This window comes from Kangiella japonica (assembly GCF_039523535.1).
In the GTDB taxonomy this organism is placed as follows: domain Bacteria; phylum Pseudomonadota; class Gammaproteobacteria; order Enterobacterales; family Kangiellaceae; genus Kangiella; species Kangiella japonica.
Window position 1 is genome coordinate 331,920 of record NZ_BAAAFM010000008.1, and the last position, 57,671, is coordinate 389,590.

A 57,671-nucleotide genomic window follows, 5' to 3' on the forward strand; every position below is an offset into this window, starting at 1 on the left:
ACCTGGATCCCGATGTTGCAGAGCACCCTCACGGTCTAGTGGTTTATGGTGGAATCGGTCGCGCGGCTAGAAACTGGGAATGTTTCGATAAAATCGTTGAAAGCTTAAAAGAGCTTAACGATGACGAAACACTTTTAGTGCAGTCAGGAAAGCCTGTTGGTGTTTTTAAAACCCATGCCGATGCGCCTCGTGTTCTCATCGCTAACTCCAACTTAGTGCCACACTGGGCTAACTGGGAGCACTTCAACGAGCTCGATCGCAAGGGCCTCATGATGTATGGCCAGATGACTGCCGGTTCTTGGATTTACATTGGTAGTCAAGGCATTGTCCAAGGAACTTATGAAACTTTCGTCGAGGCTGGTCGCCAACATTTCGATGGCAAGACTCAAGGCAAGTGGATTCTAACCGGTGGTCTTGGTGGTATGGGTGGCGCTCAGCCATTAGCGGCAACTATGGCCGGCTACTGTATGATTGCTGTTGAGTGTGACGAAACTCGAATCGATTTCAGAATGCGCACGGGTTACGTTGACAAAAAAGCCACAAGCATCGATGAAGCTTTAGAGATGTTGCAAGAAGCTCTCGATAACGGCGAAGCTATCTCAATCGGCTTGTTAGGTAATGCTGCTGACATTTTCCCAGAATTACAAAAACGTGGTGTGAAACCCGACCTAGTAACCGACCAAACCTCTGCACACGATCCTGTGAATGGTTATTTACCACAAGGCTGGACACTAGAGGAATGGCGTGAAAAGGCACAAACTGCACCTGAGGAAGTCACTAAAGCCGCGAAACAATCAATGGCCGTTCAGGTTAAAGCGATGGTAGATTTCGCGCATGCAGGAATCCCAACTGTAGACTACGGTAATAACATCCGCCAGATGGCGCTTGAGGAAGGCGTAGAGAACGCCTTCGACTTCCCTGGCTTTGTGCCAGCTTATATCCGCCCTCTTTTCTGTCGTGGCGTAGGGCCGTTCCGCTGGGTTGCGCTTTCGGGCGACCCTGAAGACATTTATAAAACTGACCAAAAAGTTAAAGAAATCATTGCCGATGATCCACATCTTCACAACTGGTTAGACATGGCTAAAGAGCGCATCCAATTCCAAGGCTTACCATCGCGTATCTGCTGGGTAGGCCTGGGCTTACGCCATAAGCTCGGCTTAGCATTTAATGAAATGGTTAAAAACGGCGAATTAAAAGCGCCTGTGGTAATTGGTCGTGATCACTTAGATTCTGGCTCCGTTGCTAGCCCAAATCGTGAAACTGAAGGCATGCAAGATGGCTCGGATGCCGTATCTGACTGGCCTCTTCTAAACGCCATGCTTAACGTAGCCGGCGGCGCTACTTGGGTATCACTGCACCATGGCGGTGGCGTAGGTATGGGCTTTTCACAGCACTCTGGCGTTGTTATTTGTTGTGATGGTAGTGATGAAGCAGCTGAGCGCATTAATCGCGTATTATTCAATGACCCAGCCACAGGCGTTATGCGCCACGCGGACGCGGGTTATGAAAGCGCCATTGAATGCGCCAAAGAAAACAATCTCAAGTTGCCAATGGTTAAATAAGAACTGACAAGACAGTCTTATACAATAAAACGTATTATTTAAGGTTATATTTATGACAATGTACACATTAACTCCCGGCGAGCTAACACTAGCGGATTGCCGTGATATCTACACAAAGCCTTGTCAGATTGAGCTAAACGCTGACTTTTATCCAGTTATCGAACGCTCAGCGCAAACGGTTGCCGATGTGGTCGAAAACAACCAAACCGTTTACGGTATTAATACTGGGTTTGGACTTTTAGCATCAACACGTATTCCGCGTGAAAAACTCGAATTACTGCAAGAAAGCTTGGTGCTTTCTCATGCAGCAGGTATTGGCGATTTATTACCGGATAATGTGGTTCGACTTTTGATGGTGTTAAAGCTTTCAAGTCTGTCTCAAGGCCATTCAGGCGTGCGCCGTGAGACTGTAGACGCACTGATTAAGCTCGTTAATCACGAAGTCTACCCGTGTATCCCTGAAAAAGGCTCTGTTGGCGCCTCGGGCGATTTAGCGCCACTGGCACACATGAGCTGTACGCTTATTGGCGTTGGTGAAGTTCGCCACAATGGTAAAATCATGAGCGCAGTAGAAGGCTTAAAAATTGCAGGACTTGAGCCATTAACTCTAGCCGCCAAAGAAGGATTAGCATTATTAAACGGTACCCAATGCTCAACGGCCTTGGCTTTAGCAGGACTATTTGGCGCCGAAAATAACTTTTCAGCGGCAATCGTAGCCGGCGCTTTAACGACCGACGCCGTACTTGGCTCGACGGCGCCTTTCGATGCACGTATTCATCAAGTGAGAGGACACGACGGGCAGAAAAAAGTCGCTTTGGCGTTGCTTAACTTAATTAAAGACAGCGAACTTAACGCCTCACACCTAGACTGTGACAAGGTTCAGGATCCTTATTCGCTTCGTTGCCAACCACAAGTTATGGGAGCTGCTTTAGATCATATGCGTTTTGCAGCATCTGTATTATTAACAGAGGCGAATGCGGTATCTGACAACCCTCTAGTATTCCCTGAGGATGGCGACATTATTTCAGGTGGTAACTTCCACGCCGAGCCAGTGGCTATGTCTGCTGACTTATTGGCAATCGTAATTTCTGAAGTTGGTGCCATTGTAGAACGTCGTATCGCACTCATGTTAGACAAGCACCTTAGTGGCCTTCCAGCATTCTTGGTTGAAGACAGCGGCGTAAACTCAGGCTTTATGATTGCGCAAGTTACCGCAGCCGCCCTAGCCTCTGAAAATAAAACCTTGGCACATCCGGCATCCGTCGATAGCTTACCAACATCAGCCAACCAAGAAGACCATGTGTCGATGGCAACCTTCGCCGCGCGTCGACTGCGCGACATGAACTTCAACACCGCAGGCGTTATTGCTGTTGAATTATTAAGTGCAGCACAAGGTCTAGACTTCAGAGCTCCGCTTAAAACCTCCGAAACACTACAAAAAGCTTACGACGCTATTCGCGAAAAAGTTCCATACTATGACAAAGACAGACACTTCGGGCCTGACATCGAAGTCATTCGTGAACTAATCGACAGCGGCGTCTTTAATCAATTTGCAAAAGAGTTAGAGTTACCTAGCTTGTAATCAAAACTTAAAGCCACAAAAAAAGCACCCTAAGGGTGCTTTTTTATAACGTTAATATTTTAGTGCTATTACAGAATTACATCCCTAAAGATAGCTCAGCTATACGACGGCGCGCTTTGCGTAATTGTGACGTGAACTCTTCATTCTTTAGTAAGTGTTGGTAATTGTCCGACTGGTATAAATGATTCACCAATTTCTTTTGGCGTTGGTATTCTTCAGGAAGGTAATCGACACCGACTTTACACCAAGCCATACCTTTTAAGCGTAATTGCTCAGGGTGGCCTTCGCCTTGTACAAATTTGCATATCGAAACGATTCTATCAGCCATGTGATCATCAATATCAAGAACCTCTGCTTTCGCTACTGATGATGCAGCTAATAACAATACTCCAACTAGGAACGGTTTAAACATTTTCATCACTCTTTTGCTATATGGTTTATACCAATAACTGTTAAGCCGTCCCTTTTAAAACTTTTCCTTATTCTTTTTGCTTTTTAACAGTTATATCAAACTCAACTTCAACTTCGTGTTTAACCCAGTCTGGATTTTTCCAAGCACCAAGTCCTAAGTCAAAATCGAGTCTGTTGATTGTAAAATTGCCTGACAGTTTCAACAAGTCGACTAGTTCACGGATTTGCAATTTGAAGCTGTAAGGCTTTGTTATCCCTTTAATTTCCAACTCACCTTGGATCTGATAAACATCTTCTGATATAGCTTTAATAGACTCTGACTTAAAGTAACTTCTAGGAGTGTTATCAATATCGAACCAGTTTCCTTTTTTGAGCTTTGTGTCACGTTTTGAGCTGCCACTCTCGGCAGAACCAAGCTCGATCATGACGTTGATATAGCTTGCGTCTAAATCTTCCGCATTAAAGTCTGCAGAAACTTCAAATTCTTTAAAGTGGCCAGTGAATTCAGTCTTTCTATTTTGAACCCCGCTAAACTCAATCTTGCTGTCTTGCAACACTACCTGGTCGTAAAGCTTTGAATGTGTTACAGCTGTGAACATTGAAGTCGAAAATAAGAAAAGTGTGAAAACCACTAGTTTTAGTTTGTACATGTTTAAACCTTTTAAAAATTTTGAAGAATCTAACCCTTTTAGGTTACTCTGACGTTTATAGTGGTCAAAGCACTAAAACACAAGGAATCTTTCATGCAAATTAAACATAACTCATATAGCCTTTTGGCAATATTAATTACTGCAACGTTAGGAGTGCCTTCTATGAGCGTAGCAAAACCTGCCACCGATAAAGATGCAATCACCATTTATAGCAGTGCTCAACCAGGCTCTATCTCACCCAATAGCTACCGCCCTATTCCAGGCCAGCATCACCGCAACTACAATGTTCCTGGATACGCTGTGGTTAAAAGCACTCAAACTCATAATATTAAGAAGGGCTTGAACCGCCTTGAAGTGAATGATGTTGCGGCGCTGCTTGATCCAACGACGGTATCGTTTCGTTCAATTACCGATCCAAAAGCTCATGTGCTTGAGCAAAACTATCAATTTGATTTAGTCAGTCAACAAAAACTACTAGAACGCTATCTTGGGAAAGTCATTACTGTTGAGCAGGTACAAGGTAACGATATCAATAAAATTGAGGGTGAGTTAATTAGTGCTACTGGTGGTCTAGTACTTAAAGACAATCGTGGAAATATTCATAGCATTAATAATTACAGTAATATCAAATTCCCACAATTACCGGGCGGTTTACGCACAAAACCAACCTTAGTTTGGGACTTGAACGCTAACAAACCCGGTAAGCATGACATCGAGTTAAGTTATCAGACTGAAGGCATGACTTGGTGGTCTGATTATAATGTAGTTTATAGCGAGGAAGACAACTGTAAACTCGATCTTTCAGCGTGGGTCAGTATTATCAATCAGTCCGGTGCCAGTTTTGAAGATGCTAAACTTAAATTAGTGGCTGGTGATGTCAATCGAGCTCAGAGTCAAAACCCGCTCAGACCTGAGGTGATGTATGCCAAATCTGAGTCTTTAGCCGACTCATCTGGCTTTCAAGAAAAAGCATTCTTCGAATACCACCTGTATACTCTAGGGCGCCCTGCTACGCTCCCGGATAATTCAACCAAACAACTTGAGCTGTTTCCATCAGTAACTGATATTAATTGTAGTAAAGAGCTTGTATTCGATGCATCAAGCCAATTTGGTTATGGCGGACTAAACACGAACCAAAGCTATGGTCGAAACTCACAAAGCGACGTAAACGTCTATTTACGCTTCAATAACAATGATAAAAATAATATGGGCATGCCGCTTCCTGCCGGGCGTATTCGCGTCAATCAAAAGGACTCTGACGGTAGTTTAGAGTTTATTGGTGAAGATATTATTGATCATACGCCTAAAGACGAAGACGTCCTGATCAAAATGGGCAATGCTTTTGATATTAAAGGCGAGCGAACTCAGACCGACTATCGCGTCAATACCAAAGCTCGCACTATGAGCGAAAGTTTTGAAATCACGCTGCGCAACCATAAACCTGAAGATGCCAAGGTCGTGATTAGAGAAACTCTATATCGCTGGTCTCAGTGGGAGATTGGCCGCAAATCGCATGACTTTACTAAACAAGATTCTCGTCATATTCATTTTGACGTCGAAGTTCCTGCGAATGGAGAGGTAACAGTGAGCTACACTGTTAATTATTCATGGTAATTTCATAGACTGGATTAATTATCAGGCATAAAAAAAGCCGTGAGTTGATACCCACGGCTTTTTAAGCTTAAGCTGTAAATTACCAGCCAGTCACTTCTTTCATAGCTGCACCAATGTCAGCTAAAGAGCGAACGGTTTTAACACCGGCATCTTCAAGAGCAGCAAACTTCTCAGCAGCTGTTCCCTTACCACCAGCGATGATAGCGCCCGCGTGGCCCATACGCTTGCCTGGAGGTGCTGTAACACCGGCAATGTATGATACTACTGGTTTAGTAACGTGCTTTTTGATGTAAGCAGCAGCTTCTTCTTCAGCTGAACCACCAATCTCACCAATCATAACGATTGCTTCAGTCGCAGGATCTTTTTCGAACAATTCTAAAATGTCGATGAAGCTAGAGCCTGGAATTGGGTCGCCACCGATACCAACACACGTTGACTGACCAAAGCCGTAATCAGTTGTTTGCTTAACCGCTTCGTACGTTAACGTACCTGAGCGCGAAACAATACCAACTTTACCTGGCTTATGGATGTGACCTGGCATAATACCAATCTTGCTTTCACCTGGAGTGATAACTCCTGGGCAGTTAGGGCCTATTAAACGTACGCCTAAACGGTCACATACGATTTTAGCTTCTAACATATCAAGAGTTGGAATACCTTCAGTAATACAGATAACTAGCTCGATACCAGCGTTTGCTGCTTCAAGGATAGAATCTTTACAGAAAGGAGCTGGAACATAGATAACCGACGCTTCTGCACCAGTTTTTTCTACAGCTTCAGCTACTGTGTTGAATACTGGTAAACCTAGGTGCGTTTGACCGCCTTTACCAGGAGTTACACCGCCAACCATGTTTGTGCCGTATTCGATCGCTTGCTCAGTGTGGAAAGTACCTTGTGAGCCAGTGATACCCTGACAAATAACTTTAGTGTCTTTAGTTAATAAAATACTCATTATTTGCCCTCCGCTGCAGCAACAACTTTTTTGGCTGCGTCAGTTAAGCTTTCTGCCGCGATAATATTCAAACCAGACTCGGCAAGAACTTTTGTACCTAACTCAGCGTTGTTACCTTCTAGGCGAACAACAACAGGGTCTTCGATACCAACTTCTTTAACCGCACCGATAATACCTTCAGCAATAAGGTCACAACGGACGATACCACCGAAAATGTTAACCAATACTGCTTTCACGTTGTCGTCTGAAAGGATAATTTTAAATGCTTCAGAAACACGCTCTTTAGTCGCACCACCACCTACGTCTAGGAAGTTCGCTGGCTCACCACCGTGTAACTTAATGATGTCCATTGTTCCCATCGCAAGACCAGCACCGTTAACCATACAACCGATGTTGCCATCTAACGCTACATAGTTAAGCTCGAACTTAGCAGCATGCGCTTCACGCTCGTCTTCTTGCGAAGGATCGTGCATTTCTGACAATTGGTTATGACGGTATAAAGCGTTACCATCAATGTTGATTTTTGCGTCTAAGCAATGTAGGTCGCCATCTTCTTTGATCACTAGTGGGTTAATCTCAAGAAGAGCTAGGTCTTTTTCTACGAACATTTTAGCTAGCTGGATGAAGATATGAGTAAATTGCTTTACTTGCTTACCTTCTAGACCTAATTTAAACGCTAACTCACGACCTTGGTATGGCTGAGGGCCTACTAATGGATCGATAGTTGCTTTAAGAATCTTCTCTGGAGTTTCCTCAGCAACAGTTTCGATTTCAACACCACCTTCAGTCGACGCCATGAAAACAACGCGACGTGTAGCACGGTCGATTACTGCGCCTAAATAAAGCTCCTGAGCGATATCTGTGCAAGACTCAACTAAGATTTTGCTAACAGGCTGACCATTAGCATCAGTTTGATAAGTTACTAAGTTTTTGCCTAACCATTGCTTAGCAAACTCTTTAACTTCTTCTTTAGTTTTAACAAGCTTTACACCACCTGCTTTACCACGGCCACCAGCGTGAACTTGAGCTTTTACAACCCACATGTCACCACCGATTTGACCAGCAGCTTCAAAAGCTGACTGAGGGTTATCGACTGCATAACCTTCAGATACTGGTAAACCGTATTCACGGAATAATTGTTTACCTTGATACTCGTGTAGGTTCATTTGATGTTCCTAATTTCACTTTAATAAAAAAACAAAATGCCGAACATTAAGTTCGGCATAAACTTGATAATACTTAATTAGACATCCAATAAGATGCGCGCTGGATCTTCAATAAACTCTTTGATTGTTTTCAAGAAGCCTACTGATTCACGGCCATCAATGATTCGGTGGTCGTACGATAACGCAACGTTCATCATAGGACGAATAACGATTTCGCCGTCAATGACAACTGGACGGTCTTCCATGCGATTCATACCTAGAATACCACTTTGTGGTGGGTTGATAATTGGCGTTGCCATTAACGAACCAAAAACTCCACCGTTAGAGATAGTAAAGGTACCGCCTGTCATCTCTTCGACAGTCAATTTGTTATCGCGAGCTTTTTGACCGAACTCGCGAATTTTAGCTTCAATGTCAGCAAGGCTCATTGTATCTGCATCACGCAATACTGGAACAACCAGGCCGCGTGGTGAAGAAACCGCCACACCGATATCGTAATAACCGTGATAAACAATATCATCACCGTCGATAGAAGCATTTACTGCTGGGAAGCGCTTTAACGCTTCTACAGTAGCCTTAACAAAGAACGACATGAAACCTAGGCGTGTGCCATGAATTTTCTCGAACTGCTCTTTGTAACGCGCACGCAACTCAACAACTTCTTTCATGTTGATGTCGTTGAAGGTCGTAAGTAGCGCTGCATTGTGCTGTGCTTCTACCAAGCGAGTAGCAATCATTTTACGCAAGCGAGTCATAGGAACACGCTTTTCTTCACGTAAACCAGCAGATACTGGAGCATCTGTTGACGACTTTGCAGCTGGAGCTGATTTCTTACCGCCGTCTTTAATAAACTTCTCAACGTCTTCCTTAGTTAAACGACCGCTTTTGCCTGTCGCAGGAATATCGCTAGGGTTTAAATTGTGCTCTGCCACTAAACGACGAACAGCTGGTGATAAAACGTCGCTATCTTTCGAAGATTCAGTTGAATTATCACCTGCCTTCTCGTCAGATTTAGGCGCTTCTTTTTTCTCATCAGAAGAGTCATCACTTGATGCTGAAGCGCCGCCGCCGGCACCAGCTTCAAACTTGGCGATCGCTTCTTCTTGTAGAACCGTATCACCCTCATCTTTTAAGATTTCAGAAATAGCACCATCTTCAGGCGCAACAACTTCCAAAACTACTTTATCAGTCTCAATATCGACCAAGTTCTGATCACGAGATACCGCTTCACCCGGCTTAACGTGCCAAGTAGCAATCGTTGCATCCGCTACTGATTCAGGCAATACAGGAACTTTAATTTCGATAGCCATGTTATAACCTTATACCTTTATTAAATTTTAAAACTGTTATGGAAGCGTTTTAGTCTAAACCTAACGCATCATTAATTAATTTCGCTTGCTGTTCGTTATGGATACTCGCATAACCAACGGCAGGAGCTGCTGAAGCTGCACGACCCGCAAAGATCACTGGCTCATTTGAAGGCACCGCTTCGTCTAAATTATGTCGACTGCAATACCAAGCGCCCTGATTCTTCGGCTCTTCTTGACACCATACAAATGTTTTAGCATTTTTGTATGATTTAAGAATTTTTTGTACTTCTTCATGCGGGAACGGATAAAGCTGTTCAATACGAACAATCGCAACATGGTCCAGCTTTTCATCACGACGCTTTTTCAATAAGTCATAATAAACTTTACCGGAGCACATAACCACCCGCTCTACTTTCTTTTTATCCAACTGATCAATTTCATCAATCGCATTTAAGAACTGACCATTGGTTAGGTCTTCGACAGTTGAAACTGCATCACGATGACGAAGTAAGCTCTTAGGTGTCATAACAATCAATGGCTTACGAAGCTCACGAACCATTTGACGACGAATCATGTGGAAAGCCTGCGCCGGTGTCGATGGCACCACTACCTGCATGTTCTGCTCAGCTGACAACTGTAAGAAACGCTCTAATCGTGCTGAACTATGTTCAGGACCCTGACCTTCATAACCATGTGGCAAGAACAATGTTAAGCCGGACAAACGCCCCCACTTCTGTTCGCCTGAGCTGATAAACTGGTCGATAACAACCTGAGCACCATTGGCAAAGTCACCAAACTGGCCTTCCCAAATTACCATAGAGTTTGGCTCGTTAGTCGAATAACCGTACTCGAATGCCATTACCGCTTCTTCAGACAACACAGAGTCAATTACCGTAAACAACGGCTGATCTTCTTTGATGTTCTGTAGCGGGATATAGACTTCTGCGTCGTCTTGGTCGTGCAATACAGCATGACGGTGGAAGAATGTTCCACGACCACTGTCTTGACCACAAAGACGAACTTCAAAACCTTCATCAAGTAAAGTGGCATAAGCCAAAGTCTCTGCGAAACCCCAGTCCATTTTAACTTCGCCCTTAGCCATCTCTTTACGAGTAGCCATTAGCTTTTTCACTTGGCGCTGTAACGGTAATTTTTCTGGGTAGTCGCTTATACGCTCGGCCAATCTATCGAAAGTTTCTTTTGATATAGCCGTATCAGCAGGTGACTTCCAAGACTGCCCAACAAAAGGACTCCAATCAACGCTAAATTCATTTTTATAGGTCGGAATTCGGTTTAAAACCACCGAATCACCTTTGTCTAACAAATCGCGATAATCATCAATAAATTTCTTGGCTTTTTCTTTCGAAATGCTGCCTTCTGAAATTAACTGATCTTCATAAACCTTACGCGTGGTTGGGTGTTTTTTAATTTTTTGGTACATAACTGGCTGAGTCGCATTTGGCTCATCAGCTTCGTTATGACCATGACGGCGGTAACACACTAAGTCAATTACCACGTCTTTCTTAAACTTGTTACGGAACTCAAGAGCTAAACGAGTCACGTATAAAACGGCTTCAGGATCGTCACCATTAACATGGAAAACTGGTGCTTCGACCATCTTCGCAACGTCCGTACAATAGGCTGTTGAACGTGTATCGAATATCTTTGAGGTTGTAAAGCCTACTTGGTTGTTGATGACCAAGTGAACAGAACCACCAACGTAGAAGCCACGAGCCTGTGACATGTTAAAGAGTTCCATCACGACGCCCTGCCCTGTAAACGCTGAGTCACCGTGGATTAACACAGGAACAACTTGCTCACAGTTTGTATCATTACGACGCTCTTGTCGCGCTCGAACAGAACCTAAAACAACAGGACTGACAATCTCAAGGTGCGACGGGTTGAAGGCTAAGGCCAAGTGAACTGGACCACCTTCAGTTTCAACATCACTTGAATAACCCATGTGATATTTAACATCACCAGAATTGCCTTCTTCAACAACTGCGTTCTTACCCGCAAATTCATCGAACAGGACTTCTGGTCGTTTACCCATCACGTTGACAAGCATGTTTAAACGACCACGGTGCGCCATACCGATGACGATTTCTTTAGTACCTTGCGTTCCCGCCTGGTTAATAAAGTCACGCATCATCGGGATTAAACTGTCACCACCTTCTAGCGAGAAACGTTTCGCGCCTGGGAATTTAGAGCCCAAGTATTTCTCAAGACCTTCCGCCGCAGTCAAACCTTCAAGAATTTTCTCTTTAGTTTCATCACGGAACTTGTGTGAAGAGGATGCCGATTCAAGCTTCTCTTGAATCCAGCGACGCTCTTCAAGGTCGTTAATATGTAGGAATTCAGCGCCAATTGAACCGCAATAAGTCGATTCTAAACGTTCAACAATTTCCTTTAAGGACTGTTGCTCTGGTCCGGCTAAATTACCTACATGGAATTTTTTATTCGGGTCAACATCACCTAAGTCGTATGCTTCAAGACTTAAATCTGTTGGATAAGGGTGTTTCCACAAACCAAGTGGATCAATTTTTGCGTGGTGATGACCACGAGCTCGATAAGATTCAATTAGATGGAGAACTTTGACCTGCTTAGGATCTGCAGCTGCATCGCCACCTTGACTGAAAGCCAACTTCTGACGATTTAATCCGATTTGACGAAAATGTTCACGAATAGCACCATGTGGAACTTCAGCCTTTTCGTTTACCTTTTCATACTCATCGAATTTTGCACGCCATTCGGCATCGACTGATTGAGGATCTTCAAGATATTGTTCGTAAAGTTCTTCTAAATAGGCGGCGCTACCTCCGGAAAGGTAGGCACTAGCAAACATTGCCTCTAAGCCGTTTTTCATTTTAATTTAACACCACTTCTCGGTATTTGTATCGCTATGATAACCAAAAATCGCAACTCTTAACACAGTTAAGCCCCGATTTTACGAAGCCTAACTGTTAGAGCTGCGATTTACTCGTTGTTCAATTTGCTACTAATACAGCAACCTTATCAACGTTTTGGTTAATCACTATTAGATATTGCTAATTATACACCACTTTTCAGCAACATAGAACGGATATGACCAATTGCTTTTGTTGGGTTTAGACCTTTCGGACAAACATCCACGCAATTCATGATACCGCGACAGCGGAATACGCTGTAAGCATCATCTAAATCAGCCAAACGCTCTTCTGTATGCGTGTCACGGCTATCCACTAAGAAGCGGTAAGCCTGCAGCAATCCTGATGGGCCTACAAACTTATCAGGGTTCCACCAGAACGATGGACAAGCAGTTGAACAGCAAGCACATAAGATACACTCGTATAAGCCATCAAGCTTCTCACGGTCTTCTGGAGACTGTAAGCGCTCTTTAGCTGGAGTTTCAGTGTCTGCAATCAAGTATGGCTTGATTTTCTCATACTGCTTATAGAACTGAGCCATATCAACCACTAGGTCTCGAATCACTGGTAAGCCTGGTAATGGACGAATAACTACTGGTGACTTCAAGCTTGAAACCGCAGTAATACACGCTAAACCGTTTTTACCATTGATGTTAAGGCCGTCAGATCCACAAACACCTTCACGACACGAGCGTCTAAACGACAAAGTAGGATCTTGTTCTTTCAAATCTACTAATACGTCTAGCAACATTTTGTCAGAACCTTCAGCAATATCGATATCGAACTCTTGCATGTAAGGTTTTTTGTCCGTTTCAGGGTTATAACGGTAAATTTTAAATTTCATAATTATACTCTTTATGCTTTGCCGTTACGGATTAATAAGTACGAGCTTTCGGCGGGAAAGCATCAACTTTTTCAGGGTGCATATTAACGTCACGAGTACCCATTTCTTCAGTTTCCGGATAGAAAACTGAGTGTACTAACCAGTTCTCATCATCACGGTCTGGGAAATCTTCACGACTGTGTGCACCACGACTTTCTGTACGGAAGTCCGCAGCCATTGCTGTAGCGTAAGCAACTTCCATCAAGTTCTCAAGCTCAAGACACTCAACGCGCTCTGTGTTGAAGCCTTTCGACTTATCTTTTAACACAGCGTTTTTCATGCGCTCACGAAGCTTCTTAACTTTCTCAAGACCTTCTTTCATCAAGTCGCCAGTACGGAATACGCCGAAGTGGTTCTGCATCGTCTGCTGAAGTTCTTTACGCAACTCAGCAACATTCTCACCTTCACTCGACTCTTCCCAACGCTTATAACGCGCCATAGAACGCTCAGCGTCTGAATCATTGAACTCAGAGAACGGAAGCTCACCTTCGCGTAACGACTCTTCTAGGTGTAAGCCTGCTGCACGGCCGAATACAACCAAATCAAGCAACGAGTTACCACCAAGACGGTTTGCACCATGTACCGATACACAAGCAACTTCACCGACTGCGTAGAAACCTTTAACAATACGTTCCTCGCCATTCGGATCACGGTCAATAACTTGACCAAATTTGTTCGTTGGAATACCGCCCATCATATAGTGACAGGTTGGAACCACTGGGATTGGATCTTTAGCAGGATCGACATGAGCAAAGATTTTAGAAAGCTCACTAATACCCGGTAAGCGCTTATTCAGAACTTCCTCACCTAAGTGATCAAGTTTCAAGAATACGTGGTCACCCTCTTCACCAGCACCACGGCCAGCAAGAATTTCCTTCATCATCGAGCGAGCAACAACGTCACGCGATGCTAAGTCTTTGGCGTTTGGCGCATAACGCTCCATAAAGCGCTCGCCATCTTTATTGATAAGATAACCACCTTCACCACGACAACCTTCAGTAACCAAAACACCAGCGCCAGCAATACCCGTTGGGTGGAACTGCCACATTTCAATGTCTTGTACCGGTAAACCAGCACGTAACGCCATACCAACACCGTCACCAGTGTTAATCAATGCGTTAGTAGTCGATGCGTAGATACGACCCGAGCCGCCTGTTGCGAATACTGTTGCACGCGACTTAAACAAGGCAACTTCGCCAGTCTCAATCGACATTGCCGTAACACCGCAAACATCACCTTCTTCGTTACGAACGATGTCCATCGCATACCATTCATTGAAGAATTCAGTCTGCGCAGCTAGGTTCGCTTGATATAAGGTGTGTAGAAGCGCGTGGCCTGTACGGTCTGCCGCTGCAGCAGTACGCGCAGCTTGTTCGCCACCGAACTCTTTAGACTGGCCACCGAAAGGACGTTGATAAATTTTACCGTTATCCAGACGTGAGAACGGCAAGCCCATGTGCTCCAGCTCATAAACAGCTGCTGGACCATTTTCACACATGTACTCAATCGCATCTTGGTCACCGATATAGTCCGAACCTTTTACGGTATCGAACATGTGCCAGCGCCAATCGTCTGGGTGAGAGTTACCGAGCGCTACTGTAATACCGCCTTGGGCAGATACTGTGTGCGAACGGGTTGGGAATACTTTCGAGATTAATGCCACCTTTTGGCCGCTTTTAGCAAGTTGTAGCGAGGCACGCATACCAGCGCCACCGCCCCCTACAATTACGGCATCAAAAGTGTACGTAGGTATAGACATGCTTTATAAGCTCCACAATATCTGGATGCCCCACACAAGGAGTGAAAGACAAATCACAATAACAATCGCTTGGAAAACGATACGAATACTTAGTTTAGGCATATAGTCCGTAGAAACAATCCATAGACCAATCCAAGCGTGCATAACAACTGATAACAGAGTTAAAAACGAGAATACCTTCATGAAGGTGCTCGCGAATAATCCCTGCCATGCTGCAAACGTAACTTCTGGTGTTGTTGCAAAGAAGTAGCCCAAGTAAACTACGTAGGCCAACATGATTACCGCTGATAGGCGTTGCAACACCCAATCGTGTAGACCTGAACGGCCTAAGCTAGTGACGGTAGTTACCATACCCACACTCCTAATAATACTGCTGAGATAGCTGAAAGAATGATGACACTCCACGCGCTTACGCGGCCGCCTTTAAGCGTTTCTCCGATCCCCATATCCATTAACAAGTGACGAACACCTGCGAATACATGGTAAACAACCGAAGTTAAGATAGCCCAAAGGATGAATTGCCAAAGGAATGACTCAGTGAACATCGCATGTAGCTCGGCGTAGCCCGCACTATCAAACGACTTTTGCAGCATCCAGAGAAGGATTGGCATAGCAATGAATAGAACAACACCTGTAATACGATGCAAGATTGATGATATTGCAGGTATAGGTTGTCTTACCGTAGTAAGATCTAAGTTTTTTGGTCTCTTTTTAATCACAACGTATCTTTACAAATTATTGCCTTGGTCGAAGAAGGCATGAGTTTATGCTTTCGCCAGGATTTCTACAATAGCAATGTATGTTCGACCCAGAAATACAAATAGCCTGACGAACTCCCCAGTGATACATATTTCAGGGGGAAATTATATAAGTGCTTACCACCGATTACAATTAATTCCCTTGCCTATTTTCATTTGGTGGTTAAAACTTAAGCTTATCTACAAAAAGACATAAAATTAATTTATGAAATTTATTCAAAATTTTGTAGAATGTGTGGCCTTCTTACTCTTAAACACAGCTTTTAGATTAAAAAGTAAGCAATTTATTGTCCCGAGGAGACTATATGTCGGATAAAACAGCTAAACTTAGCCTACCAAATGGCGAAGAACTCACCCTAGACGTGCTATCACCAAGTCTAGGTAAAGACGTTGTCGCCGTTGGTGCATTAGGGAAAGCGGGTTATTTCACCTACGACCCTGGCTATGTATCTACTGGTGCTTGTGAATCAAAGATCACTTATATTGATGGCGCCAAAGGACAGCTACTTTATCGCGGTTATCCGATCGAACAGTTGGCGGATAACTCAAACTTTGAAGAAGTTGCCTATTTATTATTGAATGGGGAGCTACCAAATAAAGAGCAGTACCAGAAATTTGTAGCAAAAATTAACAACCACACCATGGTCCATGAGCAAATGATGAGCTTCTTTAACGGTTTCCGCCGTGACGCTCATCCAATGGCTATCATGGTCTCTGTCGTTGGAGCCTTGTCAGCGTTTTATCACGACTCATTGGATATTAACAATCCACAACACCGTGATATCAGTGCTCTTCGCTTGATTTCAAAAGTGCCAACAATCGCTGCTATGTGCTATCGCTATTCAGTGGGCCACCCGTTCGTTTATCCAAACAATGACATGAGCTTAGCTGAAAACTTCTTGAACATGATGTTCAGCATGCCTTCTGAGAAGAACTGGAAACCAGATCCAATCTTAGTTAAAGCTATGGATCGTATCTTCATCTTACATGCAGACCACGAGCAAAACGCTTCAACGTCTACAGTACGTTTAGCTGGCTCATCGGGCGCTAACCCATTTGCAGCTATCGCATCAGGTATCGCTTGTCTTTGGGGCCCTGCTCATGGCGGTGCAAACGAAGCCTGTTTGAACATGTTGCGTGAAATCGGTGATGTGAAAAACATTCCAGAATTTGTTGCTCGTGCTAAAGATAAAAACGATCCGTTCCGCTTAATGGGCTTTGGTCACCGTGTTTACAAAAACTTCGACCCACGCGCAAAAGTAATGCGTGAAAGTGCTCACGAAGTATTAGAGCTATTAGGTAAGCAAGACGACCCAACGTTCAAGGTGGCTCTAGAGCTAGAAAAAATGGCGCTAGAAGATCCTTACTTCGTAGAGAAAAAACTTTACCCGAATGTTGATTTCTACTCAGGCGTTATCCTAGATGCTATCGGTATCCCAACTAACATGTTCACAGTAATCTTCGCATTATCGCGTACTGTCGGCTGGGTTTCACAGTGGAATGAAATGATGGGCGAATCTAGCCGTAAAATCGGTCGACCTCGCCAGTTATACACGGGTGAGAAAGAACGTGATTATGTCGATATTAAAGAAAGAAAATAAGGCGAAAACTTTAGCTTAAAAAAGTTAAAATCTTTGCTGACATTATTTTTTTGAAATGTCTATAATCGGAAAGGAGTGGCGTAAAAGCCACTCCTTTTTTGTTTCATGGCACTAATCGTTAACGATACGTCGTCGGCCTTAGAAAATTTGATTCGTTATTTAGCAATACTAAACGCCTCTTTAAAATTTCTGTCCGCCTCGTCTCGTATTAGCTTAGCGCCCTGAATAGTGCTTTATAAACAGAATATAAGCTGGTGGACTATGCAGAAGAACGTTAAACCTTGTTATTACCCTGATTATCTACAGCTAGATAAGCTATTAGATGCACAACACCCAGAAAGCAAAAAGTATGGTGCAGAAGCACATGATGAAACATTGTTTATCATTGTGCACCAAGCTTACGAGCTCTGGTTCAAGCAGGTTTTGCACGAAATTCATGCTATTTTACCCACGCTTTCGCAAGAACACGTCGACGAAGATAAGTTAAGCACTGTAAATCTTCGCATAGAGCGTATTCACCGCATTCAGGATGTTTTGGTTGATCAGATTGATATTCTAGAAACCATGACTCCGCTAGATTTCTTAGACTTCCGCGACTACCTAATTCCAGCTTCGGGTTTCCAAAGTATTCAATTTAAAGAAATTGAAATCTTATTAGGACTAAAGTCTGAGTTCCGAATTAATTTCGATAAAAAATCTTTCTATAACCGCCTTAACGAAAAAGACCGCAACTATTTATTGAACCTTGAAGAGCAACCAAGTCTGTTTGATGCTGTCGAAAGCTGGCTCGAACGCATGCCTTTCTTGGAGTTTGGTGAATTTAAGTTCTGGGAAAAGTACAAAGAGGCGGTAGAAGCAATGCTAGCGCATGATGAGCAAGTCATCAAAGAAGCTGACTATTTAACAGATGCTGAAAAAACATTCCAGCTTAATGATTTAGCAAATACACACGCTAACTTCGACGCCTTATTCGATAAGGACAAATACCAAGAATTAAAGCAACAGGGCCGATTCCGCTTGAGCCAAGAAGCGACTTTAAGTGCCCTTTTCATCAACCTTTATCGTGAGCAACCAATGCTCAATTCGCCTTTCCGTTTGCTACAAGGCTTGATCGATATTGATGAGAAGTTTACCACTTGGCGCTATCGTCACACGACAATGGTTCACCGCATGTTAGGAACCAAAATTGGTACAGGTGGCTCATCGGGACATGATTACTTAAAGCAAACAACTCAAAATAATCGTTTCTTCAGAGATTTGTTCAATCTGACAACCTTCTTAATCCCTCGCTCGTCATTACCAGAGCTACCTCCAGAAGTTGTCAAAGCCGTCAACTTCCACCTTTAAGACACAGAAAACTCACTGGCAGAGCAATTAACAGACTGCTCTACCAGTGAACATCAGCCCTACTGCAAAATCTTCCTCTATAATTTATTGCCAAGAGTCTATTAATAGGCTTATATACAGCTTAACCTTTAAAATTTTAACTTTATTTACGCTTTTTAACTTGTGAGGCTTTTCACACCCATAAAGCACTAATGCTTTACAATTGCTACACTTTATCGGCAGTTAAGCCAAAGTTAGTTGCTTTGCTATCGGTCGTTATTATTTATTGCGCAGGAAACACCCGTAAAAATATGCTAAAGAAACTTAATAAACCGTCAGTTTGGTTTGCCCTCTTGGGATTAGCTTTGCTTACCCTACATTTATGGTTGCAACCATCCCACGTAAAACAACTCGGCGCGGAATTATTGCACCGCTATTCAATTACCATGACGTTTGATGCGGGTAACGAAGATATCGTTAATCGTACCTACTTGCCGCTAACAAACGAAAGGCAAGAAGTTATTAACGAATCTCTCCAGTCAGGAACACTAGAGTTTACCAATAACGAGTCTTTAGTCGGTCGCCAAGGTGTTTGGACAGGTTTTTCGACCACACCAATCCGCTACAGTGCAATCATCTCGTCGCGTGAGCAAAAATACGAAATCGATCCAGAACTCGATATTCCAACCGACTACCCTCCTCACCTTAAGCGCTGGCTCGAGCCAACTGATGTGATTCAGGTTAACGATCCCCGAATTCTTGAGCTTTGGATGAATATCCAACCGAAAGAACGTAAATTGTTATCTACACTAAGAGCTATTCACGATTACACTTATAACGAAATCGAAGGCGCGCCTTTTAAAGGGACCACAGATGCCATTACAACCATGGTTCTAAAGCGGGCTAGCTGTAACGGTAAAAGTCGGCTTTTCGCGGCATTAGCACGTTTAAATGGTATTCCAACGCGATTGGTGGGTGGCGTTATTCTTGAAACTTCTAAAAAGAAAACATCACACCAGTGGGTCGAAGCTTATGTTCAAGGTCACTGGGTGCCTTTTGATCCCTTAAACAATCACTTTGCCAAAATCCCTCATAATTATCTTGAGCTATACATTGATGACCAAGCGCTGTTTAGCCATACGCGCAACATTAACTTTGATTATATTTTTGATATCAAACGTGAGCATATAGCCGCTCCTTTGTTGCGCTTCGACAATGACGAAGGTACGTTCTTCAATGCGGCGTCACTGTTAGCAAAGCTAGGGATTGAGAATAAAACAGCAGGGATCTTCCTATTATTTCCGTTCGTTGCTTTCTTGATATCCTTTGCACGAAACGTCTTAGGCCTTAAAACTTTTGGTATCTTCATGCCGATGCTAGTCTCGGCAGCTTGTATTTATACCGGCTTCTGGCTGGGTTTATTCGGCTTTATTGGCGTCTTGATGACCGCATGGCTTGGACAGGTCTTTTTCGACAAACATAAACTTCTCAAGATTCCTCGTTTAGCAGCCATTATTACCCTAAACACCATTTTGTTTATCGGAATCTTTATGGTGCTCGGCGAACAAACGCCGCTACAAATGGGCATGATGACTTTGTTCCCTGTGGTCATTATTTCTTTTATTGCTGAGCGTTTGAGCAACATGTCTCAGGATAATAACTGGCGCGAGCTGATCATAACAAGCTTAGGCAGTATCGTTATGATTGCAGTGTGTTACTTAGCCTTCTCCTCGATAACCCTGCAAAGTTTCTTTGCCCTATTCCCAGAAAGTTTGTTGCTTGTAATGGCGGCACAAATCTTCATTGGGCAATGGACTGGACTACGTATTTCAGAGCTTTTCCGCTTTAAGAAAATTAACAAGCAAAACAATACCATGGGGATCAACCAGCGTAATCGCGACTACGTCTACAAGCTAAATGACCGTAAATTACTACAGCTGGCTATTGATAAAATTGAAACTAAGAAAGTCTTGTTACAACACGGCGTGCCGGTTCCTCAGACGCTAGATTCGTGCGATAGCTTCAGAAACCTTGATGAGTTCGTTGAGCACTTACGGGACTTTAATAGCTTCGTAGTTAAGCCAAATCGTGGCTCACAAGGTAACGGTATTTTAGTTATTGTCAAAAATGACGACGGTACCTTTATCACAGCCTCTGGCAAACGCTTAAGCCTAGTGGATATTCGCTATCATGTGTCTGAAATTATAACGGGTAACTTCGCACAGGACGGTCAACCAGATACAGCTTACATCGAGCCCCTACTGGTTGAGCATCACGGCATAGCTAAAATTGCCAATTTAGGCCTAAGCGATATTCGCGTCATCTTGTGTAATCAAGAAATCATTAGCTGTATGCTTCGCGTGCCGACGAAGCTGTCTGAAGGTAAAGCAAACCTTCACCAAGGCGCTATTGGCCTCAGTGTTGATATTGAAACTGGGATAACCACTAAGTGCAGCTTTAAAGGCAAAGAGCTACAAAAACACCCCGATACCGGCTTTAATATTGTCGGTGTGCAGGTTCCATTCTGGAATAAAATTAAGCAAATAGCAGAAAACTCCCAAAAAGCGATCCCACTTGGCTATATCGGTGTGGATATTTGTATTGACGAAAAGCTGGGGCCTATGGTGCTCGAAGTTAACGGCAGACCTGGCCTCGAAATTCAGAACGTACAGCACAAAGGTTTTTCTGGAGAAATGGAGACGGCACGTGACAACACCAAGATATAATAAAGGGCTGTCGGCACCTGCGTTGTGTGCGATTGCTCTAGTTTTAACAGTAATTTTGCTAATCATTGAGCACGATCAAAGAGAAGTAATCAATGACGGCACATTAATTCAAATCGATGTCGACGATAGTCCGAGTGAAAGCGTGGACTCCGGCAGTGACGATGATGAATTTGATATTCCGAAATCAGTGCCAGAGGGTCAATCTGAAGGTGAAATTACTAATAAAGTTATCAAAGATACGGTTCTCGCATTATCTGATTACGACTTCTCAAAGAAAGTATTGTGGCGTATTCATCGTCTCGAGCCTCTAAAAGGCTTTAATGAAGCGGACAAAAACGAAATTCTATTTAGGGCTGCTGTACAGCTATTTTCTAATGGTGACTACAAAAAAGCTCATACATTAATTGGTAAACTACCCCGCTCGATGCGTCACCAAGAGCGTCCAGGTTTTTACTATGCCCTAGCGCTGAGCAAGGACAACGAGATTGATCGCGCTATACGCGCCTACCAAGGACAGTTAGAGCGCTTCCCTCACCATCAAGCAAGCGCTATTAATTATGGTCTATTGCTGCATGATGCGAAGCAATATGAAAAAGCCGTAAAAGCTTTTAAATATGCAGTGAACACCACCAGTGGTCGTCGCAAGGCGAAGTCTTACCGGAACTTAGGTAAAGCCTATTTCGAACTTGGCGAGTATGACAAAGCCGCCAAACGCTTTAAAAAAGCCATTGAGTATCAGCCAACTAACAGTACCAGTTGGCTACACCTAGCCGAAGCGCAACAGAAGCTTCCAAAGTTTTCGCAGAAAGAAGTTCTCGAAACCTATCGTAAAGCATCGTCTTTAGCGCCAAACCGTTACACCCCGGCACTAAAGCGCGCCAACTACCTGTTCTCGCAGTTACTATTTGCTGAGGCGGAAGAAGGCTACAAAGAGGCACGTAAGCGCTCGAGTGGTATTGTCGACACAATCTTAATGCAAAGTATAAATTACCTCGCCGCGGGTAATCTAGATAAAGCAACAAAGACCGCAAAGTCAGCCAAGCAAGCAGATGATGATGAGAAACTACTCCTAAGCTTAATCATTGCTTTTAGTGATCAAAACTACGACAAAGCCAATGATATTGCGAAAGCTATTGATAAAGAGAAACGGTTTAGCAATAAAAATCTATACCGTTATTTACGCTTAAAGCTTGCGGTCGTTGAAAAAGATGAAAAGCATATAAAAGCTTTTGACAAGGATCTTTTTGAGGATTCAGTTATCGGTTGGCCAAGCCAGCTTGAGTATGCGCGTGGCCTCTTCCTTTTGGAACAATACGAAGAAGCCCAAAAAATTGCTGCATCGCTAGCTGAAAAGCTGCCGAACAGTGCTGAAGCGCACCTTCTCAATGGTCAGCTACAGCTGCATAGTGTGCAAGAGCTACCAGGGTTTAATAGTCTTAAACATGCATTCAATATCTACCCAGAAAGCCGTCGCGTAGCCTTTATTTACGCCAATGAAAACTTCAAATTCGAGCGCTATAAAGAAAGCATCAAAATCATTAATCAGCTGCTGAAAAATCATCCCAAAGATATTGAGGCGCTTGAGTTAAAGGCCCAGGCACATCATGCCATTGGTGAAAATGACTTGGCCAGAGCTGCTTATACCGAAGCGTTTGAGCTTGATGAAAAAAATATTCATTCAGCTTACGCCTTAGCGAAGTTAGAATCAGATTTAGGCAATAAGCAACAAAGCTTAACGGTTCTGAAAGACCTACTCGACCGCGATAGCTCCTATATCATAGCGCGAGAACTAAAGGCAAAAATTCTGTGCGAACAGCGCCTCTTTGATGAGTGCTTAGACGAAGCGGAGAAAATTCTTGGCCTCGATAAAGACAACGAAAAGGCTAAAGATCTGCTGGAGAAACATCAGGATAAACGCGAAAAAGACACGGATGAGAGGACTGATGGCTCAGACAAATCGACACCAGATAAGACTCCGGAAAAAGCAGATAAGATAGAGGATAAAAAAACATCCACTAAGAAAACCAACAAAAAAGACGACTCTTAGTCGTCTTTTTTGTCTCGAATGTGACTAGCTGTAATTACAAATCACTCTTTTCAATAAATACACGTGCCAAGGATTCGAAGCCTTGTGCATCTTCTTCGTCGAAACGATTACTCATAGGACTATCAATATCCAACACCCCTTTTACTTCGTCGTTAACCAGCAGTGGCACCACCACCTCGCTCAACGAAGCAGCATCACAAGCGATGTGTCCTTCAAAAGCATTAACATCTTCAACCAGCTGTGTTTGCTGAGTTTCTGCGGCAGTTCCGCAAACTCCACGCCCGAAAGGAATGTGCACGCAAGCCACTTTGCCCTGATAAGGGCCTAAAATTAGATACTCAGCCTTCTCTGGATTCGTCACGTAAAAACCCGCCCAGTTCAGATCTGGGATCATCTGGAAGATAAAAGCAGAGGTTTGCGCCATATTAGTCACTGCATTGCGATCTTCGCCAAGCAGTGCGCCTAACTGGAGTGCCAACTGACGATAATATTCAGGTTTATTCTTGCGATATTCCGCAACTTGATTAGGGTCGAGCTCAAACATAACGGTTTAGACGTATAAATGGATATACTGGGCACAATAGCTTACAGCCAAGAGCTTGACAAGAGTATTTTTGTTAGGGCTTATGCCTTTATCATATAACAATATATTGTGGTAATTCTCAACTTTTACCACTAGCCATGCAGTGTTACACGCGGTAACATAAGCGAGGTATAAAACCCTTCAAGTTTCAGGAGAAAGTAAGCGTGTCAATTTCAAGCAAAGGTAAACGTAGCCCAACCGCGTCCCCTTGTATCGGTACCTGTAGCACTGTGTTGGGTGACGAAGTCTGTCGCGGTTGCGGCCGAACTTTCGATGAAGTCCTAAATTGGCATAGTTTTAGTGATAATGAAAAAAAAGCCGTCAATTTTCGACTAAAAATGGAAGGTAAATTAAAGTTCTAATACAATACCTCATCTTTTTGTAAGTAATTTTACGAATTACACATAAACATCATATTTTAATAAGCCGAAACGGAGCTTAACACTATGTTAGTAACTATTGTCGATGCCCTAGCGGGTAAACCAGGCATTGGTGAAGAAGTCACCGTCCAAGGGTGGGTTCGCAATCGCCGTGACTCGAAAGCTGGATTGTCATTCCTCAATGTACACGATGGCAGCTGTTTTAATCCGATCCAAGCCGTAGCCGACAATAATCTAGATAATTACAATTCTGAAGTGGTTAAGCTTACCGCCGGTTGCGCTGTAAAGGTCACAGGGACTTTGGTCGAATCTCAAGGTAAAGGCCAGGACTATGAAATCCAAGCCACTTCGGTAGAAGTTATGGGTTGGGTTGATGATCCGGACACATACCCAATGCAGCCAAAGCGCCACAGCATGGAGTTTTTACGCGACAACGCACACTTACGCCCTCGTACCAACATTACTGGCGCCGTAACCCGTGTTCGTAACTCTATCGCACAGGCTATTCACCGCTATTTCCATGAGCATGGCTTTAACTGGATCCATACGCCAATCATCACAGCCTCTGACGCTGAAGGTGCTGGCGAGATGTTCCGCGTAAGCACGCTAGACATGATGAACCTGCCGAAAGATGACAAAGGTAACATTGATTACAGCAAAGATTTCTTTGGCTCTGAGTCTTTCTTAACGGTTTCTGGTCAGCTAAACGTCGAAGCTTACGCCATGGCCATGTCTAAGGTTTATACCTTTGGTCCAACCTTCCGTGCGGAAAACTCGCACACCAGCCGCCACTTAGCGGAGTTCTGGATGGTTGAGCCAGAAATCGCGTTTGCCGACTTAAATGACAACGCAGACTTAGCTGAAGACATGATGCGCTACGTTTTCGAAGCGGTATTAAACGAGCGTCAAGATGACATGGAATTTTTCCAACAACGCGTCGATAGCGAATGTATCAACCGTCTACGCAATGTCATCGACAACAAATTCGAGCGTATGGACTACACAGACGTTATCGAGATTCTGAAAAAGTCTGACAAAAAGTTTGAATACCCTGTTGAGTGGGGAATCGACTTACAGTCTGAGCATGAGCGTTATATCGCCGAAGAGCACGTTGGTCGTCCGACAGTAGTGATGAACTACCCGAAAGACATCAAAGCCTTCTACATGCGCCTAAACGACGATGAAAAAACTGTCGCCGCGATGGACGTATTAGCGCCTGGCATTGGTGAAATCATCGGCGGAGCACAACGTGAAGAGCGCCTAGACGTACTCGATAAACGTATCGCCGAGATGGGCTTACCGGCTGAACATTACTGGTGGTACCGCGACTTACGTCGTTACGGCACAGTGCCACACGCAGGTTTCGGCCTAGGCTTCGACCGCTGTGTATCATACGTCACAGGCGTATCGAACATCCGCGACGTCATACCGTTCCCACGCGTACCGAACAACGTGAAGTTCTAGATTCTTTTCTCTTTAATGGTTGTAGAAGGAGGCTTCTTCCTTCTACCACCACTTTATGTCCCCCTGAAATAGTTTAATCCTCTTCTAATCTAACCAGATACTTCCAATTCCCCTTTGAAAGTTAGCCTAAAGAGTTAATATTGCCGAGCAAATTAGGCAAGGATAGCCTAATTTAGTCAATACGAAACAGGACGTTTCGTTTGACGGCTCGATAAGCAATATTGGCACTTTAGGGTAGCCCTAAGGGCTTAACTTTCGGGGCGAGTTTTTTTGGTTCGTTTTTTTACTCGTATAAAAAAATGAACATAAGATAATTATCATCAAAAACTATATAGAAATACACCAATCTTAAAGTAAAACTGAAACGCAGTTACTTTTGCAGCCTTTTTTATATGCTGATATAGTCAACTCAGCAATACACTGTGAGGATCATGGCATGAGTAAAGACAGTAAAGATAACGACAATAAAAAACAGAAAGTGACTAAGTCTGGATATAAAAGCGAGATCACTAATTTCCTTGAAGAGATGGATGAAACCATTAACCCTGACTCCCCTGCTCGTCAAGCTGAGCGTAAGAAGTACGAAGAAATTAACGCAAAGCGCGATAATCCAGATTACGAAGAAAAAGAATCTAAACTCTGGAAAGGCTTTTAACCCCAAAAGCTATCTTTAAATTTTAGTAGGAATTAGCAATGCGACCACTGTTTGTAGCAATTACCATACTATTCACTAGCCACGTCTCAATCGCCTCAATCGACATCACAGTAGAGGAAATCAGACTGTATAAAGCTGATGACGTATTCCCCGAAATCATTAATCGCTACGACAGTACCGTGAATAATTTCATAACCGATTTCCGCAATGCAAACAGTTTCGAAGCAGCTAAAAATATCACACAAAAGCACTCACAAGCCTTATGGAAAGTAGCCACTAAAGACTTACAGCAAACCCAATCGACATTTGACGATCGCCCGCTTTATTGGGCACGCCTTAAAATGTCTAAAGCGGTACACTTAGGCAAAAGTGGTCAAGCTTTCAGTCGCGACCAAATAAACCAACTGGTAGCGATAATCGATCAAGCCTCGCGAGGTTATTCCGACATTAACTTTAAAGCAAGCTCCGACATTAAAATCCTCATTACCGGCTTCGATCCGTTTTTGCTTGATCGCAACATTAAGCAAAGCAACCCATCTGGTGTAGCTGCTTTATGGCTTGATAATAAAATTATAGAAAAAGACGGTAAAACCATAGAAATTCAAGCCGCCATGTTTCCCGTAAAATACCAAGACTTCGATGAAGGCATCGTCGAAAAAGTTACAGAGCCATTCCTTAAAAATAACTCTATCGACATGCTAGCCACCATAAGCATGGGACGCGAACACTTCGACCTAGAGCACTTTCCAGGACGCAGACGCTCAGCCTCAGCCCCAGGAAACAACAACATGCACTCCGGTGGCTCTCATACAAACCCAGTCATACCAAAACTAGGAAATAAGCCACTCCAAGGCCCTGAGTTTGTCGAATACACCCTCCCCTACGAAGCCATGATGCAAACCAAGGGTAAGTATAAGATAAATGACCGTCGCCAAGTGACCACACTAGAGAAAACCTTTAAACCCAATAGTTTACAAGAGCTAGAAGGCGCTATCGCAGTCGAAGGCGGCGGTGGCGGTTACCTATCGAATGAAATTTCTTACCGCACTGTTTTACTAGGCAATAAATTAGGCACAAAAGTACCCACGGGGCATATTCATACCCCGCGGATAAAAAGCTTTGATAAAGAAGTGATTCAAGAAATCGTCGGGCAGATACAAAGGATGTTGGTTAATGGAGTTATGCAAGCTAAGCGGTAGGCTTTTAAAATGAATGGTGTGCGATTAATTTTCATCTCACTAGCATTCTTATTAGTGATGGTCTACGGTGCCTCATGGGGAATGGCTTTACCAGATTTTTTTGACTCTATACTAAATAGGTCTCAAGGCTGGAGTTCTGTTTGGTCAGTAGTTTTTATGTTAACCACATTTTCGGCTTTAACTTCCTACTTTTACATGTCTATCAAAGCAGTTGACAGTAAGGCTGCACCAAGAGATATACAACTCCCTTGGCACATAACCTTATTTGCTGGCTGCCTAGTCTGGTCACCCATGATACCTATATACTTAATTATAGGTATTATCCCCCCAATTATGGTCCTCTTTCTCTATGCTGTTTTAATTGACAACAAAACAAATAGAGCAAACTTGCGAACTACCCCCACCTCACAAAGCCCTCAACCTCAGGAATAGGCTTCGCTTTAAGCTCTGTCGTTGGCGTGCCAAGGTAAATAAAGCCAACAATGGTATCTTCGAAGTCTAAACCTAGTGGCTCTTTCATATAATCATTAAACGCCAAGCTTCCCGTGCGCCAATAAGCGCCATAGCCTAAATCGAAAGCACCTAGAATAAGGTTTTGCACGCCAGCGCCCGCTGACAAGATTTCTTCCACGTGTGGCACCTTCGGATGATTCTTAGCTTTCGCCACCGCCACAACCACCATTGGCGCTCTGTGAGGCTTCTTCTTAAGCTTCTCCTGCTTCTCCACGTCCATATCAGGATCATCTTTCAAAGCAGCCTGAAGCATATAGCTACCGAAGCGATCTAATGCTTCCTCTCCCTCAAAAACAATATATTCCCAAGGCTTTAATGCCTTATGGCTCGGCGCCCTAAGAGCCGCCTTAAACATTAACTCCAAATGCTCTTTCGACGGAGCTGGCGCTTCCAAGCGACCACACGAAACACGGTTGATAATAGAATTTATCATTGTAAATGATTCTCAGTTATAGCTTATGATTGGATGATACAATATATATTCAGAAAGGGCTAATTGGGGAGAGAAACGAAGAGTATTTAGATGAATTTGAACTCTAACGTTCCACCGGCTTTACAAGACATACCTGTTCTTCAAGTAAAAAAGCTACGGAATCATCTCTCTTCGAGCACTCTTCTTGACTTAACCCCTCAACTCTATTCGCAGAACACTGCTCATAATAGGCTAAACAACCTAATACCCCACTGTTTACCACCCAAAGCATAAGAATAGAAAGAAAAGTAAGTGACATGAGTAATAAAATTATTTTGCGTATATTTTTCATAGTGGAGATTAACACCTAAGCAAGTAGAGCATTAATGTGCTCTGACACCATTAATTCCATTAATTCCAGCCTTGAAGTGTTTGTTATATGCTTGAGTCATACCAATACAACCAAGCTAACGCTAAAACTACGCTTAACCACAATAAAGGCGAACCATACCAAGGGATTGGGCCTCGTCGGTTAAGCGCAAATATTTTCTTTGAAACGAAACTACAAATGAGCACAAGAAAAACTGATGCAATTAATAAAATCAACCCCAAAGGCTCCATCGCAATACTGAAAGCCCAATTGATAATGATTAGGATAAAAACCCCAACCACCCAATTTTGCTTTAAAAAGACAAGTCCATTTTTCATAGTTTATACATAATGTAAGAATACAGAATTCGAGTGTAACACACTAATTTTTATGGGATACTTTCACAATTATAAAAAAGTAAACGTAACATCGAAGGCGTTTCACTTCTTCGAGGCTACGCTACTCGGTAGTTGGTATAAGGGTTTTAAGACCATTATACCAAGCTAAAAAAGCTACGGTGCCATGAGTTTCATTTTCAAAGTATTGTTGCTGCGAAATAGCATCATTATTGTCAATTACAGATGAAGCAAAAGTAGAACCCCATTTATAATTAGTTAATCCTATATCTCCCAAGTGAGAATTGTTTGCAAAAGCAAAGTAAACTCGAGAATTGAACTTTTTGTCTCTATTGCCGGCGTTCAATGATAGATTTAAGTAGTCATTATCCCATAGAGATGTTGGATCTATGATTAAGTAATCGGTAAATACAGATGGTGACTCTATTAGAGTGTATGCTGCGAACAAACCGCCAAACGACTCACCAACCAACACTCGCCTTTGGGACGTCCTGTATTTAGTGTCAACTGCGGGTATCAACTCCTTTTTTAGAAATTTAGCGAACTGTTTAGCGTTTCCTGTTTGTTTAAATGTTTCCAAAACACGGCCTTTAAACTTCCATTCTCTAAGCGATGACGGAGTTAAGTCACGGGACCTATTTGTATTCGGAATGGCAATTACGATAGCTTCTTGAACCTGACTTTCCAGCGTTCCTGTACTCAAGGACTCAAGTACACCGACAAACCCCTTAAATCTGTGAATATCGCCGTCAAGAAGATAAATGACAGGGTAGGTATTTTCGCCTGTTTCGTAGGTCGGGGGTAAGTAAACCATATAAGGTCTATTCTCATCCATGATCTTCGATTCTAACGATCTGGAAATGCCTAATAAAATTGAGTCATCCGCGAATACTGATAAGGTAAACAACAAGATTGAGCACGCCGATATCAACTTTTTCAAACTAACTCCCTTGATGTGTTTAACTTAAGAATACCCGAACTGGACTGTAACCCGCTAATTTATAAGGAATGATTTTTGTAATTTCAAAAAAGCGGCTAATGTCCTAGTAAAAACAGCGTGAAAGTGCAGTATCTATCGGAGTTCCAATAAGACATGTACTAAATAGCAATTTCCCTACAGCCCTATTCCTGTATTCTTATTTGTTTTATTTGCGTTTATTAGAGATTACTCGAAGCTTAGAGTGGAGTCAAAACTTCGTAGGTGTCCGTCATCCCGCGGTTTAACCGCGGGATCCAGTGTCTTTTTTAAAGGAGATCTCTTGGCCTAGACCATAGGGGAGTACTCAGCACTTCTGTTCCACAGGGATGTGGGGAATTCCAGAGATTGCTGGGAGCAATCTCGGTCAAGCTTTAACCTTGCGCCCAGCGCTTTTTTTTTGGGGGGGGGCAGAATTTTTTTCTTCGGGGAGTACTCAGCACATCCTGTGCTTCGCCCTTCGGGCCAGCGTCGCCTTGCTCCGCTGTTTAAATTTGTTCCCGACAAATTTATCGAACCCTTGCAGGGGTTCTCCATCCCCATACAAAAATAATAGATAAAAAAAAGCCTGACACATGGTCAGGCTTTTTTTTTATATGGTATCCCGTAGGGGAGTCGAACCCCTGTTACCGCCGTGAAAGGGCGGTGTCCTAGGCCTCTAGACGAACGGGACACTGGTTTTGCTGTTTGAGAGTGTTTGTTACATATCCCTCAAATGCGGGCGAAATAATAATGTTATCTGGGGGCTTTGTCAAAAGATAATTGCACTTTTTTTCATAAAAAAGCGTATTTTTTTATTTTTGCTCTAAATTCAAACACATTGCTTAAATTTTCATCTGGGATTTTAGTAAAACCGCTAGGAATTCTCTTTTCTGAAAGTTCCTAACGGTTTATTAGCTTTGGTTGTTTAGGGGGTTCACCACCCTACTTTTCCAACTTTTCTCAACCTTGTCTCTTATATTAAGATTATTTGCCTTCTGATTTACGCTCTGCGATGCGTTTTTTCTTTTCAGCCCAACGCTGCTTCATCTTTTCTTTAATTTCGGCTTTTTTAGCTTGTTGCTCTGCTGTTAATACGGCGTTCACTTGGTTAGCCGCGTTTGCTTTGATCACCACTTTGTCAGCAAAGACGTTTTGGTACTGTGCGTGTAGGCTACGAACGGCTTGTTCACTGTAGTCTGGGCTGTTGACCAGATCTCGAAGTGCCTGTTTATAAGCTTTTAATGGTTCTTTTAAAGCTGCTTTTTGCTCTTTGGCGTTTTTCATAATAGCTTTGACTTCGGCTTTTTGTTCGTCGCTTAGGTCTAGCTTTTTAAGGATGTGCATTTCGCCGTGGGCATGGTGCTTTTTAGCATGAGCTTTATGATGCTTATGGTTTGGGCCGGCTTCTGCTGGCGCTATGGCGAAAGCACCTGCAAATAGAGCTACAATTGATAAATACATCAAAGGTGTTTTTAAACGGTTCATAGTATTTCCTCTCAGTCGGTTTGTTTTTAATTTGAACAGTAAACAGTCTAGACTGAGCTTTGCTAAGTAACGCTAAGCCAGTGTAAAGTTTAGGTAAAAGTAGTTTATTCAAAGCGTTAACGAGGCTATAACTTAACTATTCGAAGGGTCATCCCTACATTAATAGCTAGCAATATAGCTGAAAAACCGCAATTTTGAGTATTTTATAGAGCAACCTTATTCAACTCCTATGAGCAAACAAGTCCTAATAATTGACGATGATAAAGAGCTGTCCGGCCTTTTGCTGGAATATTTGACCAGTGAACAGATTCACTGCGAGCAGGCGTTCGACGGTGAAACTGGCCTAAGCTACTGTAAACAAAAGCCTTATGACTTGATTCTACTGGATATTATGATGCCAGGAATTGATGGTTTGGAGACTTTGAAGCAGTTACGTCGATTTAGCAAAGTGCCGGTCTTGATGTTAACCGCTCGGGGCGAGGACTACGATAAAATCTTAGGGTTGGAGCTGGGCGCTGATGATTACCTGCCCAAGCCTTTTAATCACCGCGAATTGTTAGCGCGAGTAAAGGCGATACTTCGTCGCTTCGAATATGCGCAAGAAGAAAAGAAAAGTAATATTCAAAAGGCTGGCAACCTAGTGATGAACCACAATACCCACGCCGTACATATCGATGGTGATAGTGTGGAGCTTACGGGAACTGAGTACCAATTTTTAAGCTTTTTGCTGGAAAATTTTGGCAACCTTGTCTCTAAGGATGAATTAAGCAAAGAAATCCTTGGCCGCAGAATTGTTCAATATGATCGCAGTATTGACGTTCATATCAGTAACCTTAGAAAAAAACTTAAACCAGAGTCTGACTTAGAGATTAAAACCATCCGCGGTTCTGGATATCGACTCGTGACTAAAGAAACACCGGAATCCTAATACATTGAAAATTCTAAAATCCATCAACCCTTTTAACTCTTTGTTTGGCAGAATCTTTTTAGGCTTCTGGGGAACCGTTGTATTAATTACTGGCGTGGTGCTTCTAATTAACCAGCAGCTCGCAAACTGGGATAAGGTTCGCCCTGTCGATAAGTACCAACAAAAGTCTTTGTATAAAGTGTCTTCAATGCTTAAAGAATCGCCACGTTATAACATCAAAGTCATGGCTCGAAAGCTCGAGAGGAAATTTCAGCACACCCAGATAATTCTTAAAGACGCTGACACTGGGAAGATGGTTTATCCTCCAAAAATTCACCCTAAAATAAACAAAGGGATCATTTCAAACCTAGCTTTAAAGTCAAAGCCACTACAAGTTAGAAACGAACATATCACTCTGACCGGGCCAGAGCTGTTTACCCGTGGCGATAAAACCTATCAGTTGATTTTATTGACCAAGCATCGCCATTCAGAGCATTTTTGGCTCCAGCTTTGGAAAATGCCGATTTGGTTAAAGCTCATACTGCTCGCCTTAATTACGTTAGTACCTTGTTGGCTAATTGCTCGTAACATTAGTAAGCCCGTAACAAAACTAAGACACAGCAGCCAAACGCTTGCTGGTGGAAACCTACAGCACCGCGTATCAGGGTTCGAAAACCGACAAGACGAAATCGGCTACCTCGCCAGCGACTTTAACCACATGGCAGATAAGCTTTCTGCGCTTGTCAGCTTGTATAAACGTCTGCTTGCCGATGTGTCGCATGAATTACGCACTCCCCTGACCCGTTTAGAATTATCATTAGCCATGGCGCTAAAAGAGCCAGAGAATAACCAACGCCAATTGGCGCGTGCCGAGCGTGAGCTTCATAAGCTGGACGATATTATCGGCAACGTTTTGCGCTTAGCCAAGCTAGAAAATCACGAAGTTTCGATTGAGCAAGAAGATGTTGACCTAACCACCCTGCTCGACCAAACGCTTCACTCCGGTCAGCTGGAAGCCAGCGAGAAAAACATCAGCATAGAATGCGATATTGATGATGGGTTAAATATCATTGGCGATGAAATTTTGCTCAGCTTCGCTTTCGATAACGTTTTACGTAACGCCATTAAATACAGTCCCAACGGTGGAACAATTAACGTAAAAGCTTCTGAGCAAACAGGCTCCATCGAAATAGTCGTTCAAGATCAAGGCCCTGGCGTTGATGATAACGAGCTAGAACAGTTGTTCGTACCCTTCTTCCGCGGTAAACAAGCTATGAAAGAATCCAACGGCGCAGGACTTGGCCTCGCCATCGCCAGCAAAGCCATATGTCGCCATGGTGGCACTATTCATGCAGAAAACGTACAGCCGAAAGGTCTAAAAGTTACGATTGAGTTGCCGGTGGGGAGTTAGGAGGAATAAATGTTTGGAATTTAGCAAACGTAGTTTGGCATTAGTTTCCACTACCCAAAATACAATATACAGCTAATGTATAATTCTCTGAAATTCTGCTGACTTCCCACTCAGACGACTGGTGGACTGGAATCAGCATAGCAATTGTATAATTGTCCTCATTAACATTTACTAGAAGAGAAACAACTTTATCTACTTTCCCAGCAGGATCATCAATGGCCTCAAATTCTGCCCTAACGAGCTCAGTTTCTGTTTTATATTTTTCATCATGGGTATTAAAAGCAAATTCATCATATAGCCTTTCATTCCGATAGACTTTTATCTGAACTTGCATATAGCCAATATCTAAGACATGTACTTAATTCCTAATGAAGGTTAACGCCCGCATCATAGTAAACGTATGGTGCCTCTTGGGGCAGGCCCTGCATCATGACGCAGCCTACGCTAGCGATTGACAAAATGTGAAACGAAATGGAACCAAAGAAACTGTCAACAATTCAGTTTTCGTGGCATTGTTATGCTGCTTTTATAACCAAATCTCTCGATTGACTAAAAATTACCAGCGCAAATATAATTTCGGTTACGCCACCAATAAATGCACCAATTACAAAGTTTGCGTTTAATAGAATGCATAGTATGCCAGATAACATAAGAGAAACACCTAAAATCCAATAAGTTTTAATGCCATATAGAGTGTTAAAAATTAAATAGCGTACGCCAATTATCATTAGCATTATTGGGTAGAACCATTCAACTTGAAGTTTTGCTACAAAAAAAGCTAAAAACAAACCAACAAATAAAATAATGGTACTTTCTAAAGCCAGCTTCCCAAGAGGATTATTAGGCTCATGATTTCCTGAACGGTTGAGAGTTTTTGAAAATAAAATGGCCAGAGGATGTATAAACATACCTCCCAAAAAAAGAGCCAGCATACTCGCTTGGTTTGAATACAACAGTGCGATTGAACCTGCAATACTCCAAATCAAACCAGAAACTAAAACACCTGTTGCCCCTCCAAAGTATGAGCAATTCATATCTTTTTGTGCATCTTCAAACTTCATAGTCACTCCTTAATCCAGAACCGAATAACATAAAACACCCGAACAGGGCTGAGTGCCACTAATCAACAAGGAATTAATTTTTTCATTCCAAAAAAGTGATTAATGTCATAGCAAAGGAGGTCTTGAAGTGTAGTATCGCTCATGTATTCGAAAAACAAGTCGATAAACGAGAGCCTTCATGGCCAATTTACTACAGCCTTATCCCAGTATTTTTTTGATTGATTAAATTTATTTAGAGATTACTCGAAGCTTAGGGTGGAGTCAAAAGCTTGTGTGGGGGGTTAGAAATAAGAATAAACTACTTCGGGGCGCAGAGTTTTGCTCCTTCAGGGAGGCCGAAAGTTGCCGTAGGAAAGTTATGCTTCGGGGCATAGCCGTAGGGGAGGCAGAATTTTGCTTCGGGGAGGCCGAAAACTGCCGTAGGGGAGTACTTCGCGCTTCCTGCTCTCCGCCCTTCGGGCCAGCTTCGCCCTGCTCCGCTGTTTAAATTTGTTCCCGACAAATTTTTCGAACCCTTACAGGGCTTCTCCATCCCCATACATAATATACAGATATAAAAAAAGCCCGACCAAATGGTCGAGCTTTATTTATGTGGTATCCCGTAGGGGAGTCGAACCCCTGTTACCGCCGTGAAAGGGCGGTGTCCTAGGCCTCTAGACGAACGGGACACAAAACTTTTAAATCAATGTTCTTTTTGTTAATGCGCGGCGGATACGAAGGAAGTTTATTCTAATAAACGACTGAGTATCCAACAATGCAGTAACGAAAAGTGGTGGAGCTAAGCGGGATCGAACCGCTGACCTCTACACTGCCAGTGTAGCGCTCTCCCAGCTGAGCTATAGCCCCAAACTGGCGCGCATTTTAGCACGGAGGTCGATCCTGTCAACTGCATTTTATGAGATTTTATCGACTTGTTTCTGAAAGCTTTGTATAGTGCTGGCACTTAATCTGAACAAATGGGGTTTTATTTTATATGAAATACTTGGCCTTCCTTTTGGGTGTTGCCGCTTCAACCCAAGCGATAGCAACAGATAACCAAACCTTTACTGCTGAAGACTTGGTCACTTTAAAGCGTGTTAGTGGCGCAACTTTGTCGCCAGACGGCTCGATGGTGGCTTATCACCTGCGAAGCACCGACTTAGAGGCTGATAAGGGTCTTTATGATATTTACACGGTTTCGAGCGACGGTAAAACCACCACTCAGATTACTACACACAAAGCTGCGGATACCTCGCCAACTTGGTCTAACGACGGTAGCTCAATCTATTTTCTTTCTAGCCGTAACGGTTCAAACCAGCTTTATAACTACAATATAAAGAGTAAGAAATTATCACAAATTACAGATTTCCCTGTTAGCGTCGATACTTATAAGATATCTAATGATGGAGAGCATTTAGTATTCAGTGCGACGGTTTTCCCTGAGTGCGATAGCTTTGAATGCAGCAAGGAAAACTTCGAAAAACAGAAAAACGCTAAAGCCACGGGAAAGCTTTACCATAAAACTTTCGCGCGTCACTGGGATACATGGTTAGACGGTACTCAGAGCCAGTTATTCAGTGCTGAGCTATCTAAAACAGGCGCAGACAATGTTCGCCCTGTATCGCATAGCTTGAATGGTAACGTTCCTTCTCGCCCTTTTGGTGGCGCTGAAGAATATACAATTAGCCCTGATGGTGAGAATGTTGTCTTTACATTACGTATCGCTGATGAGAAAGAGTCTCGCTCGACCAACTTCGATTTATACCAAGTGTCAATTAAAGGTGGCGAAGCGGACAATATCACAGCGGATAACCCTGCTTGGGACACGCAGCCAGTGTTTAGTCCTGATGGCACTAAGCTCGCTTGGCTTGCTATGGATCGCCCTGGGTTCGAAGCCGACCGCTTACAGATCCATCTTAAAGACCTAGAGTCCGGCAAAGTAACCAACCTAACCAAAGACTGGGATCGTTCTGTTGCTTCTTATCACTTTGGCCATGATGGTAAAACGATGTATGTCACGGGCAATAATCTTGGTAAGAAATCTTTATGGGCGTTTGATATCGACTCTAAAACACCTACCCTACTAACCGACAAAGGTTACGTTGGTGGTATCAGTGTTGGGAAAGATCAGCTTATTTATCAGTATGACGACCTACAGAACCCAGCTGATTTATACCGTTTAGATTTAGACTCTAAACAGTCTCAGCAAATTACTCACGTCAATAAAGAGCACACAAAAAACTTTAAGCTTGGCGAATACGAGCAGTTTAAATTCGACGGCTGGAACGATGAAACGGTTTACGGCTATGTGGTCAAGCCTGCAGATTTCGACCCCAAGAAAAAGTACCCGCTAGCGTTCTTAATTCATGGCGGCCCACAGGGTAGCTTTGGCGATCACTTCCACTATCGCTGGAACCCACAGACTTATACCGCTCAAGGTTTTGTCGCTGTCATGATCGATTTCCATGGTTCGACTGGCTATGGTCAAGAATTTACCGACTCTATCAGCGGTGACTGGGGTGGCAAGCCTTTAGAAGACTTACAAAAAGGCATGGCATACATCGACAAGACTTACGACTACATCGATACCGACAATAGCTGTGCGCTAGGTGCTTCTTATGGTGGTTACATGATTAACTGGATTGCTGGTCAATGGCCAGATCAATTTAAGTGCCTAGTTAACCATGATGGTGTGTTCGATAACCGCATGATGTATTACGCTACAGAAGAGTTGTGGTTCGTTGAGTGGGAAAACGGCGGCACTTATTTTGATGTGCCTGAAAAATTTGAGAAGTTTAACCCTGTACACTATGTGAAGAACTGGAAAACCCCGATGCTTGTAGTTCAGGGAACTAAAGATTTCCGTGTTCCTGAAACACAGTCGCTCGGAACTTTTACAGCCCTACAACGCCAAGGCATTCCTAGCCAGTTGCTTGTGTTCGAAGACGAGAATCACTGGGTTTTAAAGCCAAACAACAGTATTCAATGGCACAATGTTGTTAATAATTGGCTCCACCAATGGTTAACAGAGCAGTAAGATTCTCACTAACGTATTCTAACTGACTGATTTGAAGGCGCTTTTTAGCGCCTTTTTCTATGCTCAACAAAAGAGTCCATTATGTGTCACTTGAAACATTTCTTAACTTTTTGTCACCACAAAACATTAGTTATAACGCTTTGCACTCCGTATAATGAAAAAATTGGAATTATCCAGAATTAGAAATACTTGGCGGGGTTTATGACAAAGCGAATTGTAATCGGAATATCAATATTCATTGGAACAGTGGTTTTAATTGCGGTAATGCTATCCTTAAAACCTGAACCACCAAAGAAAAAACCAGTGGTTCAAGCAACCGTAGTAGAAACTCAAATCGTTAAAAAAGAACCTATACAATTTATCGTCGATAGCCAAGGCCCTGTAAAGCCAGTGATTGACACCAACCTTGTGGCTGAAGTTAGCGGTAGAATCACCAAGGTTTCTGATAAATTTAAAGTGGGGTCTTTTGTCAAAAAAGGCGACGTTCTTTTTGAAATTGATGCAGCAAACTACATAGCTAGTGTACGAAGCGCTGAAGCAAATCTCGCCCAAGCCAAAGCTTCCTATCAAGACGCAAAAGCACGCACCGATCAAGCTCGCAAAGATTGGGAAAAAATTGGTCGCGGTGAACCCACAGACTTGGTCTTAAAAATCCCGCAGTTAAACCAAGCGAAAGCTGGCGTACAGTCTGCCGAGGCAGCTTTGTTTAGAGCAAGGCAAGACCTAGAACGTACAAAGGTTAAAGCAAATTTCGACGCATTGATTAAGACAAAAAATGTTGGCTTGGGACAATATGTAAATATTGGTAGCCAAGTGGCAACACTTTACGGCACAGAAGCTGCTGAAGTTCGCCTACCCATTCCGGATCAACAATTAGCCTACCTCAACTTACCAGTACAAAATCAGCCGAACACTTATCCCGAAGTTCGCTTGAGTGGTATTTTCGCCGGCGAAGAGAAGGAGTGGTTTGGCAAACTTGTTCGTACCGAAGGCGTAGTTGAGGAATCCAACCGCTTGACTTACCTTGTTGCGCAAATTAACGATCCATACGGCTTAAAACCCAGCGCTGACCATGAAACAGCCTTGCGCTTCGGTACCTTCGTTAAAGCCGAAATTGCCGGTCAAGAACGTGAGAATTTGATCAAGTTACCACGCCAAGCGCTTTATTATAACAAGCAAGTGCTTTCGCTAGTCGATGAAAACAAAATTCAATTAGTTGACATTAAATTGGCACGCACAGAGAGCAATACAATATTCGTTAGTGAAGGCTTAGAAGACGGCCAGGAAATTATCATTACACCAGTTCAAAACCCAGTGAATGGTATGAAAGTTAAAAAGTTCTCAACCCTGCAAGAAGAAAGGAAAAAAGCCACAGAGGACAAAAAGGCTAAAGAGCTTGCTGACGCAAAAGATTTAGAGAGTAGCGAGAAAGGTAATAAAAAAGCCGATGCTGCAGTGAGTCAATAAGGAGACTATGATGCCAAATTCAGAATACACTCAGACTGGTATCATTTCTTGGTTCGCAAGAAACTCAGTCGCTGCAAATCTCTTAATGATTGCTATTTTTGTTGCTGGAGTCATCGGGATAGCCCAACTTCGTCAACAGGTATTTCCGGACATTGTCGTAAACTCAGTCAGTATTCAAGTGCCCTACCCTGGCGCTGCACCACAGGAAGTGGAAGAAGGCATTATTATTCTTATTGAAGAGAATATTAAAGAAGTCGAAGGCATAAAGAAAATTACTTCGAGCGCTTCCGAAGGTAACGCTCGAATCACTGTCGAAGTTGAGCAGAATTACGACGTCGCAGCTCTCCTTGATGAACTAAAAATTAGAATTGATGCGATCCCTAACTTACCCGACTTAGCAGAGAGACCTGTTATCTATGAAAATAGACAACAACGACAAGTTATGTGGATCAGTGTCTTTGGCGATGCTAATGAAAGAATCCTCAAAGATTACGCTAATGAAATTAAGACCGAACTGTTAGCCCGCCCTCATATTTCTGCCGTTCAGGTTAACGGTACACGTCCTTATGAAGTGGGTATCATGGTTAGCGATTATCAGTTGCGCAAATATGGCTTAACGCTCCAGCAGGTATCGCAAGCCGTCCGCAGTCACTCGCTAGACCTACCCAGCGGTACGATTAAAACTCGCGGTGGAGATATTTTAGTAAGAACAAAAAACCAAGCATACACCGGTTTAGATTTTGCTCAAATTCCTCTAATAACTCGCCCCGATGGCACCACATTATTGTTGGGTGATATAGCCGCGATTGATGACGGTTTTGCTGAGTATGAGTTTATTTCACGCTTTGATGGAAAAGACTCTGTCAATATGCGCATTCGCTCCTCACTTGAGTCTGACGATTTACTTATTGCAAATGAAGTGTATGACTATCTCGATACCAAAATAAATGATTTACCTGCGGGTATCTCTATCGACGCATGGGGTGATGGAACTTATTACCTCAAAGGTCGTTTAGAAATGATGCAGAAAAACATGATTGCGGGTGTCATTTTAGTTTTCATTATTCTGGCGTTGTTCTTAAGATTCAAGCTGGCATTCTGGGTAATGATTGGTATTCCACTGTGCTTCCTTGGTGCTTTTGCCTTGATGTACATGTACCCCGCCTTCTCCATGACCATTAACATGATCACCCTCTTTGGTTTTATTCTGGTGCTCGGGATTGTGGTCGATGATGCGATCATCATCGCCGAGAGTGCTTGGTCATCGATTGAAGAAAAAGGACACAGTATTAATAGTGTTGTAGAAGGTGCCAAGAAAGTTGCTCTGCCTGCTACCTTCGGTGTACTCACTACCATTGCAGCCTTCTACCCAACCCTAGCGATTAGTGGCCCTTGGTCGAACGCCATGGCTTCAATCGGCCTAGTGGTTATTTTCTGTTTACTGTTCTCGCTAGTGGAGTCCAAGCTTATTTTGCCGGCACACTTAGCGCACATGAAACTTCGTAAAGTCGAGGACACGAAAAACCCCACCTTGAGAAAAATTAAGATGTTCTTCCGCAGCATTCGTCTTAAGGTCAGCAGTGTTCTTAAGAGCTTTATTCAGAATAAATACAAACCAGGACTAGAGACCCTATTGCGCTATAGAGGTTTAACCATTCTCAGTTTTGTCTGCTTACTATTTATTACTACTGTTGGATTTATCGGCGGCGGTTGGGTAAAAACCTCAATATTCCCTAATACTCCCGGTGATGGTGTTTTTGTTGAAGTCAAAATGGCAGAAGGCTCTACCCCAGAGCAAACCATCAAAAGTATTACTATTGTTGAGCAAAAGTTGAACGAAATTCATGAAGAAATTAAAGCTGAATACGGTATTGGCGTAAAGCAACACGCGGTTTCATGGTCGAATAACAACACTGCGGCCTATATGTGGACCGAATTAGTCCCAAGTGAAAAAATACCAATTAACCAGTTTAAATTTATCGATATGTGGCGGGATCGAGTTGGTCAATTACCATCAGTGCAAGAGTTGAGCTTTGGTGGCGGTGGCGGCGGCCCGGGCGGTGGCGGTGTTGGTTTCCGCTTGATTGGTAGTAATATCGACGAGCTTCAAGTTGTCTCTGAGAAAATCAAAACTGCGCTAGCCCAGTATGATGGCGTTTATGACATTAGCGACGGCTTATCTGGCGGTAAAGAAGAAATCGTCGTGGAATTAAAGCCACACGGTCGAAATCTCGGATTAACTACTCAAGGTTTATCAACACAGGTACGTAACGCGTTCTACGGCTCAGAAGCACAGCGATTTTTACGCGATACAGAAGAAGTCAAAGTCTTTGTTCGCTACCCTCTTGAGGATCGACGCTCTATCGGCAACTTAGAGCAGATGCCGATTAGAACGCCTGACGGTGAATACGTGACTTTCTCTGACGTAGCGACTTATAAGCTACAAGAAGGTTACTCTCGTATTTCTCGAGTAGATGGTGTTAGAGCTAACAGCATTAGTGCAGATGTTAGTCAAGAATCGACCACTTCTCCTGGCGAAATCAACGACGATATGATGATGAACGTTATTCCTGATATTTTACAGGAACACCCTAGCGTAAAATTTGTCCCTGGTGGGCCAAGTGAAAATCAGCAAATTCTTGTGAATGAGCTGTTACTTGGGGCTGCCATAGCACTGTTAATGATTTTTGGATTAATGGCCATTCCACTAAAATCTTACATCAAGCCAGTAGTCGTTATGTCTGCGATACCATTTGGTATTATTGGCGCCATGGTTGGCCATTTATTGATGGATATTAACCTAAGCATGTTCTCATTCTTCGGTATTATTGCTCTCTCTGGGGTTGTTGTTAATGACAGCTTATTAATGGTAGATTTCATTGGTCGTGCCCGAGAAGAAGGCATGAGTCGTATGGATGCCGCCATTAATGCCGGCACACAGCGTTTTCGTGCTATTGTCTTGACTTCCTTAACAACATTCTTTGGCTTATTACCGATTACCATGGAAACAAGTTTACAGGCTCAGCTGGTTATCCCAATGGCTGTATCATTAGCTTTTGGTATCGTTTTTGCAACAGTCATCACCTTAATATGGGTCCCGTGTTTATACGTTCTGATGGGATCGATTAAAGACTGGTTCTTAAACCGTGATAGCAAAAGTTTGACCCAACAGGCTTACGAAAATAACTAATGTGGCAATGATTGAACAATTAGGGGCTTCGGCCCCTTTTTTGTGGGTGAAAGATGAGTTTTCATAAGAGTTTCATTGAATTCTAGTTGTATTAAATTAGGATAGGATTAAACTATTTGTAAGCCCTAAAAAAGAAGTATTTATGTTAAAAAGAACCAAAATTGTTGCGACTTTAGGTCCTGCAACAGACACAGAAGAAGCCATTCGTTCGCTGATCAAAGCTGGAGCAAATGTCTTCCGTTTAAACTTTTCACACGGTGAAGAGAAAGACCATATCCAAAGAGCGGAGAAAATTTTAAAAATCGCTAAAGATATGGACCGCTACATTGGCATTCTGGGTGACCTTCAAGGCCCTAAAATCCGTATTTCAAAATTCAAAAACGACAAAGTTACCATAACTGCTGGCCAAGAGTTTGTTCTCGACGCAGAGCTTGATGTGAACGCCGGAACTGAAGAAACAGTGGGGATTGATTACAAAGCATTACCACAGGACGTCAGCGTGGGTAATCACCTCATGCTCGACGATGGTCGTATTCAGTTAGAAGTCACTAAAACTACCCTTTCGAAAATTATCTGTAAAGTGGTTGTCGGTGGCGTATTAAGCAATAACAAAGGCATCAACTTGCTAGGTGGCGGCCTTTCTGCGCCAGCGTTAACTGAGAAAGACAAAAGAGACATCAAAACTGCAGTCAGCATGAACGTTGATTACCTAGCGGTTTCCTTCCCACGAAGCGCCAGTGATATGGAGTATGCTAGAGAATTACTCAAAGAAGCTGGTGGTAACTGCGACCTAGTGGCTAAAATTGAGCGTGCTGAAACAGTTAATGACCCTCAAATTCTTGATGAAATCATCTTGGCGTCTGATGCAGTGATGGTTGCGCGTGGCGATCTTGGCGTGGAAATTGGTGATGCACAGTTAATTGGTGTACAAAAGCGGATTATCGAGCGTTCCCGAGCACTAAATAGAGTTGTTATTACTGCAACCCAGATGATGGAAAGCATGATTCATAACCCAATCCCTACTCGTGCGGAAGTGTTTGACGTTGCCAACGCTATCCTAGATGGTACAGATGCGGTTATGTTGAGCGCCGAAACCGCGACCGGCGATAACCCGGAGCGTACGGTCGATGCAATGGCGAATGTTTGCAAAGGTGCTGAAAACCAGTCGCTGGCACAAATCTCAAATCACCGAATCGATACCCAGTTTAAGCGTATTGATGAAACCATTGCGATGGCCACCATGTATAGTGCCAACCACCTTGAAGGTGTTAAGGCTATTATTGCGTTAACAGAGTCTGGCTCTACTGCCCTATGGTTATCAAGAATCCGCTCAGGCATTCCAATTTTCGCTTTAAGCCGAAATATTAAGACCTTGCGCAGAGTTTCCTTATACCGTGGTGTCGAAGCGGTTAATTTTGACCCGACAGTTCTAGCTCGCCACGACGTTAATCGTTTGGCTATTGAAGAGTTGGTGCACTATGGGCACGTAAAAGACGGCGATTTAGTTATTATCACTAAAGGTAACTCGATGGGTGCGCTTGGCGGTACAAATGCCATGAAAATTGTTCGTGTTGGTGAAGTTCTTTAGCCAGCAATTATTTGTTGTCAGTAACTAATAAAAAGCACCACGCCCACAAACGCCAGTACAATGCCTAGGAGCTTTCTCCTAGGCAATTCTTCTTTTAATAAGAGCCAAGCAAATATCACGATAAAGACATTAGCAGTTTCATTAAGAACAGAGGCTGTGCTTGCGTCCGTGTACTTGTAACCTGCTAACCAGAACATCATCGAAATATAAGTTGCTAGCACGCTGGCTGTGATAATTAGCTTCCATCTTCTTGGTTGTTTTATTTCCATATACACTTTAGTTAGCTTCTGAGTTATCGCTAGAACGAGAAGCGTCCCTACAATACCGCCTATCAGCCGTAACGTAATCAGCCAAAAGAAGCCATCACCTTCAATTATTCTCTTAACCATCACAATGCCAATAGCGTTCAGTAATACTGCGCCGACGGCAAAGAACAGCCCTTGAGCAAAGGTTTTGGCATCAACTTGCTTGCGATTCTTCTGATAAGTTACCAAGAAGATCCCTAGTAATACCAATAAGAATGCACAAATCTGGACAACATTTAGTGACTCGCCAAGGAAGATCACCGACAAAATCACCACAAAAGGACTGTAAAGACTAGCGACAATCGCGGTGTTACCTGCCCCTACTTTTTTTAAGGCTAAAAAATACCAAGTATCAGCAACAGCGATGCCTATAAAGCCACTAGTTAAAAGAATCGTCCATTCCCAGACAGATAAATTAGGTAAAGTCACTCCTTCGACCAATATAGAGGTCGGAATAAGGAAACAAGCGCCAAGAAGGTTTTTAAATAGATTTAGCGAGGTTGCGCTAAGTGAGTCACCAGCGAATTTAAACAATATGACTGCGGTGGCCCATGTTAAGGCACTCGCTAAAGCAAAGAACTCACCTAAGCCAACATCAACACCACCAATAATTGCTAAGGGCACTGGAACCTCGAGGTATCCGCTAAAAGAAATGAGAAACTACCACAAAGCAAATAGGCTGGGTAGTTATTATCCGGACTCTGAACTAGCAATAAGTGTTAAATAACACTTAGACGGGGATTAAAACGGTGTAATCAAGATCAAGTACAAAGCTCGACGGCAAGCGACTTTTTTCTTCATGCGCTTTCTCATAATGCGGTTTTAATTCATGCCATGAACTATTTTTGTAACCTAAAGTCCGTAAACGCAACGCACCAACACCAGATCCTAACTCTTGGCACTGTAAAACTTGCGTAGCCGCGTAGATCGTATCGCCAGCGAAACTTGGGTTTAAATGAACCCCGCCATTAATAGCGGCTAGCCACTGGGCATTCGCGAGACCATTGTGCGAAATAGTGCGGCATAAAGAGATGATATGTCCACCATAAACGAGTCGCTGTTGATGTTTCCCTAAAGCCATATGATGATGATTAAAATGAACCTTGGCATTATTCTGATACAGCTTGGTCGCCATCGTATGCTCAGTATTATCTATGGTTAGCCCATCAATGTGATCTATCCACTCGCCTTCTTTGTAATCATTAAGCCGGTAGTTTTCACCACTGATACGCGAATCATACGAAGTGATAGAAAGTTGCTCAGGAATTGAAATACTTCCTATTGGAACCATGGAGTTTAACTGGGGTTCTACGGCAAATGTATTTTGCATTCCTTCAAGGCGCTTATTGACCATGACCCAACGCTTCCAGCTCAAGACTTGGTAACCTTCTTGGTTTACCGCTTTAGAATGGACATAAACAATCCCTGTTTTGCCGTTTGAGTTTTCTTTTAGGCCAATAACTTCAGACACCACGCTAATCGTATCGCCTACGAAAACTGGCTCAATAAACTCAACCTCAGCATAGCCTAGATTTGCTACGGCATTAAGTGAAATATCGTTGACGGTTTTGCCAAATGCAATTTGAAACAGTAGGAAGTTATCGACCGGCTGCTTAGAATAACCCAGTTGTTGAGCAAACTCTTGGTTGCAATACAAACTAAAACGGCTACCAGTAAGCGCTAAGTAAAGACTGGTATCAGCCTCAGTAATAGTCCTCGGTATCGCGTGCTCAAGTACTTGTCCTAATGTAAAGTCTTCAAAATAAAAACCAGTGGAAGCTTTATTCATAAATACCCTAATCCCTACTTAATCCTCTAACTCGGCTCTCAGACTTATCCTAGCGCACAGCGCCTAACAGCTCGCCTTGCCCAAGTTCGGTCACCCTGTTATATAAGCATATCACCCTTTCGGCCCACTCACGCAACGATGGCTCAATCAGTCTATCATCAATAACGGCAACACTACGCCCTTCTTGATTGGCTTTTTCTATAGCGTCAATAATCGCCCGTGCTTTAGCGATATCGGCTTGTTTAGGAGTGAAGGCATCGTTGGTATAGTCCAACTGTATCGGGTGCACTACAGCTTTACCGTCGTATCCCAGATCTCGTGCCTGACGACAGGAAAACTCACAAGCTTCAACGCTTTTAAGATCAAAATGAGGGCCATCGATAATACATTTTTTAAAAGCCCTAGCAGCTAAGATCACGATCGACAAGCTGGTCAAGAGCCCGATTCTGTCTGGCGTTTGATTGATTTTCAAGCCATTAGCGAGATTCGTCGTGCCCATAATCACTGCCACTAAACGCTCACTTGCTCCACAAATCTCTTCTGCATGTAAAACACCAAGGGGACTGGCAATGTTAACCATAATATCGACTTTCTTGTGAAGGCTTTTATCAATAGTTTCTATCGCGTTAAGCAACTCATCCTTCGACTCAATGTGAGGCAATAAAACAGCGTCAATGTCTAAGTCTGCTATGGCTTTTAAGTCATCATCAGCCCACTCACTGTCCAACGGATTAATCCGGACTACTAACTCTGAGTGCTGATAATCCGTAGACTTCAGTAGTTCCTGTCGCAAAAGTTGACGTCCAGTTTCTTTATGATCAGGTGGAACTGACTCTTGAAAATCAAAAATGATACTATCGGCATCAAGTGTTCGCGCTTTCTCCATATACCGCTCTACATGAGTTGGGACATATAGCATTGTTCGACGTGGGCGAAATTTTTTCATCGTTTCCATTAGCTTAAACCTTTGCTTTTAATTTCTTGAATCAATTGTTTGCGTAGAACTTTTCCATTCTTGGTTCTGGGGTACTCTTGCATAAAGTGGACTTTCTTAGGGGCTTTGTATTTCGCTAAATGCTGTAAACCAAAATCGATAAGCTGTTGCTCAGTAAGCTCCGCTTGCTCTTCTGGAATAACACAAATTGAAACTAGTATTTTATCGGTACCCACTTCTTCGCCAATTGCAACACAGTCGGCAATCCCTGGATGTGCTTTAAAAACACGCTCTACTTCATGTGGCGACACACGAAATCCAAAAGTGTTAATGATGTCATCTTTACGACCTAGAAACCAAATGTAACCCTTGTCATCTTGGCGCGCATAATCGCCGGTATAAAACCAACCATCGTGTCTTGCTTTTGCGGTTTCTTCAGGCAAGTTCCAATATTCTAAAAAAAGACCGGGGTCATCTTCGCGAATACAAATCATGCCTTCTTCACCTGTTTCTACAGGCTTCGATTCGGCATCGAGAAGTTGCACAAGATGTCCTGGCTGGACAAAACCTGCCGCTCCAGGAACCACTTCGGCGTTTTTGTTTTGCGAAATGTAATAAGACACTTCCGACATACCGATAGCTTCGTAAACCGGCCGGCCAAAGCGTTGTTCCCAAAGCGACTGCATTTCGTCGGAAAGGTGCTCGCCGGCGCTCATGCAGTGCTTTAAGGATGGTAAATCTTCACCGGTGTAATCCGTTTTTTGTGCAATCTGGCGGTATATAGTCGGCACGCCAATAAAGATGGTGCACTGATGCTGTTTAATCAACTCAGGCCAAGTGGTGGCATCATTCTGCCCTTCATAAGCTATAACCGTGTGGCCATGAAAAAGGGGGTCCATCAATGCAGAGCCGAGTACATAGGTCCAGTTAAACTTACCTGAATGCATAATTCGCTCTGTCTGCTTATCGTCTAAATCAAACCAATAACGACTCGCAGGTAATCTTCCAAGCAAAGCTCTTTGTGCGTGCAACACACCTTTGGGAAAGCCAGTGGTACCGGACGTATAAACAAGATAAGCAGGATCATTAACGCTTGTTTTGTGACACTCAAAATCATCACTAAAGCGATCTAAGTCACTAGTTAAATCAATCACTGTAACCTTGTTATCTGTTGATATTGAAGGGCTATCGCTATCGTCATGCCCACAAAGTAACACCAGTTCAATATCAGTATCAGCCAACTCAGACTCCAGCTCACGCCACATGGCTTGATCTGTTACTAGTACCTTTGCCGTCGAGTCTTTTGCTAAATAGGCCACTTCACTAGCTGCTAACAAGGTCGAGGTTGGAACTGCAATAGCACCGTATTTTATACAACCAAAAAAGGCCACAGGATAGTCGATGGAGTTCGGCAAACGAATTAACACTCGATCTTGAAGTACAACTCCATAATGCTCGAGCAGATTGGCAAACTGCGAGGTCAGCTTTGTTAAAGAATTATAGGAAACGCTATTAGCTGTTCCATTAGCTTGATCTTCAATTATTAAAGCATCCTGCTCACCTTTTTCTGTACCAGAGTGCTGATCAACACAAGCCTCGCAAATATTAAAATACTCAGGCAAGTTCCAGCGCCATTCGCCCTCTTTGCCTTGGCTTAAAATAGAATCAAACGAGTACTTCATCATTAAATCATTCCGTATGGCCAGTTTTCGCGGATAACGTGAACCGGCAGTCGCTTAATCACTTCTAAAGCAAATGCTTTATCCTTTTCTTCCAACGAACACAGTGCATAAGCACGCAATAAACTTTGTAAGGCTTTACCAAACATCGGGGGATCAAGCATTTCACCTTCAAACTTAATTGCGCCACCGAGTAACGCATCAGCTGCTATGGCAGCCTCTAATATTTGTACATTTCGTTGAATTTGCAGTGGCGATGGCGTGAACGCGGTTTTACACAAGTGAATATGGTAAGGATGAATGACTTGTTTACCAGTCAAGCCCATCTGCGCTTCGACAAGTGCGTGCTGGTGCACCACGTGCGACTCATGCTCACCATGCAAGTCCAACCAACGTCGCACTTCATTGGGCTCGATGTATGACTCAGGCATCGGTGTTTTGTTAATCAAGACTTCAACACCACCGATCACCCCTTTTCCGGCAATACGCGCTTCAAACAGCAACATACGCAAGTAAGTTTTCAGTTCATCAATCCAGCCTTCGGGCGTTAAATGAATCGCCATAGCTTTTGAGAAATCATGAATCCCGAATACCACATGACGAACCGTCGAGTACTGCATCAGTTCAGGCGATATTTTTAAAGACCGCGGATGCTCAATAATAGGTTGAATTTCAATCTTGGGGTTAACCCCGACTAGCCAAGCTGATAAATCTCGAATCTCAGCCGCCCCATACACTTCGCCAGCTTTGGCAAGCACGATAACATCAATAAATTCGGCACATTCTTTTATGAGGGATAAATCTTTGTCGTACTCGTCTGTACGGAAGGGGTTGATACGTAGGGCTATTTGAAACTGTCGTTCTTCGAAGAGCGGGAGTTCTTTCCTTAATAATTCTCGGCTCATTTCCTTTTGCCGACAGCCATCCTCTAAATCAAATAATAGGGTATGAGCCTTAGTGTTATGGGCATGCTTTCGCATACGGTTCGAAGCTTGCTCCATGGTTTCATAAACTCCATCGGCTGGAGAATACTTAACTGGCGGATAATACAGCTGAATTCCTGGCCAATATCCCCCTAATACCATTTGCTCATCGACATTTTCTAAAAACGAATGTTCCTGCATCACTTCATCTAATCCGACCAGTTGTGTTGATAAATAAACCACATTCAAACGCTTATTTCAAATTATTGTTTGAATTTTTCTAATCAGTAGTTAGTATAAGGCAAAAGATAGCTAATGAAGGTTTTGCTTCGTTTTTGCTATACACTTGATTTATAAGGAGAAAATAGTGAGCTCAATGGTTCATCCTAATACCGCCCTGTTCAATGCTGAAAAGCAACTGCCGGTTATTCCTAGTTGCGAACATTTCGCAGGTAGCGAAAAACTCATCACTAAAGCGCTAGAGCTTCAAGATAAGTTTGGCCCTATTTTTGATATAACGTGCGACTGTGAAGACGGCGCCCAAGCTGGTAAAGAAAAAGAGCACGCTGAAATGATCGCTAGAGTCTTATCCAGTGATCTCAATAAACACAATATGGCAGGCGTTAGAATTCATGATTACAGTCATGATCATTGGCGCGCGGACATCGATATTCTTATGCCTGCAATTGGTGATAGAGTGGCCTACTTTACCCTCCCTAAAACCAATAATGCCGTCAATATCCAAGAAATGGTGGATTATATTAAAGCTAAAGCAAAAGAGCATGGCATCGAACGCGAAATTCCTATTCACGTCTTAATCGAAACACATGGTGCCCTAAAAGAAGCTTGGGAAATAGCCGCGATTGAATGGGTCCAGGTATTGGATTTTGGCATGATGGACTTCGTTAGTGATCATCAAGGTGCCATTCCAGCGTCTTGTATGCGCAGTCCCGGTCAGTTTGAGCACCCCCTTCTTGCGCGAGCCAAAGTCGATATGGTGACAGCAGCTTTAGCTAATAACGTGGTGCCATCGCATAATGTTACATTAGACTTAAAGAATCCCTACCAAACCTATAAAGATGCTGAACGAGCTCGTAATGACTTTGGCTTTTTACGTATGTGGAGTATTTATCCGACACAAATTAAGTCCATCGTGGATGCCATGAAGCCTGACTATTCTGAGGTGAACGATGCCTGCAATATACTGATAGCTGCTCAAGACAATCACTGGGGACCTATCCAATACGACGGGGAACTGCACGATAGAGCAACTTACCGTTATTACTGGCAATTACTTCAAAGAGCACAAGTTACAGGCTTGGATATTCCACAGGAAGCGCAGAAACGATTCTTTGATTAAAGTCTTATTGACTAGATTACCGACAATAAAAAAACGCGCTCAAGGCGCGTTTTTTATGATTACAGCTGAAAAGCATAACTGAACTTGGTAAATATTGATTTGCCCGTTCTCTCAAACTCGTTAACCGTATCATTTTCAAAACCATTATCAGAAACGCCGAAGTAAAAGGCTGTTCGCGGATTCCATTTATAGGTATAGAGCAGTTGACGACTTACTCTTGTATCTTCACTTACTTGCTCAGGATTCGAATATAACGCTGTGTTATATTCAACATCTTTATAGCGAACGATCAACCTTAAGTAACTCTTATCATCAAAATGATAGCTAGTCCCTAGGTTCAAAATTGTCCCATCAAATAAGTCTTCGCTACCAATATCAAAGTCGGTTTTATTCATATCCCCACTAATATACCAGTGTTTATTTACCTGCCAATTAGCATAAAAACCGTACCTCAGAGCTTCGCCTAAACGCGCATGACGAAAGTCAATTGCGTCTTCAGACATCGCATGGAACCCCACGCTTAGCTGCCCTATGGGCCTTAAGCTACCCTCGAGCCAATGATAATCTCTGTAGAACCATTGATCTGCAAAATATTCATCGCTAGAACCCGCACCGACCATAAAATAAGAGCGCAATCGCCCATCAACTTTAAAATGAACTTCTTTTTGCTCTTCATATTTTTGACCAGAAGTTAGATGACGCTCTTTATATTCACCACCCACTTTATATTCATAGAAAAAGTCATCCTCGTCGCCATACCAACGATAACCTAGGCCTCCTACATCCTTTCTATTTCCAACAATCGCTAAAAAGCCTAAATCCGTTCTAAAGTCATCATCAATATCCGCGTGCGTCAGATACCAGTTCCAATGAGTATCGCGGTGACTATAGTTTATTTCAAAACCACGACCAGTCGTTTTAGGAGCTAAGCCAAACCGCTGCTGCATATCCTCAGTATTCTTCGAGTCTGAGTGCATGATCTGATAACGCAATGTTCCTGCGTCATAAAGCTTTTGGCTTCCGTCGATGGATAAGACCGTGTTTTCATAGTCACCCGCTGAGCGATTCGTAGCCAAGAAGCCTACCTGTGAGTTATCACCGACATCTAACGAATAACGGGCAACAGCAATATCACTCTCAACATCCTGGAAGTTGTCGTCTTGCAACGTGTATAAGCTTGAACTTTGTGCGCCTGGAATAATAAAGCTCGTGGTACTATCACTGGCCACTAGCAGCCCGTAAGAGTGTGCATTGTTTTTGCCGGTATACTTAATGCCGTAATCAGGATCTGCAATATTTCTTGTGTGAAGTAAGTTATAGCGGGTGCTGAAGTATTCCGCCCCGTCTAAAAAGAAGGGACGCTTCTCTGAGTAAAATAATGAAAAGCGATTATTTACATCGAGCTGCGCTTCGTCGGTCTCGACTTGTGAAAAGTCTGGATTGAGGGTGGCATTTAACACTGAATTATCAGTAACCCCCCAGCGAAAATCCATACCAGCATTGTAATCCACGCCTTCACCCTGCCAATCGGTCTGTGCTGGTGGTGCCCTAAACTCTGATTTATTGGCCGCGACGTATGGTGTTAATTCAATATTGTTTCCACTAACAATATCGCTTAACCCCTTAGCTTTACCAATCTGACATAGGGTACAGCTCAAGTCGCGATCATTTGGCGAATAGGCTAATCGATGATTCACATCTCTTGGGTAAAAGCGCACGAAATCTATTCCCCAGGTTTTTATCCCCTTAGAGTTAGGGAAGCGAAACACCTTAAAGGGCACTTCAATTTCAACCACATAACCATAATCTGTAATCTGCCCAGCACTATTCCAAATCCCGTCCCAAGAACTATCTTCACGCTTCAGGACATCATCTTCGATACTATCACTTTGAATTCCTAGCGGGTTCACAAAGAAATTATAGGCCTTACGTTCGTCATTAAAAGTATCAACTTTAAAGCCCGCAATATCCTCGCCATAGATTTCATCACGCTTTTTATAAGACGCTTGGATTTCCTCAGGATTTGGATCGTATGCTTTAATCGCGACATATAAAGAGTCGCCGCTCTCTATAACGTAAGCTGTCGTTTTTACTTTGGGTTTTATGTTTTGACCAGGTTGGGTCTCGTAGCGAAAATCGACTGCAGTAGCGTCTTGCCAAAAGGCTTCATCAAGTTTACCGTCGACTTTTATCGCTTGGTCTGTTTTTGGGATATTAATTACAGACATTTGGGCTGCGTCTGCCCCGACTTCGCCCACAGCAAGCGTAGCAACAGGTGTAAGGAAAAAAGTGAGTATTAATAATCGATAAAACTGGCTCATACAAATATTATTCTTCTTCGTTCAAGTGCTACATTATAACGGTTTGATTTAGAATTTGGACGAAGTTTGTAACAAAAGTTTTCGTCAGATTTGCATTGCAATCAAACCGCCTCATCGAACGCTTCAACCATCATACCTTTGCGAAAAACGCCAAGCTCCCACCGCGTTAGGTAGACGGCATATAGAGTAATTTGAAACCATTAGTGAAAACTCGGCTAAAGATTCGATATCCTTTTTAGGTTTTAGCAGAGCATTTTATATGAGGATAATATATGCCTTGCTGATGCTTTTAGAATGACTCCCCCTTTAAAAGCATCAGCAAGATTATACCAATTTAGATGGTTTTTGTAGTTCTAGCGCTTAACCTTTCGTCTCCAAGCTCCTAATAGCGCTAGAGAAATTAAGGTCAAGGCCCCTGTACTACCGCCGCCAGCTCCTGAACTTGTCGTCGAACTTGGCGGGTTTGGATCCGACTTACGAGTATCGTTATTAGCATCCTCTAGAGGAACTTGTAGCAAGGATGAGAACTCTGGCGACACATCGTCCAAAACTTCTCCAGTGTCCGCATCAATTACTTCTAACTTGAAATCGTAGTAGTTTGCAGGATAGCCTGACTGCCAATCACCACTGATCTCATAAACATCATCGGCGCTAAATCCATCTACCGTAAAGACGTCGGTAGTTGTTTCAAACTGCCACTGATTTCCATTAGTTCGTTGATAAAGATTGACGTAGACGTTTCGTAAATTGCTGCTTTCAGTATCAACATCAAACGAAATCGTAAACTCACGATAAAAGCCATCACCATCGGCATCGGTGAAAATCTCAGTTTTCACACTATCAACATAAGTATCTGTGTAAACCCCGCTCGACTCATAGGTTTTATCTTCTAACGGCAAGTTAGTTAAATCATAATCGTTGTATGGGCTCAAAGTATCGACAACACCATAGTACCCGTATTCAAACAAGTCGATTAAAACTTCGTAATTCCCTGGTGGGAAACCCGTATTCAAGCGAGTGGTAACGCTGTACTCATCAGAGCTGTAATCTGAATAAATTTCGAAAACATCGGTTGTATAGTAGTGGGTCCACTCAGCATCACCTACACGGCGAATAAACAACTCAGCATACACATCAAAGTAGTCGCTATAGGGTGAATCCACGTCAAAATCTACACGCAACTTGCTGTAATAACCATCGCCATCCAAGTCATCATAAAGATACACCGCACCATCATGGATATAAAGGTGATTACTGCCGTATTTCTCGGCATTACCTGACGATTTTGCTAAGGTGCTATTCGCTTGGCGGTACTTTTGCATTTCAGCACGCGTTTTCTTTGCCTTGTTATTAAAGTCTAAAGCCTGGAATGCCTTGAGCTCTTGCTTTAAATTCTTAGCAGACTTCTGATTGCTATAGGTGTTGGTGCGCTGAAGCGAGGCGCTAGTATTAAATAGCGGTGGTTTACTGACAGTGACCGCATCGCTTTTATCGTTAATAGTGGTCGTTGTCGCAGCTCGCTTTGCGATGGCCTTTGTTATGGTTGCACTTGTCTCACTACCCACAGCAACCGTTTCTTTTTCTGGTGCCGCACTCACGCTGGTGCTCGCTAACATAACCGCTAGAGCAACTGCAGAATATTGTATGGTTTTATTTAACATCACTGTCTCCTATCGTTAATTACCCCTTTAACATGCGCACCGCTTAACTTATGACAGCTAATCATGGCGTTCACTTGGGAGCCTGATTAACAGTAGAACAAATGTGAAATGAACCATAACTGAACCGGAATTAACAAAAATTTATATTTGGCGTGACTCTATCTTGCCTAGATTCTGGCTTACCTAGATATTTACGCATGGTTTTATATAATAGGTGCCAAAATCCAACTCTGGAAAGAACCAAGGTCAATAATGGCAATCCCTAGCTACAAAGTTCGCCTAGAAACGAATGAACCGATTACCCCTAATGTACGAAAACTTGTTTTTCGTTTAGAAGAACCAAAAACGATTACTTATAAACAAGGGCAGTTCGTTTCTTTTATGATTGGTACAATGGATGATCGCCCTATTAAGCGAAGCTACTCGATCGCCAATATGGAAACCGATGGTGTTAACTCGACCTATATTGAGTTTGTGATTTCATATGTTGAGGGCGGCAAAGCAAGCGAGCTATTCTTTAATGCAGAGCCTGGCAAAGAAATGGAAATGACCGGTCCGTTTGGACTTCTTTGTCTAACCGAAGAGTTGCCAAAACGTGTATTTTTAGTCGGCACAGGAACAGGCGTAGCTCCCTACCGTAGCATGATTGAGCAAATGAGAACTCGAACTGATACAGAGTTCCACATCTTGTTTGGCGCACAATACCTAGAAGATATGTTTTACCTAGACGACTTCAAAGCAGTCGCGCTGCTGGATCATGTACACTTCCACCCCTGCTTGAGTCGTGAAGAAAAGCCCGGCTGTTTTTCAGGCTATGTCCAACACAAGCTTGCCGAACTAAACCCAGATCCTGAAACTGATATTGCTTACCTTTGTGGTAACCCTAATATGGTAGATGAAGTCTTTGAGATGCTCAAAAATAAAGACTTTGGGGTAAAGCAGGTTAAGCGTGAGAAGTACGTATTTAGTCGCTTTTAGACGACTTTCAGGTCAGTCTTGAGCAGTGAACACCAAATCGGAAAAATTCCCTAATGCTGTGGTAAAATTGGCACCATCGAAACCATAAAGCATTACAACAATAGGATAAGGCATGAAAAAATTTAAAAATATATCAATCTGTGCTTTGAGCTTCTCAGTACTCATGGCGTTAGGCGCCTGCTCTGATGACTCAGAAAAACCCACTGGCAACGTCAATAACGGCGTTAAAGCTGAGCAAAGCGTAGTATCTGATCGGTCTGATACAACAAATGGGTCAGATGACAAAGTTAATGAGGAATATTCACGCTTCGACATTTATGCGCCTTTCACGCTAACCAGTGACTTGAGCCATCTTTCCGATAACCAAAAAGAAATGATTGGGCTGCTGATTGAGGCCGGTGAAATCATGGATGGCCTTTTCTGGAAACAGGCTTATGGTAATAAGCAGGAGCTATTAGCGAGCATCGAAGATCCAAAAGCCAAAAAGTTCGCCCAAATAAACTATGGTCCCTGGGATCGATTGGACAATAACAAACCTTTCCTTGAAGGCTATGACAAAAAGAGCAAAGGCGCCGAGTTTTATCCAGATGATATGACGGTTACTGAGTTTGAGAACTGGGAACAAGAAGGTAAAAAAGGTCTTTACACACTGGTTAGACGCGATGACCAAGGTAATTTGGCCTTAATACCCTACTCTACAGCCTTTAAAGAAGAACTTATAAAAGCTAGCGAACTTTTACATAAAGCATCAGAGCTTGCTGAAGATAAAGATTTTAAAAATTACCTAAAGCTACGCGCTGATGCTTTAATCACTGACAATTATCAGCCGTCTGACTTTGCTTGGATGGATATGAAAAACAATCCTGTCGAAGTCGTTATTGGTCCAATTGAAACCTATGAAGATCAGCTTTTTGGTTACCGAGCTTCCTTCTCGGCTTATGTCTTAATTAAAGATCTTGAGTGGAGTGAGCGCCTGTCTCGTTTTGCCGCTTTTTTACCAGAGCTGCAAAAAGGCCTTCCGGTAGAGCAGAAATATAAGCAAGAAATGCCAGGCACAGATAGTGACTTAAATGCCTATGACGTCGTGTTTTATGCTGGTGACAGTAATGCTGGCTCAAAAACCATAGCAATTAACCTGCCGAACGATGAAAAAGTGCAACTAGCGAAAGGTACCCGTCGCTTACAACTGAAAAACGCTATGCGCGCTAAGTTCGACAAAATTCTTGTGCCTATTGCTGATGAGCTGATTGCCGAAGATCAGCGCAAACACATCACATTTGATGCATTCTTCGCAAACACAATGTTCCATGAAGTTGCCCACGGCTTAGGAATTAAGAATACGATTAATGATAAAGGCACTGTTCGTAGCGCACTTAAAGAAACAGCGTCAGCGTTAGAAGAAGGCAAAGCCGATATCCTTGGTTTGTATATGATCAGTAAGCTTTATGAAAAA

General features: G+C 43.0%; 43 protein-coding genes and 3 tRNA genes (2 of these 46 cut by a window edge). 20 read left to right on the forward strand and 26 right to left on the reverse strand.

Translation table 11 applies throughout. The features are described 5' to 3' along the window. Positions 1–1,562, forward strand: partial view of a urocanate hydratase gene (gene hutU, locus ABD128_RS10635; protein ID WP_343990060.1) — the 3' portion only. Its footprint begins 139 nt before the window's first position; 1,562 of the gene's 1,701 nt are visible here — the last part of the coding sequence; its start codon lies off the left edge, out of view; the stop codon is at positions 1,560–1,562. 52 nt (positions 1,563–1,614) lie between these two features. Further along, complete coding sequence (gene hutH, locus ABD128_RS10640; RefSeq protein ID WP_343990063.1) at positions 1,615–3,144, forward strand: histidine ammonia-lyase; 1,530 nt, start codon at positions 1,615–1,617, stop codon at positions 3,142–3,144. Positions 3,145–3,220: 76 nt separating this feature from the next. Here hutH and ABD128_RS10645 read toward each other — a convergent pair whose 3' ends face one another. Continuing rightward, positions 3,221–3,556, reverse strand: coding sequence for a hypothetical protein (locus ABD128_RS10645; RefSeq protein WP_343990065.1), 336 nt, complete (start codon positions 3,554–3,556; stop codon positions 3,221–3,223). A 67-nt stretch (positions 3,557–3,623) separates the two neighbouring features. Continuing rightward, positions 3,624–4,205 (reverse strand): YceI family protein, encoded by a 582-nt coding sequence (locus tag ABD128_RS10650; RefSeq protein WP_343990068.1) that lies wholly within the window; start codon positions 4,203–4,205, stop codon positions 3,624–3,626. Between the two features lie 162 nt (positions 4,206–4,367). On the opposite strand from ABD128_RS10650, the gene ABD128_RS10655 reads away from it, so the two are divergent. Next, a complete protein-coding gene (locus ABD128_RS10655; protein ID WP_343990071.1) occupies positions 4,368–5,819 on the forward strand; it encodes a DUF4139 domain-containing protein in 1,452 nt (483 codons plus the stop codon). 79 nt (positions 5,820–5,898) lie between these two features. Here ABD128_RS10655 and sucD read toward each other — a convergent pair whose 3' ends face one another. The 8 genes from sucD to sdhC form a co-directional block, all read right to left on the reverse strand. Further along, complete coding sequence (sucD, locus tag ABD128_RS10660; RefSeq protein WP_343990074.1) at positions 5,899–6,771, reverse strand: succinate--CoA ligase subunit alpha; 873 nt, start codon at positions 6,769–6,771, stop codon at positions 5,899–5,901. After that, positions 6,771–7,937 (reverse strand): ADP-forming succinate--CoA ligase subunit beta, encoded by a 1,167-nt coding sequence (gene sucC / locus ABD128_RS10665; RefSeq protein WP_110201513.1) that lies wholly within the window; start codon positions 7,935–7,937, stop codon positions 6,771–6,773. Before sucC ends, sucD begins: the two co-directional genes overlap by 1 nt. A gap of 77 nt (positions 7,938–8,014) precedes the next feature. Then, a complete protein-coding gene (gene odhB, locus ABD128_RS10670) occupies positions 8,015–9,247 on the reverse strand; it encodes a 2-oxoglutarate dehydrogenase complex dihydrolipoyllysine-residue succinyltransferase (RefSeq protein ID WP_343990078.1) in 1,233 nt (410 codons plus the stop codon). Between the two features lie 49 nt (positions 9,248–9,296). Beyond that, a complete protein-coding gene (locus ABD128_RS10675) occupies positions 9,297–12,113 on the reverse strand; it encodes a 2-oxoglutarate dehydrogenase E1 component (RefSeq protein WP_343990081.1) in 2,817 nt (938 codons plus the stop codon). A 185-nt stretch (positions 12,114–12,298) separates the two neighbouring features. Next, positions 12,299–12,997, reverse strand: a complete 699-nt coding sequence (locus tag ABD128_RS10680) for a succinate dehydrogenase iron-sulfur subunit (RefSeq protein WP_265090372.1) — start codon at positions 12,995–12,997, stop codon at positions 12,299–12,301. A gap of 31 nt (positions 12,998–13,028) precedes the next feature. Next, entirely contained in the window at positions 13,029–14,795 is a 1,767-nt protein-coding gene (sdhA, locus tag ABD128_RS10685) for a succinate dehydrogenase flavoprotein subunit (RefSeq protein ID WP_343990083.1), read from the reverse strand. A 3-nt stretch (positions 14,796–14,798) separates the two neighbouring features. Further along, positions 14,799–15,146 carry a succinate dehydrogenase, hydrophobic membrane anchor protein gene (gene sdhD / locus ABD128_RS10690; protein WP_343990086.1) on the reverse strand — a complete coding sequence of 116 codons (348 nt, stop codon included), beginning with the start codon at positions 15,144–15,146 and terminating at the stop codon, positions 14,799–14,801. Further along, on the reverse strand, positions 15,140–15,514 hold the full coding sequence (gene sdhC / locus ABD128_RS10695) for a succinate dehydrogenase, cytochrome b556 subunit (RefSeq protein ID WP_343990089.1): 375 nt from the start codon (positions 15,512–15,514) through the stop codon (positions 15,140–15,142). The genes sdhD and sdhC overlap by 7 nt, the downstream gene beginning before the upstream one ends. Positions 15,515–15,858: 344 nt before the next feature. Between sdhC and gltA the strand changes: the two genes are divergently transcribed. The 4 genes from gltA to ABD128_RS10715 all read left to right on the forward strand — a co-directional run bounded on the left by gltA (position 15,859) and on the right by ABD128_RS10715 (position 23,253). Beyond that, positions 15,859–17,154: a citrate synthase gene (gene gltA, locus ABD128_RS10700; protein WP_343990092.1), complete on the forward strand. Its 1,296-nt coding sequence runs from the start codon at positions 15,859–15,861 to the stop codon at positions 17,152–17,154. A 261-nt stretch (positions 17,155–17,415) separates the two neighbouring features. Then, positions 17,416–18,501: a tryptophan 2,3-dioxygenase family protein gene (locus tag ABD128_RS10705; RefSeq protein WP_343990095.1), complete on the forward strand. Its 1,086-nt coding sequence runs from the start codon at positions 17,416–17,418 to the stop codon at positions 18,499–18,501. A 290-nt stretch (positions 18,502–18,791) separates the two neighbouring features. After that, the gene (locus tag ABD128_RS10710; RefSeq protein WP_343990098.1) at positions 18,792–21,206 is read left to right on the forward strand and encodes a sugar-transfer associated ATP-grasp domain-containing protein; all 2,415 of its coding nucleotides are present in this window, start codon (positions 18,792–18,794) and stop codon (positions 21,204–21,206) included. Beyond that, positions 21,187–23,253, forward strand: a complete 2,067-nt coding sequence (locus ABD128_RS10715) for a tetratricopeptide repeat protein (protein ID WP_343990101.1) — start codon at positions 21,187–21,189, stop codon at positions 23,251–23,253. The genes ABD128_RS10710 and ABD128_RS10715 overlap by 20 nt, the downstream gene beginning before the upstream one ends. A 34-nt stretch (positions 23,254–23,287) precedes the next feature. On the opposite strand, the gene ABD128_RS10720 is transcribed toward ABD128_RS10715, so the two are convergent. Continuing rightward, positions 23,288–23,797, reverse strand: a complete 510-nt coding sequence (locus ABD128_RS10720) for a GAF domain-containing protein (protein WP_343990104.1) — start codon at positions 23,795–23,797, stop codon at positions 23,288–23,290. Positions 23,798–24,000: 203 nt separating this feature from the next. Between ABD128_RS10720 and ABD128_RS10725 the strand changes: the two genes are divergently transcribed. From ABD128_RS10725 to ABD128_RS10740, 4 genes are all read left to right on the forward strand, one after another. Beyond that, positions 24,001–24,198, forward strand: a complete 198-nt coding sequence (locus tag ABD128_RS10725; protein WP_110201501.1) for a DUF1289 domain-containing protein — start codon at positions 24,001–24,003, stop codon at positions 24,196–24,198. Positions 24,199–24,282: 84 nt separating this feature from the next. Beyond that, a complete protein-coding gene (asnS, locus tag ABD128_RS10730; protein WP_343990109.1) occupies positions 24,283–25,680 on the forward strand; it encodes an asparagine--tRNA ligase in 1,398 nt (465 codons plus the stop codon). Between the two features lie 436 nt (positions 25,681–26,116). After that, complete coding sequence (locus tag ABD128_RS10735; RefSeq protein WP_343990112.1) at positions 26,117–26,335, forward strand: CBU_0585 family protein; 219 nt, start codon at positions 26,117–26,119, stop codon at positions 26,333–26,335. A 38-nt stretch (positions 26,336–26,373) separates the two neighbouring features. Next, on the forward strand, positions 26,374–27,534 hold the full coding sequence (locus tag ABD128_RS10740; RefSeq protein WP_343990115.1) for a hypothetical protein: 1,161 nt from the start codon (positions 26,374–26,376) through the stop codon (positions 27,532–27,534). Between the two features lie 394 nt (positions 27,535–27,928). On the opposite strand, the gene ABD128_RS10745 is transcribed toward ABD128_RS10740, so the two are convergent. The 4 genes from ABD128_RS10745 to ABD128_RS10760 all read right to left on the reverse strand — a co-directional run bounded on the left by ABD128_RS10745 (position 27,929) and on the right by ABD128_RS10760 (position 31,628). Further along, complete coding sequence (locus ABD128_RS10745) at positions 27,929–28,480, reverse strand: nitroreductase family protein (protein WP_343990117.1); 552 nt, start codon at positions 28,478–28,480, stop codon at positions 27,929–27,931. A gap of 808 nt (positions 28,481–29,288) precedes the next feature. After that, positions 29,289–30,020 carry an alpha/beta hydrolase gene (locus ABD128_RS10750; protein WP_343990120.1) on the reverse strand — a complete coding sequence of 244 codons (732 nt, stop codon included), beginning with the start codon at positions 30,018–30,020 and terminating at the stop codon, positions 29,289–29,291. 738 nt (positions 30,021–30,758) lie between these two features. Continuing rightward, a tRNA-Glu gene (locus tag ABD128_RS10755) sits at positions 30,759–30,834 on the reverse strand. Positions 30,835–31,127: 293 nt separating this feature from the next. Beyond that, a complete protein-coding gene (locus tag ABD128_RS10760) occupies positions 31,128–31,628 on the reverse strand; it encodes a Spy/CpxP family protein refolding chaperone (protein ID WP_343990122.1) in 501 nt (166 codons plus the stop codon). Between the two features lie 229 nt (positions 31,629–31,857). Here ABD128_RS10760 and ABD128_RS10765 point away from each other — a divergent pair, with 229 nt between their 5' ends. Together ABD128_RS10765 and ABD128_RS10770 are read left to right on the forward strand one after the other, a co-directional pair. Next, on the forward strand, positions 31,858–32,556 hold the full coding sequence (locus ABD128_RS10765) for a response regulator (protein WP_343990125.1): 699 nt from the start codon (positions 31,858–31,860) through the stop codon (positions 32,554–32,556). Positions 32,557–32,560: 4 nt separating this feature from the next. Further along, on the forward strand, positions 32,561–33,946 hold the full coding sequence (locus tag ABD128_RS10770; protein WP_343990128.1) for a sensor histidine kinase: 1,386 nt from the start codon (positions 32,561–32,563) through the stop codon (positions 33,944–33,946). Between the two features lie 40 nt (positions 33,947–33,986). Here ABD128_RS10770 and ABD128_RS10775 read toward each other — a convergent pair whose 3' ends face one another. From ABD128_RS10775 to ABD128_RS10790, 4 genes are all read right to left on the reverse strand, one after another. Then, complete coding sequence (locus tag ABD128_RS10775; RefSeq protein ID WP_343990131.1) at positions 33,987–34,280, reverse strand: hypothetical protein; 294 nt, start codon at positions 34,278–34,280, stop codon at positions 33,987–33,989. A gap of 181 nt (positions 34,281–34,461) precedes the next feature. Beyond that, positions 34,462–35,007 (reverse strand): DUF7010 family protein, encoded by a 546-nt coding sequence (locus tag ABD128_RS10780; RefSeq protein ID WP_343990134.1) that lies wholly within the window; start codon positions 35,005–35,007, stop codon positions 34,462–34,464. Positions 35,008–35,599: 592 nt separating this feature from the next. Continuing rightward, a tRNA-Glu gene (locus ABD128_RS10785) sits at positions 35,600–35,675 on the reverse strand. A gap of 102 nt (positions 35,676–35,777) precedes the next feature. Continuing rightward, a tRNA-Ala gene (locus tag ABD128_RS10790) sits at positions 35,778–35,853 on the reverse strand. A 127-nt stretch (positions 35,854–35,980) separates the two neighbouring features. Here ABD128_RS10790 and ABD128_RS10795 point away from each other — a divergent pair. The 4 genes from ABD128_RS10795 to pyk all read left to right on the forward strand — a co-directional run bounded on the left by ABD128_RS10795 (position 35,981) and on the right by pyk (position 44,268). Next, complete coding sequence (locus ABD128_RS10795; protein ID WP_343990137.1) at positions 35,981–38,023, forward strand: S9 family peptidase; 2,043 nt, start codon at positions 35,981–35,983, stop codon at positions 38,021–38,023. Positions 38,024–38,224: 201 nt separating this feature from the next. Beyond that, positions 38,225–39,490 (forward strand): efflux RND transporter periplasmic adaptor subunit, encoded by a 1,266-nt coding sequence (locus tag ABD128_RS10800; protein WP_343990140.1) that lies wholly within the window; start codon positions 38,225–38,227, stop codon positions 39,488–39,490. Positions 39,491–39,497: 7 nt separating this feature from the next. Continuing rightward, positions 39,498–42,680 (forward strand): efflux RND transporter permease subunit, encoded by a 3,183-nt coding sequence (locus ABD128_RS10805; protein WP_343990143.1) that lies wholly within the window; start codon positions 39,498–39,500, stop codon positions 42,678–42,680. A 142-nt stretch (positions 42,681–42,822) separates the two neighbouring features. Continuing rightward, the gene (gene pyk, locus ABD128_RS10810) at positions 42,823–44,268 is read left to right on the forward strand and encodes a pyruvate kinase (protein ID WP_343990146.1); all 1,446 of its coding nucleotides are present in this window, start codon (positions 42,823–42,825) and stop codon (positions 44,266–44,268) included. A gap of 17 nt (positions 44,269–44,285) precedes the next feature. Here the strand turns inward: pyk and ABD128_RS10815 are convergent, their stop codons facing one another. The 5 genes from ABD128_RS10815 to ABD128_RS10835 form a co-directional block, all read right to left on the reverse strand. Beyond that, complete coding sequence (locus tag ABD128_RS10815; RefSeq protein WP_343990149.1) at positions 44,286–45,197, reverse strand: DMT family transporter; 912 nt, start codon at positions 45,195–45,197, stop codon at positions 44,286–44,288. Between the two features lie 106 nt (positions 45,198–45,303). Further along, positions 45,304–46,362, reverse strand: a complete 1,059-nt coding sequence (locus ABD128_RS10820; protein ID WP_343990152.1) for a MaoC family dehydratase — start codon at positions 46,360–46,362, stop codon at positions 45,304–45,306. 49 nt (positions 46,363–46,411) lie between these two features. After that, positions 46,412–47,308 (reverse strand): HpcH/HpaI aldolase/citrate lyase family protein, encoded by an 897-nt coding sequence (locus ABD128_RS10825; RefSeq protein ID WP_343990155.1) that lies wholly within the window; start codon positions 47,306–47,308, stop codon positions 46,412–46,414. An 8-nt stretch (positions 47,309–47,316) separates the two neighbouring features. Beyond that, positions 47,317–48,978: an acetate--CoA ligase gene (locus tag ABD128_RS10830; protein ID WP_343990500.1), complete on the reverse strand. Its 1,662-nt coding sequence runs from the start codon at positions 48,976–48,978 to the stop codon at positions 47,317–47,319. A gap of 2 nt (positions 48,979–48,980) precedes the next feature. Next, the gene (locus ABD128_RS10835; RefSeq protein ID WP_343990503.1) at positions 48,981–50,099 is read right to left on the reverse strand and encodes an HpcH/HpaI aldolase/citrate lyase family protein; all 1,119 of its coding nucleotides are present in this window, start codon (positions 50,097–50,099) and stop codon (positions 48,981–48,983) included. A 166-nt stretch (positions 50,100–50,265) separates the two neighbouring features. Here ABD128_RS10835 and ABD128_RS10840 point away from each other — a divergent pair, with 166 nt between their 5' ends. Further along, on the forward strand, positions 50,266–51,258 hold the full coding sequence (locus ABD128_RS10840; RefSeq protein ID WP_343990158.1) for an HpcH/HpaI aldolase/citrate lyase family protein: 993 nt from the start codon (positions 50,266–50,268) through the stop codon (positions 51,256–51,258). Between the two features lie 59 nt (positions 51,259–51,317). Here the strand turns inward: ABD128_RS10840 and ABD128_RS10845 are convergent, their stop codons facing one another. Both ABD128_RS10845 and ABD128_RS10850 read right to left on the reverse strand, forming a co-directional pair. Next, entirely contained in the window at positions 51,318–53,579 is a 2,262-nt protein-coding gene (locus ABD128_RS10845) for a carbohydrate binding family 9 domain-containing protein (RefSeq protein ID WP_343990161.1), read from the reverse strand. Between the two features lie 353 nt (positions 53,580–53,932). Further along, positions 53,933–55,240, reverse strand: a complete 1,308-nt coding sequence (locus tag ABD128_RS10850; RefSeq protein WP_343990164.1) for a choice-of-anchor H family protein — start codon at positions 55,238–55,240, stop codon at positions 53,933–53,935. Between the two features lie 252 nt (positions 55,241–55,492). Between ABD128_RS10850 and ABD128_RS10855 the strand changes: the two genes are divergently transcribed. After that, positions 55,493–56,218 carry an FAD-binding oxidoreductase gene (locus ABD128_RS10855; protein ID WP_343990167.1) on the forward strand — a complete coding sequence of 242 codons (726 nt, stop codon included), beginning with the start codon at positions 55,493–55,495 and terminating at the stop codon, positions 56,216–56,218. Positions 56,219–56,330: 112 nt separating this feature from the next. After that, positions 56,331–57,671, forward strand: the 5' portion of a protein-coding gene (locus ABD128_RS10860; protein WP_343990170.1) for a dipeptidyl-peptidase 3 family protein. 390 nt of this gene lie beyond the right edge of the window; 1,341 of the gene's 1,731 nt are visible here — the first part of the coding sequence; its start codon is at positions 56,331–56,333; its stop codon lies beyond the right edge, outside the window.

Excerpts from the sequence above, each read along its gene's own strand:
- hutH (WP_343990063.1), top strand. The coding sequence starts at position 1,615 with ATGACAATGTACACATTAACTCCCGGCGAGCTAACACTAGCGGATTGC.
- ABD128_RS10645 (WP_343990065.1), bottom strand. The coding sequence starts at position 3,556 with ATGTTTAAACCGTTCCTAGTTGGAGTATTGTTATTAGCTGCATCATCA.
- ABD128_RS10650 (WP_343990068.1), bottom strand. The coding sequence starts at position 4,205 with ATGTACAAACTAAAACTAGTGGTTTTCACACTTTTCTTATTTTCGACT.
- ABD128_RS10655 (WP_343990071.1), top strand. The coding sequence starts at position 4,368 with ATGAGCGTAGCAAAACCTGCCACCGATAAAGATGCAATCACCATTTAT.
- sucD (WP_343990074.1), bottom strand. The coding sequence starts at position 6,771 with ATGAGTATTTTATTAACTAAAGACACTAAAGTTATTTGTCAGGGTATC.
- sucC (WP_110201513.1), bottom strand. The coding sequence starts at position 7,937 with ATGAACCTACACGAGTATCAAGGTAAACAATTATTCCGTGAATACGGT.
- odhB (WP_343990078.1), bottom strand. The coding sequence starts at position 9,247 with ATGGCTATCGAAATTAAAGTTCCTGTATTGCCTGAATCAGTAGCGGAT.
- ABD128_RS10675 (WP_343990081.1), bottom strand. The coding sequence starts at position 12,113 with ATGAAAAACGGCTTAGAGGCAATGTTTGCTAGTGCCTACCTTTCCGGA.
- ABD128_RS10680 (WP_265090372.1), bottom strand. The coding sequence starts at position 12,997 with ATGAAATTTAAAATTTACCGTTATAACCCTGAAACGGACAAAAAACCT.
- sdhA (WP_343990083.1), bottom strand. The coding sequence starts at position 14,795 with ATGTCTATACCTACGTACACTTTTGATGCCGTAATTGTAGGGGGCGGT.
- sdhD (WP_343990086.1), bottom strand. The coding sequence starts at position 15,146 with ATGGTAACTACCGTCACTAGCTTAGGCCGTTCAGGTCTACACGATTGG.
- gltA (WP_343990092.1), top strand. The coding sequence starts at position 15,859 with ATGTCGGATAAAACAGCTAAACTTAGCCTACCAAATGGCGAAGAACTC.
- ABD128_RS10705 (WP_343990095.1), top strand. The coding sequence starts at position 17,416 with ATGCAGAAGAACGTTAAACCTTGTTATTACCCTGATTATCTACAGCTA.
- ABD128_RS10710 (WP_343990098.1), top strand. The coding sequence starts at position 18,792 with ATGCTAAAGAAACTTAATAAACCGTCAGTTTGGTTTGCCCTCTTGGGA.
- ABD128_RS10720 (WP_343990104.1), bottom strand. The coding sequence starts at position 23,797 with ATGTTTGAGCTCGACCCTAATCAAGTTGCGGAATATCGCAAGAATAAA.
- asnS (WP_343990109.1), top strand. The coding sequence starts at position 24,283 with ATGTTAGTAACTATTGTCGATGCCCTAGCGGGTAAACCAGGCATTGGT.
- ABD128_RS10735 (WP_343990112.1), top strand. The coding sequence starts at position 26,117 with ATGAGTAAAGACAGTAAAGATAACGACAATAAAAAACAGAAAGTGACT.
- ABD128_RS10740 (WP_343990115.1), top strand. The coding sequence starts at position 26,374 with ATGCGACCACTGTTTGTAGCAATTACCATACTATTCACTAGCCACGTC.
- ABD128_RS10745 (WP_343990117.1), bottom strand. The coding sequence starts at position 28,480 with ATGATAAATTCTATTATCAACCGTGTTTCGTGTGGTCGCTTGGAAGCG.
- ABD128_RS10750 (WP_343990120.1), bottom strand. The coding sequence starts at position 30,020 with ATGGATGAGAATAGACCTTATATGGTTTACTTACCCCCGACCTACGAA.
- ABD128_RS10760 (WP_343990122.1), bottom strand. The coding sequence starts at position 31,628 with ATGAACCGTTTAAAAACACCTTTGATGTATTTATCAATTGTAGCTCTA.
- ABD128_RS10765 (WP_343990125.1), top strand. The coding sequence starts at position 31,858 with ATGAGCAAACAAGTCCTAATAATTGACGATGATAAAGAGCTGTCCGGC.
- ABD128_RS10775 (WP_343990131.1), bottom strand. The coding sequence starts at position 34,280 with ATGCAAGTTCAGATAAAAGTCTATCGGAATGAAAGGCTATATGATGAA.
- ABD128_RS10780 (WP_343990134.1), bottom strand. The coding sequence starts at position 35,007 with ATGAAGTTTGAAGATGCACAAAAAGATATGAATTGCTCATACTTTGGA.
- ABD128_RS10795 (WP_343990137.1), top strand. The coding sequence starts at position 35,981 with ATGAAATACTTGGCCTTCCTTTTGGGTGTTGCCGCTTCAACCCAAGCG.
- ABD128_RS10800 (WP_343990140.1), top strand. The coding sequence starts at position 38,225 with ATGACAAAGCGAATTGTAATCGGAATATCAATATTCATTGGAACAGTG.
- ABD128_RS10805 (WP_343990143.1), top strand. The coding sequence starts at position 39,498 with ATGATGCCAAATTCAGAATACACTCAGACTGGTATCATTTCTTGGTTC.
- pyk (WP_343990146.1), top strand. The coding sequence starts at position 42,823 with ATGTTAAAAAGAACCAAAATTGTTGCGACTTTAGGTCCTGCAACAGAC.
- ABD128_RS10820 (WP_343990152.1), bottom strand. The coding sequence starts at position 46,362 with ATGAATAAAGCTTCCACTGGTTTTTATTTTGAAGACTTTACATTAGGA.
- ABD128_RS10825 (WP_343990155.1), bottom strand. The coding sequence starts at position 47,308 with ATGAAAAAATTTCGCCCACGTCGAACAATGCTATATGTCCCAACTCAT.
- ABD128_RS10830 (WP_343990500.1), bottom strand. The coding sequence starts at position 48,978 with ATGAAGTACTCGTTTGATTCTATTTTAAGCCAAGGCAAAGAGGGCGAA.
- ABD128_RS10835 (WP_343990503.1), bottom strand. The coding sequence starts at position 50,099 with ATGCAGGAACATTCGTTTTTAGAAAATGTCGATGAGCAAATGGTATTA.
- ABD128_RS10845 (WP_343990161.1), bottom strand. The coding sequence starts at position 53,579 with ATGAGCCAGTTTTATCGATTATTAATACTCACTTTTTTCCTTACACCT.
- ABD128_RS10850 (WP_343990164.1), bottom strand. The coding sequence starts at position 55,240 with ATGTTAAATAAAACCATACAATATTCTGCAGTTGCTCTAGCGGTTATG.
- ABD128_RS10855 (WP_343990167.1), top strand. The coding sequence starts at position 55,493 with ATGGCAATCCCTAGCTACAAAGTTCGCCTAGAAACGAATGAACCGATT.